The sequence below is a fragment of the Trichormus variabilis 0441 genome (assembly GCF_009856605.1).
Taxonomy (GTDB): Bacteria; Cyanobacteriota; Cyanobacteriia; order Cyanobacteriales; family Nostocaceae; genus Trichormus; species Trichormus variabilis.
Genome location: NZ_CP047242.1, coordinates 2,761,372 through 2,819,042 on the forward strand (window position 1 = coordinate 2,761,372; position 57,671 = coordinate 2,819,042).

General features: G+C 42.0%; 48 protein-coding genes (2 of these 48 only partly in view). 25 read left to right on the plus strand and 23 right to left on the minus strand.

What is annotated here, in order from left to right:
- Positions 1 to 1,486: the 5' portion of a potassium-transporting ATPase subunit KdpA gene (gene kdpA, locus GSQ19_RS11235; protein ID WP_011318039.1), read on the minus strand. Its footprint begins 200 nt before the window's first position; the window shows 1,486 of its 1,686 coding nt (coding positions 1-1,486); its start codon is at positions 1,484 to 1,486; the stop codon falls past the left edge of the window.
- 480 nt (positions 1,487 to 1,966) lie between these two features.
- Here kdpA and GSQ19_RS11240 point away from each other — a divergent pair, with 480 nt between their 5' ends.
- Positions 1,967 to 3,493, plus strand: coding sequence for an FAD-dependent oxidoreductase (locus GSQ19_RS11240; RefSeq protein WP_011318040.1), 1,527 nt, complete (start codon positions 1,967 to 1,969; stop codon positions 3,491 to 3,493).
- Here GSQ19_RS11240 and priA read toward each other — a convergent pair.
- A complete protein-coding gene (gene priA / locus GSQ19_RS11245; protein ID WP_011318041.1) occupies positions 3,479 to 6,028 on the minus strand; it encodes a primosomal protein N' in 2,550 nt (849 codons plus the stop codon). The genes GSQ19_RS11240 and priA overlap by 15 nt on opposite strands.
- Before the next feature lie 800 nt (positions 6,029 to 6,828).
- On the opposite strand from priA, the gene GSQ19_RS11250 reads away from it, so the two are divergent.
- From GSQ19_RS11250 to petJ, 3 genes are all read left to right on the plus strand, one after another.
- Positions 6,829 to 8,001 (plus strand): RpoD/SigA family RNA polymerase sigma factor, encoded by a 1,173-nt coding sequence (locus GSQ19_RS11250; RefSeq protein ID WP_041456032.1) that lies wholly within the window; start codon positions 6,829 to 6,831, stop codon positions 7,999 to 8,001.
- A 197-nt stretch (positions 8,002 to 8,198) separates the two neighbouring features.
- Complete coding sequence (locus GSQ19_RS11255) at positions 8,199 to 8,693, plus strand: GNAT family N-acetyltransferase (RefSeq protein ID WP_011318043.1); 495 nt, start codon at positions 8,199 to 8,201, stop codon at positions 8,691 to 8,693.
- 254 nt (positions 8,694 to 8,947) lie between these two features.
- Positions 8,948 to 9,283: a cytochrome c6 PetJ gene (gene petJ, locus GSQ19_RS11260; RefSeq protein WP_011318044.1), complete on the plus strand. Its 336-nt coding sequence runs from the start codon at positions 8,948 to 8,950 to the stop codon at positions 9,281 to 9,283.
- 307 nt (positions 9,284 to 9,590) lie between these two features.
- Here petJ and GSQ19_RS11265 read toward each other — a convergent pair whose 3' ends face one another.
- The 3 genes from GSQ19_RS11265 to GSQ19_RS11275 all read right to left on the minus strand — a co-directional run bounded on the left by GSQ19_RS11265 (position 9,591) and on the right by GSQ19_RS11275 (position 12,704).
- Positions 9,591 to 10,715, minus strand: a complete 1,125-nt coding sequence (locus GSQ19_RS11265; protein WP_011318045.1) for a Gfo/Idh/MocA family protein — start codon at positions 10,713 to 10,715, stop codon at positions 9,591 to 9,593.
- Positions 10,716 to 11,035: 320 nt separating this feature from the next.
- Complete coding sequence (locus GSQ19_RS11270) at positions 11,036 to 11,302, minus strand: hypothetical protein (RefSeq protein ID WP_185478977.1); 267 nt, start codon at positions 11,300 to 11,302, stop codon at positions 11,036 to 11,038.
- Positions 11,303 to 11,516: 214 nt separating this feature from the next.
- A complete protein-coding gene (locus tag GSQ19_RS11275) occupies positions 11,517 to 12,704 on the minus strand; it encodes a HetZ-related protein 2 (RefSeq protein WP_041456033.1) in 1,188 nt (395 codons plus the stop codon).
- A 558-nt stretch (positions 12,705 to 13,262) separates the two neighbouring features.
- Here GSQ19_RS11275 and GSQ19_RS11280 point away from each other — a divergent pair.
- Positions 13,263 to 14,552 carry a Glu/Leu/Phe/Val family dehydrogenase gene (locus GSQ19_RS11280; protein ID WP_011318048.1) on the plus strand — a complete coding sequence of 430 codons (1,290 nt, stop codon included), beginning with the start codon at positions 13,263 to 13,265 and terminating at the stop codon, positions 14,550 to 14,552.
- Between the two features lie 326 nt (positions 14,553 to 14,878).
- Positions 14,879 to 15,949 carry an IS630-like element ISAva6 family transposase gene (locus GSQ19_RS11285; protein WP_011316335.1) on the plus strand — a complete coding sequence of 357 codons (1,071 nt, stop codon included), beginning with the start codon at positions 14,879 to 14,881 and terminating at the stop codon, positions 15,947 to 15,949.
- Between the two features lie 108 nt (positions 15,950 to 16,057).
- Here GSQ19_RS11285 and acs read toward each other — a convergent pair whose 3' ends face one another.
- On the minus strand, positions 16,058 to 18,031 hold the full coding sequence (gene acs / locus GSQ19_RS11290) for an acetate--CoA ligase (protein WP_011318049.1): 1,974 nt from the start codon (positions 18,029 to 18,031) through the stop codon (positions 16,058 to 16,060).
- A gap of 721 nt (positions 18,032 to 18,752) precedes the next feature.
- On the opposite strand from acs, the gene GSQ19_RS11295 reads away from it, so the two are divergent.
- A complete protein-coding gene (locus tag GSQ19_RS11295; protein WP_185478858.1) occupies positions 18,753 to 19,445 on the plus strand; it encodes a hypothetical protein in 693 nt (230 codons plus the stop codon).
- Between the two features lie 71 nt (positions 19,446 to 19,516).
- Positions 19,517 to 19,969, plus strand: a complete 453-nt coding sequence (locus tag GSQ19_RS11300) for a hypothetical protein (RefSeq protein WP_011318051.1) — start codon at positions 19,517 to 19,519, stop codon at positions 19,967 to 19,969.
- Positions 19,970 to 19,982: 13 nt separating this feature from the next.
- Here the strand turns inward: GSQ19_RS11300 and GSQ19_RS11305 are convergent, their stop codons facing one another.
- The 4 genes from GSQ19_RS11305 to petN form a co-directional block, all read right to left on the minus strand.
- Positions 19,983 to 20,420 carry a hypothetical protein gene (locus GSQ19_RS11305; protein WP_011318052.1) on the minus strand — a complete coding sequence of 146 codons (438 nt, stop codon included), beginning with the start codon at positions 20,418 to 20,420 and terminating at the stop codon, positions 19,983 to 19,985.
- Between the two features lie 356 nt (positions 20,421 to 20,776).
- A complete protein-coding gene (locus GSQ19_RS11310) occupies positions 20,777 to 23,887 on the minus strand; it encodes a GAF domain-containing protein (RefSeq protein WP_011318053.1) in 3,111 nt (1,036 codons plus the stop codon).
- Between the two features lie 302 nt (positions 23,888 to 24,189).
- Positions 24,190 to 24,351 (minus strand): hypothetical protein, encoded by a 162-nt coding sequence (locus GSQ19_RS29705; protein ID WP_011318054.1) that lies wholly within the window; start codon positions 24,349 to 24,351, stop codon positions 24,190 to 24,192.
- Positions 24,352 to 24,358: 7 nt separating this feature from the next.
- The gene (gene petN / locus GSQ19_RS11315; RefSeq protein WP_010998401.1) at positions 24,359 to 24,448 is read right to left on the minus strand and encodes a cytochrome b6-f complex subunit PetN; all 90 of its coding nucleotides are present in this window, start codon (positions 24,446 to 24,448) and stop codon (positions 24,359 to 24,361) included.
- A 136-nt stretch (positions 24,449 to 24,584) separates the two neighbouring features.
- Between petN and GSQ19_RS11320 the strand changes: the two genes are divergently transcribed.
- Entirely contained in the window at positions 24,585 to 25,046 is a 462-nt protein-coding gene (locus GSQ19_RS11320) for a hypothetical protein (RefSeq protein WP_011318055.1), read from the plus strand.
- A 27-nt stretch (positions 25,047 to 25,073) separates the two neighbouring features.
- Here the strand turns inward: GSQ19_RS11320 and GSQ19_RS11325 are convergent, their stop codons facing one another.
- Positions 25,074 to 25,604 (minus strand): MgtC/SapB family protein, encoded by a 531-nt coding sequence (locus tag GSQ19_RS11325; RefSeq protein ID WP_011318056.1) that lies wholly within the window; start codon positions 25,602 to 25,604, stop codon positions 25,074 to 25,076.
- 489 nt (positions 25,605 to 26,093) lie between these two features.
- Between GSQ19_RS11325 and ssuE the strand changes: the two genes are divergently transcribed.
- Together ssuE and GSQ19_RS11335 are read left to right on the plus strand one after the other, a co-directional pair.
- Entirely contained in the window at positions 26,094 to 26,660 is a 567-nt protein-coding gene (gene ssuE / locus GSQ19_RS11330; RefSeq protein WP_011318057.1) for an NADPH-dependent FMN reductase, read from the plus strand.
- Positions 26,661 to 27,147: 487 nt separating this feature from the next.
- Positions 27,148 to 27,393: a DUF7219 family protein gene (locus GSQ19_RS11335; protein WP_041456035.1), complete on the plus strand. Its 246-nt coding sequence runs from the start codon at positions 27,148 to 27,150 to the stop codon at positions 27,391 to 27,393.
- 20 nt (positions 27,394 to 27,413) lie between these two features.
- Here GSQ19_RS11335 and GSQ19_RS11340 read toward each other — a convergent pair whose 3' ends face one another.
- The gene (locus GSQ19_RS11340) at positions 27,414 to 28,106 is read right to left on the minus strand and encodes a 5'-methylthioadenosine/S-adenosylhomocysteine nucleosidase family protein (RefSeq protein ID WP_011318059.1); all 693 of its coding nucleotides are present in this window, start codon (positions 28,104 to 28,106) and stop codon (positions 27,414 to 27,416) included.
- A 139-nt stretch (positions 28,107 to 28,245) separates the two neighbouring features.
- Here GSQ19_RS11340 and GSQ19_RS11345 point away from each other — a divergent pair, with 139 nt between their 5' ends.
- From GSQ19_RS11345 to GSQ19_RS11365, 5 genes are all read left to right on the plus strand, one after another.
- Positions 28,246 to 30,945 carry an efflux RND transporter permease subunit gene (locus GSQ19_RS11345; RefSeq protein ID WP_011318060.1) on the plus strand — a complete coding sequence of 900 codons (2,700 nt, stop codon included), beginning with the start codon at positions 28,246 to 28,248 and terminating at the stop codon, positions 30,943 to 30,945.
- Positions 30,945 to 31,928 (plus strand): hopanoid-associated sugar epimerase, encoded by a 984-nt coding sequence (gene hpnA, locus GSQ19_RS11350; RefSeq protein WP_011318061.1) that lies wholly within the window; start codon positions 30,945 to 30,947, stop codon positions 31,926 to 31,928. Before GSQ19_RS11345 ends, hpnA begins: the two co-directional genes overlap by 1 nt.
- Before the next feature lie 87 nt (positions 31,929 to 32,015).
- Positions 32,016 to 33,032 carry an adenosyl-hopene transferase HpnH gene (hpnH, locus tag GSQ19_RS11355; protein ID WP_011318062.1) on the plus strand — a complete coding sequence of 339 codons (1,017 nt, stop codon included), beginning with the start codon at positions 32,016 to 32,018 and terminating at the stop codon, positions 33,030 to 33,032.
- A 192-nt stretch (positions 33,033 to 33,224) separates the two neighbouring features.
- Entirely contained in the window at positions 33,225 to 33,599 is a 375-nt protein-coding gene (locus tag GSQ19_RS11360; protein WP_011318063.1) for a DUF2237 family protein, read from the plus strand.
- Positions 33,600 to 33,745: 146 nt separating this feature from the next.
- Positions 33,746 to 34,489, plus strand: a complete 744-nt coding sequence (locus tag GSQ19_RS11365) for a thioredoxin domain-containing protein (RefSeq protein ID WP_011318064.1) — start codon at positions 33,746 to 33,748, stop codon at positions 34,487 to 34,489.
- Positions 34,490 to 34,566: 77 nt separating this feature from the next.
- Here the strand turns inward: GSQ19_RS11365 and GSQ19_RS11370 are convergent, their stop codons facing one another.
- Positions 34,567 to 35,697: a quinone-dependent dihydroorotate dehydrogenase gene (locus GSQ19_RS11370; RefSeq protein ID WP_011318065.1), complete on the minus strand. Its 1,131-nt coding sequence runs from the start codon at positions 35,695 to 35,697 to the stop codon at positions 34,567 to 34,569.
- A gap of 138 nt (positions 35,698 to 35,835) precedes the next feature.
- On the opposite strand from GSQ19_RS11370, the gene GSQ19_RS11375 reads away from it, so the two are divergent.
- The 3 genes from GSQ19_RS11375 to GSQ19_RS11385 all read left to right on the plus strand — a co-directional run bounded on the left by GSQ19_RS11375 (position 35,836) and on the right by GSQ19_RS11385 (position 39,661).
- Positions 35,836 to 38,727: a sensor histidine kinase gene (locus GSQ19_RS11375; protein WP_011318066.1), complete on the plus strand. Its 2,892-nt coding sequence runs from the start codon at positions 35,836 to 35,838 to the stop codon at positions 38,725 to 38,727.
- A 265-nt stretch (positions 38,728 to 38,992) separates the two neighbouring features.
- Positions 38,993 to 39,328: a hypothetical protein gene (locus GSQ19_RS11380; protein ID WP_011318067.1), complete on the plus strand. Its 336-nt coding sequence runs from the start codon at positions 38,993 to 38,995 to the stop codon at positions 39,326 to 39,328.
- Positions 39,329 to 39,340: 12 nt separating this feature from the next.
- Positions 39,341 to 39,661, plus strand: a complete 321-nt coding sequence (locus tag GSQ19_RS11385) for a PadR family transcriptional regulator (protein WP_228119664.1) — start codon at positions 39,341 to 39,343, stop codon at positions 39,659 to 39,661.
- Positions 39,662 to 39,720: 59 nt separating this feature from the next.
- On the opposite strand, the gene GSQ19_RS11390 is transcribed toward GSQ19_RS11385, so the two are convergent.
- On the minus strand, positions 39,721 to 40,980 hold the full coding sequence (locus GSQ19_RS11390) for an FAD-dependent hydroxylase (protein WP_011318069.1): 1,260 nt from the start codon (positions 40,978 to 40,980) through the stop codon (positions 39,721 to 39,723).
- A 345-nt stretch (positions 40,981 to 41,325) separates the two neighbouring features.
- Between GSQ19_RS11390 and GSQ19_RS11395 the strand changes: the two genes are divergently transcribed.
- Positions 41,326 to 42,138: an Rpn family recombination-promoting nuclease/putative transposase gene (locus GSQ19_RS11395; protein WP_011318070.1), complete on the plus strand. Its 813-nt coding sequence runs from the start codon at positions 41,326 to 41,328 to the stop codon at positions 42,136 to 42,138.
- A 54-nt stretch (positions 42,139 to 42,192) separates the two neighbouring features.
- Here GSQ19_RS11395 and GSQ19_RS11400 read toward each other — a convergent pair whose 3' ends face one another.
- The gene (locus GSQ19_RS11400; protein ID WP_011318071.1) at positions 42,193 to 42,951 is read right to left on the minus strand and encodes a YebC/PmpR family DNA-binding transcriptional regulator; all 759 of its coding nucleotides are present in this window, start codon (positions 42,949 to 42,951) and stop codon (positions 42,193 to 42,195) included.
- An 81-nt stretch (positions 42,952 to 43,032) separates the two neighbouring features.
- On the opposite strand from GSQ19_RS11400, the gene GSQ19_RS11405 reads away from it, so the two are divergent.
- Together GSQ19_RS11405 and GSQ19_RS11410 are read left to right on the plus strand one after the other, a co-directional pair.
- Positions 43,033 to 44,418 (plus strand): ABC transporter substrate-binding protein, encoded by a 1,386-nt coding sequence (locus tag GSQ19_RS11405; protein WP_011318072.1) that lies wholly within the window; start codon positions 43,033 to 43,035, stop codon positions 44,416 to 44,418.
- 450 nt (positions 44,419 to 44,868) lie between these two features.
- Positions 44,869 to 45,735, plus strand: coding sequence for a polysaccharide deacetylase family protein (locus tag GSQ19_RS11410; protein ID WP_011318073.1), 867 nt, complete (start codon positions 44,869 to 44,871; stop codon positions 45,733 to 45,735).
- A gap of 109 nt (positions 45,736 to 45,844) precedes the next feature.
- Here the strand turns inward: GSQ19_RS11410 and GSQ19_RS11415 are convergent, their stop codons facing one another.
- Entirely contained in the window at positions 45,845 to 46,714 is an 870-nt protein-coding gene (locus GSQ19_RS11415; RefSeq protein WP_011318074.1) for a TetR/AcrR family transcriptional regulator, read from the minus strand.
- Between the two features lie 184 nt (positions 46,715 to 46,898).
- Between GSQ19_RS11415 and GSQ19_RS11420 the strand changes: the two genes are divergently transcribed.
- Genes GSQ19_RS11420 through GSQ19_RS11430 form a run of 3 tightly spaced genes read left to right on the plus strand, consistent with a single transcriptional unit; the run spans position 46,899 to position 50,177 of the window.
- Positions 46,899 to 48,233, plus strand: a complete 1,335-nt coding sequence (locus tag GSQ19_RS11420; RefSeq protein ID WP_011318075.1) for an ABC exporter membrane fusion protein — start codon at positions 46,899 to 46,901, stop codon at positions 48,231 to 48,233.
- A gap of 43 nt (positions 48,234 to 48,276) precedes the next feature.
- Positions 48,277 to 49,455 carry an ABC transporter permease DevC gene (gene devC / locus GSQ19_RS11425; RefSeq protein ID WP_011318076.1) on the plus strand — a complete coding sequence of 393 codons (1,179 nt, stop codon included), beginning with the start codon at positions 48,277 to 48,279 and terminating at the stop codon, positions 49,453 to 49,455.
- 8 nt (positions 49,456 to 49,463) lie between these two features.
- Positions 49,464 to 50,177, plus strand: a complete 714-nt coding sequence (locus GSQ19_RS11430) for a DevA family ABC transporter ATP-binding protein (protein ID WP_011318077.1) — start codon at positions 49,464 to 49,466, stop codon at positions 50,175 to 50,177.
- 53 nt (positions 50,178 to 50,230) lie between these two features.
- Here the strand turns inward: GSQ19_RS11430 and GSQ19_RS11435 are convergent, their stop codons facing one another.
- The 7 genes from GSQ19_RS11435 to GSQ19_RS11465 form a co-directional block, all read right to left on the minus strand.
- Positions 50,231 to 50,986: a creatininase family protein gene (locus GSQ19_RS11435; protein ID WP_011318078.1), complete on the minus strand. Its 756-nt coding sequence runs from the start codon at positions 50,984 to 50,986 to the stop codon at positions 50,231 to 50,233.
- Positions 50,987 to 51,010: 24 nt separating this feature from the next.
- Complete coding sequence (locus GSQ19_RS11440; RefSeq protein WP_041456037.1) at positions 51,011 to 52,504, minus strand: carotenoid oxygenase family protein; 1,494 nt, start codon at positions 52,502 to 52,504, stop codon at positions 51,011 to 51,013.
- A 130-nt stretch (positions 52,505 to 52,634) separates the two neighbouring features.
- Complete coding sequence (locus GSQ19_RS11445; RefSeq protein WP_011318080.1) at positions 52,635 to 54,053, minus strand: folate/biopterin family MFS transporter; 1,419 nt, start codon at positions 54,051 to 54,053, stop codon at positions 52,635 to 52,637.
- A gap of 139 nt (positions 54,054 to 54,192) precedes the next feature.
- Positions 54,193 to 55,359, minus strand: a complete 1,167-nt coding sequence (locus GSQ19_RS11450) for a beta-ketoacyl-ACP synthase (RefSeq protein ID WP_041456649.1) — start codon at positions 55,357 to 55,359, stop codon at positions 54,193 to 54,195.
- Between the two features lie 166 nt (positions 55,360 to 55,525).
- On the minus strand, positions 55,526 to 56,059 hold the full coding sequence (locus GSQ19_RS11455) for a GNAT family N-acetyltransferase (RefSeq protein ID WP_011318082.1): 534 nt from the start codon (positions 56,057 to 56,059) through the stop codon (positions 55,526 to 55,528).
- A 98-nt stretch (positions 56,060 to 56,157) separates the two neighbouring features.
- The gene (locus GSQ19_RS11460) at positions 56,158 to 56,946 is read right to left on the minus strand and encodes a peptidylprolyl isomerase (protein WP_011318083.1); all 789 of its coding nucleotides are present in this window, start codon (positions 56,944 to 56,946) and stop codon (positions 56,158 to 56,160) included.
- A gap of 271 nt (positions 56,947 to 57,217) precedes the next feature.
- A protein-coding gene (locus GSQ19_RS11465) for a photosystem I assembly protein Ycf4 (RefSeq protein WP_011318084.1) crosses the window boundary here: on the minus strand, positions 57,218 to 57,671 show its 3' portion. The gene runs 143 nt beyond the window's last position; only the last 454 of its 597 coding nucleotides appear in the window; its start codon lies beyond the right edge, outside the window; the stop codon is at positions 57,218 to 57,220.

The following is a 57,671-nucleotide window of genomic DNA, read 5'->3' on the forward strand; positions in this document are numbered from 1 at the left end:
TGGGGACATAGCGGCCTATGAGAATGCTGATACTGGTGCTGAGATTCCACCACAGGCTATTATCAGTCAATCCTTCCAAACCGGAACCATTGTTAGCACTGGCGGAAGCGTACTCATAAACTACTTGGGAAATGCCGTGAAAGCTGGGGTTAGTGATGCCAGAAAGAGAGAAAGGATAAGCCAAGGCGATCGCACTGGGGATTAAGACTACTATGGGGTGAATCAGTAATATGAGGCTGGCCAGGACTATTTCCCGCTTTTCGATTTTGCGTCCAAAAATTTCTGGGGTACGTCCTACCATCAGTCCTGTGAGAAACACCGTGAGAATCAGGTATATGAATAGGTAAGCAGTCCCGGTTCCCTGACCACCCCAAATAATTTGCAAGAATAAGTTAAATAAAGTGGCAAATAGCCCTTGAGGCATTAAAGAATCGTGCATTCCGTTGACTGCACCGCACATGGTAGCGGTTGTCATGACTGCCCAAAGTGCTGTTTCTGCCCAACCAAAGCGGACTTCTTTACCTTCTAAATTGGGCTGTTCGATTCCTAAAGTGCCATTAACTAGTGGATTTCCTTGGAGTTCGCCACCTGCGGCTACCCATACCAGAATCACAAAGACAACAAATACCATCCAGAATAATAGCCAAGCTTGTTTGATGTTTTTGGCAAATACACCATAGGTATAAATCATGGCTGCGGGGATCGCAATCATGGCGATGGTTTCGATTAAGTTAGTCAAGCCATTGGGATTTTCAAAGGGGTGGGCGGAGTTAGCTGCAAAAAAACCGCCACCGTTTTCTCCCAACATTTTGATCATCTCAAAGGATGCTACTGGCCCTCTAGCAATGTACTGGGTTCCTCCTTCTAAGGTGGTGATTGTCAAGGTTTCGCCGATTGTTTGCGGTACACCCAACAAAACTAAAGCGATCGCACCAATTACCGAGATGGGCAATAATATTCTGGTAATCCCACGGGTAAGGTCAACATAGAAGTTCCCCAGTTTTCTGCCTGTTAAGCCACGAATAAAGGCAATACCCACAGCTAAACCAGTGGCGGCTGAGGTGAACATCAAAAATCCCAAGGCTGCTACTTGGGAGAAGTAACTGAGGGTTGTTTCGCCCGCGTAGTGTTGCTGATCAGTATTGGTAACAAATGAAATTACTGTATGCAGGATGATATCCCAACTAGGCACACCTAAACCGTTGGGATTCCAAGGTAATAACCTCTGAAAATATATCAGCGAATATACTAAAATTCCCATGAACAGATTGGTATATAGTATTGCGCGGATATACTGCCAACCAGTCATCTCATCTTTAGGACGAACACCTGATATTACATAGACACTCCGCTCTATGGGATTCATTAAACGATCAAGTATTGTTCTTTCTCCCAAGAACACACGGGCTATATATCTACCTAAAACCGGAGTAATTGCTATGACAATACACAGCGTTAAGCCAATTTGTAACAAACCTTGTCCCATTTATTTCACGCCCAATTTCAATTGAGTGCTATGCCGTTAATTATTTAGATATAAAAAATAACCTGTTTACTGATGAGAGTGTGAGCAATTTGGCAACTTCTCCGTGAACCGCAATTAACTCTACACACTTTACTTGTTTCAACCATTACTATTTCTTGGATACTGTTTAAAGTGTCCATCAAGAATATTTAAATTTTACTTTTACTCATATTTTTGATTGTGAATACATCTGTTTATACAATACATCCTCAAGATTGGCTACTTTATAATCTGTGAGATTTACTTGCTCAAAAGTAAGACGTAAGTATAATATTACACGCATGATGATAAATACTTAAGAAAAAAATATGATAAAAGTCAAATTCTCTACCCTCAGTTTGATTAATATTTTTGGTTATGCAATCAAGAATTTAATTTAAATACCAAAACTTGAGAATTAGTATATTAAAAAGAATACCTGCTAATATAACTAAAAAATATATGCTAGAACAAGAATTATTGATAGCTGATGAACCTAAATATTATCAGCAAAATATCTTAATTATAGGTGGAGGCCCTTCAGGTCTTGCTACCGCATTAATTCTAGCTAAACGCGGTTGGACAAATATTACTATATTGGAACAGCGAGCCACAGCCGATTATTATGAACCTGACAAGTCATTTAATTATTTAATAGATGGTCGGGGACAAAAGTTAACAGATTATCTAGGAATCACTCCTATTCTTGCAACACTAGGCGTTTCATCCCAGGAATTTTATTTAACGAAAATTGCCCCTAACGGCAGCCAAAAATCATCAAAATTGCCTATTATAGACCCTCAACGAAAAACTGCATATTGGATTACCAGAAAAGCTTTTGTGGGGATGTTATATCAGCAAATTGAACAGCACTGGCAGGATTGTATAAAAGTAATGTTCAATGCTAAGTGTGTCAAAATTAACAAATTAGCTATCAATAATGAAGTAGAGAAATTAGAAGTTGTGGCTCAGGTCGGTAACGATAATTTCGTCAAATTTGAGCCTAGTCTGTTAGTTGGGTGTGATGGTTTGCGCTCAGTTGTCCGGAATACTTTAGCAGAGTGGGACACTTCTGGATTGCACAAATTTCAGATGCAGCAGTTCCCCTCTGCTAGTTCTGGTTTGCGGTATAAAGTGTTAAGCTTACCACCGAAGCCATCTTTGGATCATCGTGGCGAACAACACGCTGTGAACGAAATAGCTTATATTATCTTGGGAGCTTTACGTGGTCGTCAGCATTACTTACGTCTCGGTTTACTACCCGTAAAAAACCCGGAGGAACCAAGAACCGCGAATGTCATCGCCTTACCAGAGCATGAACTGTGGAAGTTACAGGATGGTGAAGCAATTTACGGGTTTTTCGAGAAATCTTTCCCTCAATTGCCCATTCGTAAAATATTGTCCCCCGAAGAAGCAGACAGATTTGCCAAAAGTGAAGGTGGTTATTTCCCTAAACCCCAATACTGCGGTGGATTGCAATTTTTATTGAGACACAAACCGGAAAGTAAGGATACTTCTGCTGTTGGAGTAGTGTTGTTAGGCGACACTATCCATTGCTTTCCGCCAGATATTGGACAGGGGGTAAATGCGGCTTTGGAAGATGTTTGTGTCTTGAATGAGGCGCTTTCTCAGACTAATGATAATCTCTCACAGGCACTACCTTTATATGAGTCCTTGCGCCTTGCTGATGTCAAAGCTGTCACTAAGCTGGCTCAAATCGCCTTTCCCTGGCAATATGGCCAAAACCCCTTCCGCACTAGGCTATGGAGTATCAACTTTTTTCTCAGACTTGTGCTTAGTCGTCTGTTACCTTTCCTATTTCATCCACCAGCATTTTTCCTCATCCAAAATTATCGGCTTTCCTACCAAGAAATCTTGGCTAAAGTCGAACGTACTAGCAAGACTTTATACATACTTGGGCTAGTAGTTGGGTGCGGATTGTTGGTTGCAGGTGGTCGCTGGCTATTTGTAGCCTCACATAATATTTAACGGGTCTACATCTATAGTTAAGCTGACACCATCAGGACAAAGTAGGCGTACTTCGTCCCAGTCTGGTAATTGGGGTAGTGCTTCGGGGGCAAACTTGAGTAATATCTGCCAGCGATAACGGTTTGCTACCCGCATCACACTAGCTGGTGCTGGGCCTAATAATTCAAATCCTGGGTTAGCATTTAATACTGTGGCGATCGCACCAGCTGTATTCTGTACTTGTATAGGATCGAAGCTACTCAGCCGCAATAAAATTAACCTGCCATAAGGCGGATAATTCAGGGCTTGCCGTTGTTCTAATTCCGCTTGCACAAAAGATTGATAATCGTGATGCCTGACTGCTTCAATTACTGGATGTTCTGGCGTGTAAGTTTGCATAATCACCCTCCCAGGGTCATCACCTCTGCCAGCCCTACCAGCCACCTGAGTCAGGGTTTGAAATGCCCTTTCACTGGCGCGATAATCTGACAAGTTCAACAGTCCATCGGCCGCAACAACACCCACAAGTGTCACCTGGGGCAAATCTAACCCCTTAGTTAACATTTGCGTCCCCACTAATAAATTCGCTTCCCCATTGGCAAACTGAGTCAGTAGGGTACGATGTGCGCCTTTGTTGCGGGTAGTGTCACTATCAAAGCGGATGTATTTTAACCCCGGAAACTGTCGGCTTAATTCCTGGGCAACCCGTTGAGTACCGCTACCAAAAAATTTCAGGTAAGGTGAACTACATTCTGGGCAGTGTTTGGGATGCACACTTACATAATTACAGTAATGACAGCGCAACAGCTGGGGCGCGCCTACTTCTGTTTGGTGATAGGCCAGGGAGACATCACAGTGAGGACACTCCACTACATAGCCGCAACTGCGACAGGACACAAAGGTACTATGTCCCCGACGATGAATAAATAAAATCCCCTGTCTTCCCGTTTGTTCCAGGTGTTGTAAAGCTGCTTGTAATGACCGACTAAATATAGAACGATTCCCATCCTGTAACTCTTGCCGCATATCAACTATCTCTACTGGTGGTAGAGGGCGGGAGTTGATACGTTCGGGGAGAGGGGAGTAGAGGGACTGGGGACTGGGGGGAGATGAGGGAGATGAGGAAATTGTTAATTTTGAATTTTGAATTTTGAATTTTGAATTTTGACTCACACTCACCCAACTTTCTAAGGAAGGTGTGGCAGAACCTAAAACCAGGGGACAGTTTTCTAGTTCTGCACGCCATTGGGCGACGGTGCGGGCGTGGTAGGTGGGGATGGGAGAATCTTGTTTAAAGCTGGAGTCGTGTTCTTCGTCGAGGATAATTAAGCCTAAGTTGGGTAAAGGCGCGAAAATGGCGCTACGTGTGCCGATGACGATTTGGGGTGTGCCTGTGAGCATTTGCCGCCAAGTGTCGTAACGTTCACCGTCGGAAAGGGCGCTGTGATAAACGCTGATTTTATTATTGCCAAAACGGGCGCGGAAACGGTCGGTGAGTTGGGGTGTGAGGCCGATTTCTGGGACTAATACTAGGGCTGATTTGCCTTGTGCGAGTATGGGAGCGATCGCTTGCAAATATACTTCGGTTTTACCTGAACCTGTGACCCCATGCAACAATACTTGAGCAAATCCATTCAGCCGATGGATAGTTACTAAGGCATTCTCTTGAGCAATATTTAATAACTTCGGTGTATCTAAATCTAATACTTGCCCTTGTTCTGTTCGCAATACTTCTCGTTCTTCTATAGCAATGTAACCTTTTTGTTCCATCGACTTTAGGGTAGAGGAACTGGTACTACAAATTTGTAACAATTCACTGTGCCATAGCTCACCGCCCCGTCTCCGCAATACTTCCAAAATCTCCCTTTGGCGATTGGTTAAATCACGGTCAACTGTATCAATTAATATGACTGCTTTTTGCAGTTTTGGGCGATTTGTCCGGGGCGGTTCTAAGTAACTTTCTACTAAACCTATGCGTAATAATTCCCGCATCCCTCGATAAGTAGCTTTAACTTTTTGTTGCAAATAATGGAAACTATAATCTCCTGATGGTTGGGATTGTAGTAATTGAAGAATTTGCTGTGCTGGGGGGCTTAAAAAAGCAACTGATAGTTGCTCATTTTGTCTTTTGATCAAGCGGACGCGACGTTGCGATCGCCCCAATAATCCTGGTGGTAATGCTACTCTGATTACCTGAATTAAAGGCGTGTAGTAATATGACGCTACTCTATTTAATAATTCCCAATAAGCACTAGCAAAAAACCCAGAAGTTACTACATCCTCCACTTCCCGTATCTTGTCCTGTGCTAGATCAATATTGGGTTCTGCCAATAACCGAATAGCGATCGCTCCCAATTGCTGGGAGCCAAAAGGTACACTTAATATATCTCCTGGTCTGATTTCTAACTGACTTGGTATTCGGTAAGTGAATAATCCTGAATTGCCAGGAAAGTCTACTAATACTTCGACATACTGATTTTTATTGGTTGTTACTCGGTAGAATTCCTGATTTTCATTCACTACTAAATCGGGAGAATTGATGTCATTAATATACATAGTTCTTGAATTTTAAAGATAAATATTCCTATTGCTTTAAACTCATGTAAAAAAGTTACCTTAGCTCGTTATATTTTAATTTTTCTTTCTTTAGAATAAAATTGTAATTCAAAATACTTTTATTAGTTATAATACTTGATAAGTTTCCTCTTATGTAATCTACTAGACAAATTAAAACTAACCATACGTGCAATAAATATTTGAAGTCCAATATAAAAAATAAAACTATCTACCTGCCTATTTCTGAAATAGTTCACATAACTACTAAATAGGGAATAGCCTTTTTTCCGCCCATTGATAGATATTCATTCCTTTGTCTCTATGAGATGCTTTTATACAAACAATTTTGTGGGATTAGTAACTTGCCTAACTATTAGCATTTAAGAAAATAACCAAGCAACTGATTAACTTTAAACCAACAAATATTATGATTGCAGTTATGTCTCTCAACGAATAAAGCTAGAAAACTTTATAAAAGTATATAATTATTAAAAATAAAGGGGACTTTTCCCATGTTTTTTTCTAATTGTTAATTTAGAGAAAGGTTGAGGGGGTTTAACAGATTAAATGATTAATAAAAAAATAAGCAATATATCTGTTGGAAACTGAGAAAATAAAATTTGGGTGCAAAACTAAATATTTTCGAGAATTCTAATATAGTAGCAGCTATAAACAGGCGGCTAGGAGTTGTTCCTAACTGCTAGAAATTAATTACATGAACCTAAAAATTGCTACTTAGGAAACATGATTTTAGTTAGGAAAACCAACCATTCTCAGTAGTTAACAGCTGTCATGAAATTATGTACCAAACAAAGCATGAATCCCTCAAGGAAACTATGAATATTGCTGAATTGGGAACAATGGAAATAATAGAAAGTGTTGTAGAACATGAAGAACACTCTCTCGATGCCTTAGAACTGATAATAGAAGAAGAACCCCCAATAACAGACAATTTAGACTCAGAGGAACGTGATAGCGGGGATGAAATGGCTGCTGCCCGGCCTTCGGGCTACAATAAAACCGAGCATGATGATGCAGTAGGTGCGTTCTTTAAAGAAATGGCACGTTATCCACTGCTAAAACCCGATGAAGAGGTAGAATTAGCCAGAAGAGTCAGATTTTTAGAAGAAGTTAGAGATTTACAAGCAGATTTGCAATTGCAACTAGGGCTACATCCAACAAAAGCCCAAGTAGCTGCTCAACTAGAGATAACAGAAAAACAATTAGAAAATCGATTGTATCAAGGTCGAGTGGCGAAACGTAAAATGATTCGCTCGAACTTGAGATTAGTAGTATCAATTGCCAAGCGTTATCTGAATCGGGGAGTACCTTTTCTAGATTTAATTCAAGAAGGTGCAATGGGATTGAATCGAGCTACAGAGAAATTTGACCCCGATAAAGGATATAAGTTTTCTACTTACGCTTACTGGTGGATTAGACAAGCAATTACGAGAGCGATCGCTAATGATGCCAGAACCATCCGCCTACCCATCCATATTGTAGAAAAACTCAACAAACTCAAAAAAGCCCAACGGGAACTCAAACAAAAATTCAGCCGCAACCCTTCCGAAGCAGAAATGGCCGAAGCTTTGGAAATTAGCGTCCCCCAACTGCGCCAACTGCAACAACTCCGGCGACAAGCCCTATCTTTAAACCATCGTGTCGGTAAAGAAGAAGATACCGAACTGATGGATTTATTAGAAGATGAGGATAACTTATCTCCGGAAGCAAAAATGAACGAAAATATGATGCGTCAGGAGATTTGGGAAGTTTTAGGTGATGTCCTCACTCCCAGAGAAAAAGACGTAATTTCTCTACGCTATGGTTTGACAACTAGCGAACCTTGCACCCTGGAGGAAGTCGGAAATATGTTCAACTTATCCCGCGAACGAGTCCGCCAAATTCAAAGCAAAGCCATGCGTAAATTACGCCGTCCTCACATAGCCAAACGTCTGAAGGGTTGGTTAATTTGAGCTAGAAACTGGGAATCAGAGTTGGGATTTTAGTATTTTTACTTAGGGTTCATAACTAACCTGACCATTTTTTATTCTGCTAAGAGTCATGAGTTAAAGAAATTACGGGACACACGCACCCCGTTAGAGGCGATGGCGTTCCACCCACCGTAGGCGATCGCTTAAACTATTGACTGTGGACTATCGACTATGAATAAATGACTGTGGGTAACGATTTGACTGTACGTTTTGCTGAACTTGCTGACAGCGAAACATTGTTTGGCTTAATTAAAGCGCTAGCAGAGTACGAAAAATTAACTCATGCTGTAACTGGCAACGTTCTTGCACTTCAAGAGCATTTATTTGGCTCCCAAAGATACGTTGAAGCAATTTTAGCGGAATCCGCAGGTCAAGCCGTAGGGTTTGCCTTATTTTTTCATAATTACTCTACCTTTCTCACCAAGCCAGGCATTTATCTAGAAGACTTGTTTGTCCTACCCGAATATCGACGACAAGGCATTGGTAAAGCACTCCTCACTAAATTAGCCCAAATAGCGGTCGAACGGGATTGTGGACGGCTAGAATGGAGCGTTCTGGACTGGAATGAATCAGCCCAAGCATTTTACCGCCACATGGGAGCAACAATATTAGATGATTGGCGAATTTGCCGCGTTACAGAAGAAGCAATCAGCCAATTAGCCGAGGGGAAGTGAAGAAGGCAGGGGAGCAGGGGAAGCAGGGGGAGCAGAGGGGCAGGGGAGCAGAGGAGCAGGGGGAGCAGAGGAGCAGGGGGAGCAGGGGGAGCAAGGGAAGTAAAAAAGAATAACTATGGACTATGGACTATGGACAACTGACAAGCAACTATTGAAGTTTGACAGCCTGTCATTTGACTATGACAGCAGCTCAACTGACAATAATTTAGGATGATATTGGTCTGAATGAGCCTTATTTGCAGAGAGAACGCGACATGAAAAAGATTTTTTCCCTAGTACTGTTAGGCATAGCACTCTTCACTTTTGCCTTCAGTAGCCCTGCATTAGCAGCAGACGTAGCAAACGGAGCCAAGATATTCAGTGCTAACTGTGCTTCTTGTCATGCAGGTGGCAAGAATTTGGTTCAAGCCCAGAAAACTCTGAAGAAAGAAGACTTGGAAAAGTTTGGTATGTACTCAGCAGAGGCAATTATTGCCCAGGTAACAAACGGTAAGAACGCCATGCCTGCTTTCAAAGGTCGTTTAAAACCTGACCAAATTGAAGATGTAGCTGCTTATGTACTAGGACAAGCCGATAAGAGTTGGAAGTAAATTCCACTTCACAAGCAAAACTGACTAACAGATAGCGGGACAATAATCCCGCTATTTTTGTCATCAGAGTTATGAGTAATAAGTGGAAAGCACAAGAATCATTAATTCTTAATAGAACTTACACATCAAGGGTTTAGAAAAGTGTATAGGGGTATGAATCAATTCAAAATACCCTGCGGGTTCGCGGTAGCGTTCCGAAGGAAAGCTAAAGCTACAAAATTCAAAATTCAAAATAAATGTTTTATACCCCTACAGCCATAAACCCTTAAACCCTTAAACCCTTAAACCCTTACACATAAGTCCTAACTTAAATAAGATAATCTTCAACATTTGGCACATCTACCCAGCTACCAGTTGTATGAGATTGATGAGATAAATCCATTAATAACTGGGAATAAATACCTTCTTTTAAAGATGGTACTACTGGCTTTTGCTGATCAATTCCTTGTACCCATTGGTCTACTACCCGCAAGAATGCACAAATGCGTCCGTCAGTGTAATGTTGGGGGAATAGTAATTTGGGCGGGATTTCGATTTCTTGAAGAGGTTGACCTGGTTGGGAACCCCAAACGCGAAAACCGTGGATGTAGTCTTTTTGATTTTCACTACCAATTACTAAAGTACCGCGATCGCCATATACTTCTATCCAGTGTGTTCTAGAAGCATGAACAGCAGCACTGATAGTCACTTGGCAAGGCGTACCATTTGCTAATTCTAGTGACAGCAGACAAGTATCATCTGTCTCCACTGCTTTTAATTCACCGCTAGCAGGGTCAACCCGTTGAGGAATGGCTGTAGTCAAATGGGCATTTAATCTGCGGACTGACCCAAATAGCCAATAAATATAATCAAAAGCGTGGGAACCTAAGGAACCTAACGCACCACCACCCTTTTCCTTAGAAGAATACCAGTTCCAAGGGCGGGAAGTATCGGCACGAGAAGAACCCAACCAATCAATTCTAATCAGGCGAGGGGTTCCTACATAACCTGATGATAAAAGTTCAGCGAATAGTTGCCATGCAGGGACAAAACGAAACTCAAAATCTACAGTGGCAATCACACCTTGCTTTTGCGCTAATTGATACAATTCTTGTGCTTCAGCCACATTCAGGGTGACAGGCTTTTCTAGCAGTAAATGTTTTCCTGCTTGCAATACTGTTTTCCCCATTTCATAATGCAGGAAAGGTGGTGTAGCGATACTGACTGCTTGTACTTCTGGCAGATTAACAATATCAACTATAGTGTCAAAGGCATGGGGAATATTGTTTGCTTCGGCAATTGCTTTAGCTTTATGAATATCACGGTGATAAATCGCAACTATATCAGTACGATGATGGGCTTGAAAGGCGGGTATGTGAACTTTTTGACCAAAACCAGTCCCAGCGATCGCTATTCCAATTTTACCCTGATTTGCTTGTAATCCAGACACCATAAACTTTAAATAACTGAAAATTTATAGTGTAATTCTACGGCGAAGCAAGCTAGGCGTAACATCTTCAGCAATCTTTTCGTGTTGACTGTTGACCGGAAGAGTTAGGGGGAACAGGAGCAGGGGGAGCAAGCCTTTTCCTCCAACGCGAGTGCGTACCACTTCGTGGAAGCAAGCTATGCGTAGCGTCTCGTAGAGAAGCGAAACACGGAAGCCCCGTCCGAGAAGGACGCTTAATTGGGGCGGAGTCTGAGCTTCCGTCTCAATTCATCCCCCTTGCTCCCTGCTCCCTGCTCCCTTGCCTCTTTATAGCTTAAACATCCTCAATGCTGTTGTGGCCCTTTGGCATCACATTCCTTACTCCAGCACCGTTTTAACATTCCAATGCGCCAACTGTAGGCGAAACGTCGGGGATTAAGTTCTAAGTCGCGGTTGAACAATGGTTGATTGAGATATTGCCAAAGAGGAAATTTAATTTTGTGGTGTTTATCAGCCATAGGAGGAGCAAGATAGTATAAAAATAGTTTTGGTAGTAGGTCACCATATAAAGAACAACTACCAGATAATGAATTTCTAGTTAAAGATGACATGATATACATCCAATTGTCCTGGTGACAATTGCGGAATTCTACCTAAAGTTTGATGCTCAGGAATTTTTATAAAATAAATATATTTAACATTGCCAAGAAGCTAGAGGCTAGAGGCTAGAATTTTTACTCAGCAAGGGCTTACGCCTCACCTTGCTAACACTACTCAGTCCTCAGCACTCAGTTCTCAGTTCTCCGTATTTAGCACTCACCATAGTTACTCTTGCGTTCTGATGGCTTGAGCTGCGAGATAGACTTTAGTCCATTCGCCCATGACTTGATGCTGTTTGAGATTTAATTGTTGGGCTACAGCTTCTATGGAGTTACCTGATTTTCGCAAATCCAAGATTTGTCGGCCAATGGGGGTTAGTTTTTCGTGGAGTTCTTGCCATTGGTTTTGTGTTAAACCCAAGTTATTTTCCTGTAAGGAAATAGCCAGCCAGTTATCTACGAGTTCTGGTTTACCCTTAAGGGCGAATACACGTACTGCATGGTAGCTGATTTTTTCTCGCAGTCGATAAATTTCTTTGATTGGTTTATTTAATTTCTTGGCGATTTCGTCTTGGGTTTTGCCTTGTAAATACAGTTTTAGCCATTCTACTGCGTCTGCTCCCAGGTTTTCTTGTAAGTAGTTGGCAAACTCTTGTTGCACTGTCTGGCGCAGTGCTTGTTGTTCTTCTATTTGCTGTGCTTCTTGATATTCGGCGATCGCTTGATTATCTACAAGGTTAACTCGATTGTCGTTGTCGTCAGTCAAGACTTCTTCGGAAACTAGCCTAACTAAGTCACCACCAGGGACTTGGGTTAACCCACCGCGTTGAGAACGGCGTAGGTAGTTGACAAAACGGTACACTAACAAGGGTTGATTGCGTACTGGTCGCAAGCAATATTCTTCTACAGTGGCAAATAGTAAAGTATCTTTGAGTCTCTTATCTAGAGCAACTTCTGCGATGTGCGCCATTTGCTGCTGGATGTAAGTATCATTCTGTAGCAATTCTTGTATTATCTCTTGTAATACGTCAAGAACACCACGTTGGCGATCGCGGCTAAGAGCAATCCAGGTTTGAATTTTATTCCGTAATGTGACTAAACTTCCCAGCCGAGTGATCAAGTTACGATAAGCACGTTCTCGACCTACACCCAAGTAGCGTTGACTTAAAATCTTCCAGCGATATTCCATCGCTTGCTTGGCAATCTCAAGTTCTTTAGGGTTGAGTAGATCCAACCGTTGTGCATCACGACCTAACAGCCAGAGAATAATACTTTCTATTGCAGCCACATTTTGTTCTGGACACTCCGCAGCTAGCCGCTTGCGCCAAAATTGCGCTAGTTTTTCTGCTTCCGTTGCCATAGCGAGATTGCGCTCCTCGAAACCCTGTTTTAAAGTTTGCATCACAACCCCCATTTGTCGCACTTATCTTGTGAGCCAGCAAATCGCCGTGAGTCCGTCATCTTGATGAAGACGTATCAACGATTCCATTGTTATTACGTCTTTATTGACGAATTTTATGCAGAAATTTATCTTGTTCTGGATTTTTGTTCGTCTTCAAGTCGCGGAAATCTATATATATCAAGCATTTGCTTCAATCTAGGCGAAATTAAAATTTTGTAAACTTATGAGTTGGAATCACGGATGGGGCATTTACCCAGAGTAAGTGCAGATGCTTAATTTTTTGAGAAGCGTTTAGAAAAACTAACATTTTGTACCCAGAGGAGCGGAAATAATACACTCCTATTCAGACGCTATTTTAGCCATATAAGTTTCATTTCAGGGAATTTAGCGACGATAATCTTGAATTTTTGGGGATGGGGTATTAAACCAGATCCAAAACAACTAACAACTGACACACAGCGCAATAAAAATGTAACAAAAACTACAAAATTACCATTTTTCTGGAAAACCAAAGATAAGCTAGGCATATATATCTGATTCGCAAAAATGCTGCGAATAGGAGAAAATCATATGGTTTCAATGCCTACCCTACCGTTGGAAGGTGCTAGTCCAGCCCATATTTGTCCATTTGATCAAGCTTGTAGCTACTTAGAAGCAGCTGCAAAAGAGTTGAGGTTAGATCAAGGGACGCTGGAAATTCTCAGTCACCCACGTAAAGTTGTGACAGTCTCTATTCCTGTGAGATTAGATAACGGCGATATCCGGGTACTAGCAGGACACCGAGTACAGCATTCTGATATATTAGGCCCCTACAAAGGCGGAACACGTTACCATCCAGCTGTGACATTGAGAGAAGTATCTGCTCTGGCAATGCTAATGACTTGGAAATGTGCGCTACTGGGTATTCCTTATGGTGGTGCGAAGGGAGGTATTGCTATAAATCCCCAACACTACAGCGTAGGTGAATTAGAGAAAATTACGCGTCGTTATACAAGCGAATTGATTAAAGATATCGGCCCTGCCGTAGATATACCAGCGCCAGATGTGGGAACTTCTGCCCGTGAGATGGCTTGGATGATGGATACTTACTCTGTGAATGTTGGTCACGCAGTCCCAGGGGTTGTCACAGGTAAGCCAATTTCCATTGGTGGTTCACGGGGAAGAGAAATGGCAACTGGACGGGGTGTAATGATTATTGTCCGTGAAGCACTGGCGGATATGGGCAGAACTTTAGAGGGAGTAAAAGTAGTTATTCAAGGTTTTGGCAATGTAGGCGGTGCTGCGGCTGAATTGCTGTACCAAGCTGGAGCCAAAATTCTTGCTGTTTCTACAGGTGCAGGAGGTTTATTTGCGGCTGATGGTCTCGATATTCCAGCGTTAAAAGCCTACGCTGCGGAAAATCATCGAAGTATTGTGGGTTTTCCCCAAGCAGTAGCAATTAGTAATGCAGAGTTGCTAACTTTACCTTGCGATGTTTTGATTCCCGCAGCTTTAGAAAACCAAATCACTGAAGAAAATGTAGACCAGATACAGGCGCAAATTGTCGCGGAAGCTGCTAATGGCCCGGTAACTTTGGAGGCTAACCGAGTTCTAGAGGGGCGGGGTGTGACTGTACTGCCAGACATCTTGGCGAATGCTGGGGGCGTGGTGGTGAGTTATTTAGAGTGGGTACAAGGTCTTTCCTACCTGTTTTGGGATGAGGAGCGTGTCAACCGGGAAATGGAACACTTGATGGTGCAAGCTTATCATCAAGTGATTAAACAGTCGCAGATGCGGCAAGTTCCTTTGCGATTAGCCGCTTATACCTTGGGTGTAGGTAGGGTTGCTCAAGCGTTGAGCGATCGCGGTCTTTATCCTTGATGGGGGGATTGGGGATTGGGGATTGGGGACTGGTTATGAAATAAACTCTTTATTCTCTCTGCGCCTCTGCGCCACCCTGCGGGTTCGCTCTTAGCGTTCTCGTAGAGTAGCCGCAAAGCGTCTACTGCGTGATAGAAATCATCCTACATTTATGCAACGCCGGACTTTATACCAATTCAATTAATAATGGCAACACATCATCTGTAGAGACGCGATTTATCGCGTCTCTACAGATAGTTTATTTGTCGCCTTCTTTTTTCAAATTGGTATTATACTGAATAGGGAAAGGTAGTATCATTTGAAGCAGAGGGAAAAAGGCTAGAAAAATGGTACGTCCCAGGATAAAACTAACAGAGCATCTATCAACAGAAGAAATAGAACAAAGTTATCGCCGATGTGAAGATGCACAAGAGAAAACCCGATGGTTAGTGATTAAATTGCTCAATCAACAACCACAGTTGTCAGCGCAAAAGGTAGCAGAGATTGTGGGATTCTCAGGGGACTGGGTGAGAAAAATCGTGCGGCGATACAACAAGCTAGGAGCAAACGGAATCATCAATCAACAGAAACTGAAACCAGGAGGAAAAAAACTTGCACTCACAAACGAGCAACAACAGTGGTTGCGCCAAAGGTTAGCTTCACCACCAGAAGATGGGGGGTTATGGAGTGCGCCAAAAGTAGGGGAATTGATCCGAGTACAGTTTGGAATTACACTCCATGTCACTACAGCTTGGGATTACCTCAAAAGGCTAGGATTTAGTCTGCAACAACCACGACCTCTGCATACTGAGGCGGCAACTTTTGTTCAAAGACAGATGTTTAAAACTGAGTTAACGGAGTTTGTGCGATTGTTACGTTTCCTCCATCCGCACAAATCAGTTGAAGTTTGGGCAGAAGATGAAGCTCGATTAGGCCTCAAACCCATCGTCCGTCGAGTTTGGACACCAGTAGGTCATCGTCCCAATGCTGTGCATCGCACTCGTTACCAATGGCTTTATACTTATGGATTTGTCCATCCAGCTACTGGCGAGAGTTTTTTCTTGATTTTACCCAGAGTCAACATTGCTGTCATGCAAATGGCTTTAGATGCTTTTGCCGCTGAAGTCAATCCTCATCATCACAAAATCATTGTTTTGCTTGTTGATCAAGCTGGTTGGCATACCAGTAAACAATTAATGTTGCCAGCTGGTATCATTCTGTTTCCTCTGCCTGCTTATACACCTCAACTCCAACCGACTGAGTGTGTTTGGTCGCTTCTACGTGAAGCTGTTGCTAATCAGATGTTTTCTACTCTCGATGAACTAGAAACTGTGTTAATTTCTCGTTGTCAATGGTTAATGTCTCACCCTCAAATTGTTCATGGCAAGGTTGGGTTTGATTGGATTTGCCAAATTTGACCTCAGTTATTCAATTAATACTTCCTTTCCCAATTTAGTATTACTCCCTACTCTCCTCAATTTTCGGTGCGTTAGGACTAATTTCCATAACGCACCTTTGTATTTTAATTACGCACCTTCCCGTAATTTATCTAAAACACTTCTATCTTCCAGAGTGGAAGTATCGCCAGAAACTTCTTGTCCGGCGGCGAGATTTCGCAGTAAGCGCCGCATGATTTTACCCGATCGCGTCTTGGGTAATGCGTCGGTAAAGCGAATTTCCCCAGGACGAGCGATCGCCCCGATTTCTTGAACTACGTGTTGTTTGAGTACCTTACTCAAGTCATCGCTGGCTTGATAAGTTCCTTCTAGGGTGACAAAAGCTACCACTTCTTCGCCTTTTAAGTCATCTGGTTTACCCACTACTGCTGCTTCGGCAACGGCTGGGTGAGAAACTAGGGCTGATTCTACTTCCATTGTGCCGAGGCGGTGTCCTGACACATTCAATACATCATCCACTCGTCCCATTACCCAGAAATAGCCGTCTTCATCTTTTCTCGCGCCATCGCCAGCAAAGTAAGTATAGTTGCCATCTTTGGGGGGTATATGTTCCCAGTAGGTGCGGCGGAAGCGTTCAGGATCGCCGTAAACAGTCCGCATCATTCCCGGCCAGGGATAACGCACTGCTAAGTAACCACCTTCGTTTTGGGGTACAGTGTTACCATCTAAATCAACTATGTCGGCCAGGATGCCAGGGAAGGGAAGGGTAGCGGAACCGGGTTTAGTGGAAATTGCCCCTGGTAGAGGGGTAATCATGATACCGCCAGTTTCAGTTTGCCACCAAGTATCAACGATGGGGCAGCGATCGCCACCAATAACTTTGTGATACCACATCCAAGCTTCTGGGTTAATTGGTTCACCAACAGTTCCTAATAATCTTAAGGAAGAAAGGTTGCGGGCGTTGGGATGGTGTTCACCCATTTTAATAAAGGCGCGAATTGCGGTGGGTGCGGTGTAGAAAATGTTCACGCCGTATTTTTCAATTACATCCCAGAAACAACCAGGATTGGAGGCACGAGGCGCACCTTCATACATCAGTGTGGTTGCACCGTTGGAGAGGGGGCCGTAGACTATGTAACTATGTCCAGTAATCCAACCTACATCGGCGGTACACCAATATACATCTGTGTCTTGTAGGTCGAAAATCCATTTGGTGGTCATGTGGGTATATAAGTTATAACCACCAGTGGTATGGACAACGCCTTTGGGTTTGCCTGTGCTACCGGAAGTGTAGAGGACAAATAGCAAGTCTTCGCTATCCATTGGTTCGGCGGGACAGTCGGCGGATGCGCCTTTTTGTAAATCGTGCCACCAATGATCTCGTCCTCCCAACTGCATATAAATATCTTGTCCGGTACGCTTGACAACCAGGACGTTTTCTACAGATGGAACAGCACCATCAGCCAAGGCTTTGTCTACCTGTTCTTTCAAGGGAACGATCGCATCTTTACGCCACCCACCATCAGCTGTAACTACTACCTTGGCTTGGGCATCAATTAAGCGATCGCGCAAGGCTTCCGCACTGAACCCACCAAATACCACGCTATGAGGTGCGCCAATTCTCGCGCAGGCTAACATGGCGATCGCCGCTTCGGGAATCATCGGCATATAAATACCGACGCGATCGCCTTTCTGCACTCCCAGTTGTTTCAAGACGTTGGCGAACTGGCAAACTTCCCGATGTAATTGGGCATAAGTTAAAGTACGGGAATCCCCTGGTTCCCCTTCCCAAATCAAAGCAGCTTTATTTTTCCGCCAAGTTGTGAGATGTCTATCTAAACAGTTGTAGGAAATGTTAATCTTCCCACCCACAAACCACTTAGCGAAAGGTGCTTGCCAATCTAATACTGTGTCCCATTTTTGGAACCAGTGCAGTTCTGTTTCGGCTAATTCTGCCCAAAATTTTTGCGGATCAGCTTTGGCTTTGTCGTAGAGACGTTGGTAATCTTCTAGACTTTTAATCTGGGCATTTTGGGAAAACTCGGCACTGGGATGAAATAAACGTTTTTCTTGCAGAATTGACTCTATAGTTGGCTGAGACATAGTTATAAGGATGAGTAGTATTGTTACTGAAAACTATTTTTATCGGAGTTGTGTCCAACAATATTTAGATTTTCATTAAGCTAAGTAAGGGGCAATTGCCTAGTTATTATCATTATGACCTCGACAGTTAAGCAAGGATGATGTTATCAGTCTACGAAAATTCCCTGTGCTGTAGGTAAGCGTAGGTTGCACAATCCATCGTGAGGGCTGTGTTAGTAGGGTGCGTCAGTATGAATAATTTCGTGGTACAGCTAAATTTTCCCGTACTGACGCACCCTACATTTGGATATTTTTTTATCTGGAAGTCCCTATTAGGAGGTCGAAACAATCGATGTTTATATTTATACAATCGATAATTCAAGTAAGTGGCTATGGTCTTCTCTAGGTGGTGGAGGGTGTCTGAAGATAGAGGCTACATGAATGAGCGATCGCAGATCATCACCAATCATCACTATTATTAGTGATATTTGGTCACAAGCTATGGTGTCGTGACGCAAAATTATTACAGGGAAAACAATGGATAACGCTTAGATGATATAATAGTTAGCTATTAATTTTTATCCCTCAAGGGTGAACTCTACTACTGCTTAAACAAATTAATCTATTTAGGTTGATGTGTTGTATGAAGATACATTTGATATTTTTGTTAAATAAGTTAGTAGTCAGTAAAATTTAGGTATAAATTGGAAAAAAGCGTAAGTTCTTGAAAGTTAGCCATAGTTTGCAAGCAAAAGACATTAAGGACAAACTCCATTCCCTCATTGAGCAGTCATCATCTATAGACCCCAATTTAGCCAGAAGATTGGATGAAATTAATCGTTGGGTAAAAAATATCAAGCCAGGTTCTCTGACAGCAAAGCCCTATGTCTTGGCGTTTCTTTTAGAGGTAATTACCGACTCTACCATTTGGCTGATAGTTAAATCATTACCTTCCCCAGAAGAACAACAGGCAAAATTTGCCCAGATGACTGCTAATGAAAGATATTGGTACGGTTATCTGTTTCCCAAATGGATTAATGCTAGTGACTCCAAGTTCTACATTTGGAAACAAAAATTGATGGCAGGAGAGTTTAATCAAGGCGATGATGATATCATTAAATCAATAGCGCAAGATATTGCCAGTCGAGACGGGAGTTTTTGGCAGCGCTACATAGCAGACCTTTCGATGGCAACTGATTTAATTGTTAGTAATCATAACCAACAACCATTGTGTGTTCAAGTTACCAGCGTCAGTAAAGAATTGCATCAACAAAAATACCAGGCTTGGGAAAACACATTGCGATCGTGGGAAATACAAAGAGGGTTATTTTTAAGTTACAACCCTCAAGACGCTAATTTTGTCAACCAATTAGTTAATGTAGCACTTTATAACAGTGATTACCTTGCTGGTGGTAAGTACTTAAATTTCTCTTAATTATCTTGAAAGTCCGATACTTAAAACTTCTGCTGTCAACTATCTAATTTATCTGCCCATTACAGCTTGATATGGCTAATCAAAGAGAAACTAATAGCTACACAAATCAGGTGGACGAATTTACAGAAGCATTAGCAACAGCCAGAAAAATGCAGGAAGACTGGCTCAATTATGGGCTCAACTTCATCCACATTTACGTTGAAGATGCTCACGGAGATTGGTTAGAAACATGGGGAGATGAAGAAATATTTACTAGTTCGGTACTAAGTAAAATCAAAGAATTTTTGATCAGCGATGATATTGTAGCTCGTAGGTTAAGAAAACATTTAGGCGATGACCCACAGTCAGTAGAATGTCATCGCTCACTATTTGATATAGCAGTCAACCTAGAAGAATGCTGGCAATATCCAACAGATGAAAGGTTAACTGCTATTAAGCATCTATTAGCTAACGATAAAACTTCTGAGATTGCTATTTTGGATTTAGCGAATAGTTTGGTGCAGAAATTATCAGAAATTCTGTGAAAAACTTAAGATACTAGCGGCGAATAGGTATAGCCTGTAATTGCTCTACATGGTTTTTAAATATATACCATGTTTGATTTGTGCGATTACAAGGTAATGGACTATCAAAAGTCACCGTATAGTAATCTCTGGCTTTTTCCACCCGATTACCTTCACGGTACTCGGCATTATTATTACGATTATCGCTAATAGATGAAACAAAAAACTTTTCCCCTGTCCTCACTCCACATTTTTTGTTATTGTCTGTAATTTCCGTTGACTGGCGAAACCAATTCTCTTGCAACTTAAAAGTTGTACCGCCAGCAACGGTAACTCTTAAAATCCTAATCACAGGAACACTAGTGGTTTGGGGGTAAGCGGCGTGAGGAATCATCGTACCCAAAGACGCGCCGACAATACCTAAGCAACAAATTAATTTTCGGGAATGCAGCCTGAAATTATCAATAAGCATGGAAAATACCTGGATTTTACGTATGTACAACAGTGTTCATTGCATGATTTTACACTAATCTCGAATATGGCGCTTCTCGGTTGTATGCGATACACTCTGACCTCTCTCCATAGAGCGAAGCTCTTCTCATAGAGTACCTCTCTCCTTGTAGAAAAGAGGCTTTAAGGTTTTAGGGAAGTGGGGGTTAGGTCTGTATGAGACTCAACTGCAAACCGCTATATGATCAAGATGCCTGGGTGTCGTGATAGGTGAAAAACCATTTTTGTGGCTATGTAACTACAAAAAATTTATACATCTTTCCGGATTTTCTCTAGGAGATTTTTTCTTCAGCACATCAGAACAGATAAAATTATTAGCTACTTGATAGGGATCTCTATCGAAAATTCCGAACCTTTACCTAATTCAGAAATACACTTAATTTGCCCGCCGTGTTTTTCTACAACAATTTGATAGCTAATAGACAAACCTAAGCCAGTACCTTGTCCTGGTTCTTTTGTAGTAAAAAATGGTTCAAAAATCCGCGATCGCATCGCTTCTGGAATCCCACAACCATTATCAGCAATGCAAATTACCACTGCATTATTCTTGATAAATTTCGTGCTAATTTTAATTTGTGGTTTATCTACTATTCCACCTATCAATATTGACTTTTCTAGGGCATCGATTGCATTATTGATGATATTCATGAATACCTGATTCATTTGGGCTGCATAGCAGAATATTTCAGGTAAATCACCATATTCTTTGATTACTTCAATCTCCAAAATATTAGTATTTGCTTGCAAGCGGTGTTGTAATATCAGCAGAGTACTATCAATACCTTCATGTAGATTCACCATTTTCATTTCTGCTTCATTAAGTCGAGCAAAAATCCTTAGTGATAAGACTAATTGAGAAATGCGCTCTGCGCCAAATTTAATGGAACTGAGAATCTTCGGTACATCATCAGTAATAAAGTCTAAATCTAATGCTGTTATATTTTCTTGGATTTCTGCTTTTGGTTTAGGATAGTTTTTTTGATAAAGATGCAGCAATTGAAATACATTTTCGATGTGTTCAGTAACATAGGTGATGTTACCGTAAATAAAACTAATTGGATTGTTGATTTCGTGTGCAATACCTGCCACTAGTTGTCCTAAACCAGCCATTTTTTCACTTTGAATTAACTGGCTTTGAGTTGCCTGTAATTCTTTGAGTGTTTGAGTGATTTCTTCCTTTTGACGATGTGTTTGTTCGAGTAATTCTGCTTGCTGGAGTCCTACGCCTAATTGATTAGCAATCTGCACTAGTAAATCTACTTCCTCTTCTTGCCAATCACGAGGTTGAGTATTTTGATAAGCAGCTAGTAATCCCCACAGTTTTTCGCCTTGGAAAATTGGCACAACTATATATGCTCTGGCTTCCATCGCTTCGATGAGGGCAAGATGGTATCTAGAATAATCTTGGCTGTAAATATCTTTAACAACTAGAATTTTACCGTTGACGAAATATTCACCTTGACTTTTTTGCAAGCAATCGTCTGTAATCACAGTGAGAAGTTTATTTACTGGTGTCCAACCATTACCCAAGGATTCAGCGACAAATTCCCCACTCCAATCAGGCTGGAAACGGTAAATAATTACGCGATCAACTTCCAACAATCGCCGGACTTCTTCAGTACTGGTAGCAAAGATGGTATCAAGATCAAGAGAACGGCGGATTTTCTCTACTGTGGCTGCTAATGCTTTTTCTCTCTCTGCTGCTTTGCGTTCTCGTGCGGCGGCTTGAGCCAATTGTACAGCTTGCACCTTTAACTGTTGCAAGGTTTCTGCTTGTTGTAAGGCTACACCTAGCTGCACACCAACTTGAGCCAATAAGTTAATTTCTTCATCTTGCCAATAACGGGGTTGGGAGTTTTGATAAGCTACTAACAAACCCCATAACTTATCCCCTTGGGAAATGGGAACAAAAACTTCATTCCGTGCATACTTACCTGCTTGTATTTCTTGCAGCAGTAGACGTTCTGTAACAGGTTGAGGCTTAACTATGGGTGTCCAACCATCAACAATGGAATCGGCGACAAATTCACCACTCCAGTCTGGGTAAAAGCGATAAATTGCTACCCGTTCTACGCCTAATAGACTTAGCACTTCTTGAGTGGTAGTTTTAAAGATGGTATCAAGATCAAGAGAACGGCGAATTTTCTCTACAGTGTTAGCCAATGCTCTTTGTCGTTCCGCAGCTTTAGCAATTTCGCTTGCTTGAGTTTGCATTTGCTGTAGATATTCGGCTTGCTGCAACGCTACACCTAACTGGGTGCTGATTTGGGTGAGTAAGTATACCTCATCATCTTGCCAATCACGTACTCCTGCGTTTTGATAGATTGCTAATAAGCCCCACAGTTTTTGACCGTGGTAAATAGCAATAATTACGTAAGCTCTAGCTTGATAGGTTTCTAGTATTTTGATGTAACAGTCGCTAAAGCCTGCGTTATAAATATCATTACAGACACGATAAATTTCACATTTGGTGAAGCTACCACCTCTAGTTTCTTGTAAGTAAGTATCTACTGTTGGGGTAGATGCTAAATCTTTGGCGCTACATTCGCTGACGTTCTTTCGTAATTCCGGTTTCTTTTCTTGTTCATCGATCAAAGAAATCCAACCATCAGCAAAAGATTCAAAGACAAATTCACCACTCCAATCTGGATTGAAGCGATAAATAGCTACGCGGTCAGCATTCACTAGCTTTCTAATTTCTATAGTACTAGTGCGGAAAATGCTTTCTAAATCTAGGGATTGGCGAATTTTTTCGATAGCGATCGCCATACATCTTTGCCATTCTGCGGCTGTTTCTCTAGCTTTGGCTTGTGCTAGTTGTGCTGATTGCGCTTTTACCTGTTCTAGATAATCTGCTTGCTGTAAAGCTACTCCCAAATGTTCGGCGATTAATTGCACAAACTCAATTTCTGATGCTTCCCATTGTCGAGGAGTACTACACTGATGAACGCATAATAATCCCCACAACTCTTTTCCTTTTATTAAAGGAGCAGCTACCTTAGCGCGTACTTGCAACTTTTCCAGTCTCTGAATGTGATAATCACTAATTCCCGCTTGGTAAATATTATCTATTACCTTGATTGTGCCTTGCTGATAAGGTTGAGCAAATTCCTCAGCAAAGCAGTGATAGCTTAAAGTAGGGGGTAATCCATCGCTGAATTCGGATGTCAATACCGAAATCCATTCAGAACCCACATCTTCATAAATAAATTTCCCTTCCCATCTCAACTCAGGATAGAAACGGAATACTCCTACCCGATCAGCATTTAATAGTTGGCGTACTTCCGTAACGGTAATTTGGAATATTGTTTCTATGTCCAAAGACTGGCGAATCCGACTAATTACCCCAGAAAGAGCTGTCTTCATATCTGGTTGAGATTCTGGCCCGGAATTTGTTTGTATGGGTTTTACTGTAGAAGAGTTTTCCATTCCCTGTAGGACTTAAAATATCGCAAAGCATTCTATCTCAGAGTTCCCTGAAGGAGGAGAAATGTAACAAGCGGGGAGTGGGGAGCAGAGGAGCAGGGGGAGCAGAGGGAGCAGGGGGAGCAGAGGAGCAGAGGAGCAGAGGAGCAGAGGAGCAGGGGGAGCAGAGAAGAATAACTAATAACTAATGACTAATGACTAATGACTAATAACACGCACAGGGCCATAAAAATTTAGGGACACGATATAATCATGTCCCTGGAAGAAGATTTTTGTAAAACTGCGTTCAATTTGTCGCTTGAGAATTATCGCCGTTTAGGAGTGCTGCTTCGGAGTGCGCGCTTTTCATTTTCTTGAAGACGGCGATCGCGCCAGTCTGCTACCGTTAAATAAACAACGCCACCTGTAACAGATAGTAACAGCACTAAGGCGACTAGAGCCAAAATACTTAGGAATGGACTTTCCACAATTCCCCTACAGTCCGTTACGTCCCCAAACTACCATCGCAATCGACCAAGTAAACACAACTAACAGTGATACCCAACCAAGTGTCAAAATCGCCATAGTCTCTCTTTGGAAATTATTTACAAAATGTCTCTACTATTTATCATACTGGGGACTGGGTACTAGGGATTGGGTATTGGGCAATTTTCTCATGTTTCATCTCTAGTTGAACGCTGCTGTGAATCCAGAATTTATCATGAATAGAATTTTCGATGGGCAAGTAATGGCTGAACGGATAGAATCCATTAAGGCTGGTATAATCGGCGGATTTTCGCTGGGTTTGGCTTTTATCATCACTAGTTTGCTGAATACTCTGGTTTTGGCGAAGTATTTTTCCTCGCTCTTAAGTCTGCAAATAGATGTTAATTGGCCTTGGTTGTTTAGTGGAGCGATCGCTGGTTTCTCTGGTGTATTATTCGGTATTACTTACCGCTATATTATCCGCACAGATAAAAATTCTCATCTGAAAGACGGTGCTGTGATGGCTTTTGGTTTGGTGCGGGGTTTAACTCAGCTAGAAATGGGGTGGAATAGCAGCAACACAGTCTTACCTTTTGCAGTCATGGCTGGTGAAAGCATATTGTGGTTTGCGACGGCGGCGATCGCTCTTGATCTGGCTATCCAAATCGGTTGGGTGAAATCTTTCTCATCAAGCTAAGTAAACTATTTCGTTTTACTTTAAGTTTTAGTCATCATCATCAGAATCATCAGAGTCATTAATCATCGTTCCATAATTCACCTGTCTTGCTTCACTTTTATTCAGCTTGACTGTGCGATTGATGCGTTTAACTCCACTCAGAGTGATCAAAGTTAACAGCCCTCCAATTAATCCCATTTGCCACAAGCCGCAACCAATTGCTGCTCCCAAACCTGCCGCAGTCCATACACAAGCTGCTGTTGTTAAATTACGTACTTTAGGAACTGTAGTTTTACCGGGTGAATCTTGGAGAATCAATCCCGCTCCTAGAAACCCAACTCCAGTTGTGACACCTTGAATTGTGCGACTCAAAGCATTAGTCGCTGCATAAGGGCTGTCGCCCTCGGCTTGTAGAGGAATCATCACAAAAAGCGCCGCCCCCATACTCACTAACATAAATGTTCTCATTCCGGCTGGTCTACCCCCTTTTTGACGGTTAAATCCAATCAAACAACCAACTAAAAGTGCCATTGTCAGCCTGAATGCTATGTGTGGCCAATCACTAGCGGTCAAATACATCGCTCCCACTGCCTATTCCTCCTAGAAAAAATTTTAGATTTACTGTCATTAGGCTTCATTAATACCCTAAGAACAGTAAACTTACTGTTTTACCGTAATTTAAATTTAGTTTAACAAAAGGTTATCTTTAAGTAAGTTAATATACTGAAAAATTTCTAGGGCAGAGCCACAGGCTGTTCTCCATTTGGTCAAAAATCCTTAGCTCAAGCCTTAAGTTATGGCTTAATAAGCTCACCTAAATGGCATCACGACTAATAAGGGTTGTTAACTTTTGACCGTTAACCGTTGACAGTCAACAGACCTCATGATGAGTTATGCAACTTAAAAGCGGAATAGCTTATACATTAAATTGGTGGGAATACAGTAGTTTTCTAAAAGCCTCTTGCTTGCTGACGAGGAATATGTGATACTTGTAAACATAAAATACGGTAAATCGATAGAGTTACAGGTATTTCAAAAGTATCAAAATATTATTGGGAGTTGAAGCTAATGGCTCGTATTCTAGCGATCGCAGGTAGTCCTTCTCATCCATCCAGAACTTACGGAATTCTGGAACATACTGCCAAGCTGTTACAAGAAGAAGGTTTGCACGTAGACATTCTTTCCGTACGTGATTTACCTGCGGAAGATTTGGTATTTGGTAAATATGACAGCCCAGCGCTAGAACAACCAAAAGACCTATTAGCAAAAGCAGATGGCGTTATTATTGCCACTCCCATCTACAAAGCTGCTTACACAGGCGTACTAAAAGCATTTTTAGACTTGCTACCACAGAAATCATTGACAGGAAAAGTAGTTTTACCAATTGCTACCGGTGGAACTATCGCTCATTTATTGTCAGTAGAATATGCTTTAAAACCCATATTGGGTGAACTAGGAGCCAGACATATTTTAGCTACCGTTTACGCTGTGGACAAACAAATTGAACGTCAAACCGATGGTAGCGTGCAACTTGATGCAGAAATTGATCAAAGACTTAAAGAAGTTCTCAAAGATTTAGTTAAATCTGTCAAACATTCTGCCATCGCTACTCAAGAATTAGTTAATGCCAATTAATCTGATTGGCAGAGTCAATAGTCTAGATGGTAAAACTGAGAATTTGGCTAATGACTAATCAAGTTTATACCTCCGTATTCTGTTAGCAGATAGGGAAACATGACTTATCTGCTACTTTTCTTAAAATCTGGAAAACTATTAAAATTTACCTACATATTCCTATTGCCTTGGCAAAAATTTTATCTTTAACGTAAATTCATGAATTACAAATTTTCCCTAGTTGTCTCCTAACCTCTGCTAGTAGTAAATAGTGGGATTTACTCCTACTATTTTCTACTTTACTTAAAATATCTAATAAATTTAATTGCAAATTAGGCACGACAACCAAGCTAAGTTAATACGCGTCTAAACTGCATAAATACTAATAAGGGATGTTGATAGTCAACAGTTAACAGCCCTAAGGATGGATTGTGTAACTTCAAAGCAGAATAGCTTACCTGCAAGTCTACCCTGCTATAACTATGAAATATTCGAGATGGAAACTTCTATGAACCCACAGTCTGATGTTCTCTTGGAACTGTGCGATTTTCTCTATCCTCGTAGTCCATACTATGGGCAGTTCAAGCCAGAGTATTTGGCATTTAATGCAAACTTACAAGAATTTTCCCAACGAGTAAATTACATTTGCAACTTGCAAACTGGCGGCAAAATTACTCCAGAAGAAGCCTATAAACAAATACATCTGCTTTGGAAGCAGTTAAAACACGCCAAAAAGTCAATAGAAGTTGTTTAATTTATTTTTGATTAACTGATTTAAAATTCAGAAAAAAGTAATTTTGTCACTTCTTCCAACACTTTTAGTCCCCGCAGGGAACCTTGAATTAGCCGAGCAGCTGCAATAGGTTGACCCAGGAATCTTAATCCTAAGGATAAAGGTTGTAGAGAACCGTCGGGATTGATGGCTGCTGTGATGTCAGGGATATCGTGATGGCAATCATCGCTAACTACCCTAAGCATAGCTACTGCTACACCAGATTCATTGAAATATTCTAGGGTAGCAAATCCTTCCATATCAACGACATCAGCACCTAAAGTTTTGCCAAGATGTCGTTTTTCTGAAGCAGAGCAAATAACGCGATCGCTTGTCAATGACTTAACTAACTTCAGCCTTGGATAATGAGTTTTTAGTGCTGAGCGTATTTCTGTAGTGAAGGCAGAATCGCAGACTTGCAATTGTTCCTGATAAATACAACTTTCATACAACACCACATCCCCAATATGATATTGCGGTGTTAAGCTGCCACATAGACCCATAACCAGGACTTTTGGTTGTAAATCGCAGGCGGAGTATTCCTGCTTTGGCAATTGTTGGAGGTACTTCGTTAACGGCTTGATACCTACTGGCACTGGTATAATTTTAGGCGTTTTAATAGTGACTCGACTTAAGCCGCGACACACAGCCATGTATTCAGAACCTTGTGGTACAAGAATTGCGTTGATAGTCATTAGTCAGTTGTCAATAGTTTTCCCCTACACCCCTACATCCCTAGACCCCTACACTCCCACTTACTCTTCGACTCGCAAAGTGTCAAGGATTACTGTAGCATGACAATTAAATATGTCTTCCGCCTGATGAATTTCCAAGATGGTAAAGCTAACTAGCTCAAAATCGGCACGACAACGCTTCAATTTTTCCCGATGGGCAATTGAGTATTCGTGGCTGACTGTCAGTTTTTGGATTGCCGTAGCGGTAGCTGGCGCGCTGGCTTTCAGTTCCCTTAAGTATGCTTTGTTTCCAGATATTACCTTCCCGGTAGTGGTGGTAAATGCTACGGCTCCTCTAAAAACTGCCGTGGATACTGAAGCAAAGCTTACCATACCTATAGAGGAGAGTCTGCGTTCTTTAGAAGGACTAGATAACCTACGCTCATCTAGCTATCCTGGTCAGGCTGCTGTGAGTCTGGCTTTTAGTGTAGGAACAAATCTCGAAACTTCCACTAGTAAGGTCGAAGCAGCACTCAAGCAGTTAAACCTTCCTCAAGGTGCAAGTTACAAAACGATTCCTTTGAACTTGAATGAGTCTGCTGCTGTGAGTTATGCCATTGAGAGTAATTCTCGGAATTTGGCAGATTTAACAAAGTTAGCTCAAGACCAGATTACACCAGCGATCGCTAAGTTACCAGGAGTACTGAAAGTCTCGCTGTTGGGCGCTCCGACTGCCTCACCTCCCTTGAATGCTGCTAATGATAGCCTTGCGGCTCTTAGTCAAGGCGCAGGCACACTAGTCAGGTTCAATGGTCAATCAGCACTGGCATTTCAAGTAATTAAACGTGGTAACGCTAACACCTTAGAAGTTGTTAGTCGAGTTGAACAAGAAGTACAGAAACTCCGTGCTAATCTCCCAGATGTCAAACTCACCTTAGCGGCAACCCAAGCAGAGTATATCCGCCATGCTACTAAGTCAACAATAGATGCGCTCATAGAGGCGATCGTGTTGTCAATTGTGGTGATTTATCCCTTCTTATGGAATTGGCGGGCAACTTTCATCTCCGCATTGGCTATTCCTACGTCTTTGCTGGCGACATTTATCGTGATGGCAATTTTTGGCTTCAATTTAGAAACCATCACCTTACTAGCTCTAGCATTGGTCATTGGGAGTGTAATTGATGATGCCATCCTTGATGTAGAAAATATCATGCGGCACATCGAAGAAGGTGAAAGTCCGCGCCAAGCTGCTTACTCAGCGACAGATGAAATTGGCTTAACAGTTGTTGCCACTACCGCCGCCGCCGTAGCCGTATTCTTACCCATCGGTTTAATGGGTGGAGTAGTTGGACAATTCTTCAAGCCATTCGGCATCACGGTTTCGGCTTCCTATATAGCTTCTACCTTGGTTGCTCGTACCCTATCACCAGTTTTAGCTACCTATTGGCTAAAACCTGTCACAAAAACTCCTCAAAGAAAGGAAGCGAACATCTGGGGAAAATTCACCCAATTTTATCGCAACTTACTCCACTGGTCTTTAAGTCATCGTAAAACAGTCGTTGCCTTAGCCGTACTCAGTTTTGTTGCTGGTATAGCATTAATACCATTCATCCCAAAAGGCTTTATCCCCAAACTAGACAGGGGTGAATTCAACATCACCTACACCGCACCCTTGCCAAAGATCCCTGATCTGGCAGCTTTACAGCTACAAGCAAGACAAAGAAGCAATATTACCCAGTCCCCAGTTCCCAATCCCCAGTTCCCAATCCCCAACCCCCTCAACGACTCTCTAGAAGTAGCCAAAAAACTAGAAGAGGTAGTGAGAAAATATCCAGATGTGGAGACAGTGTTTACCACAGTTGGTTCTCGTGAGGGTGAGCCGAATAAAGGAATACTGTATGTGAAGCTGAAGGAAGACCGTAAAATCCAGACGGCGGAATTAAAAGACCAATTACGCTCAAATTTGCCTAATCTTCCTGGCGTAACTACTAGTGTGGAAGATATTCAATTTGTTGATACGGGTGGGCAAAAACCTCTACAAGTAGCATTAAGCGGTAACGATTTACAGGCTCTCAATCAAGCTGCTAAGAAAATTAAAGAGCGCATCGAGAAAATACCTGGATTCGCTGATGTCACAGTTACCGGTGAAACCAATACTCAGGATCAGGTTTTGCAAATTGAACGGCTGAATAATCAACGGGTAGCGTATATCAGCGCTAACTTGGGACAGGATTTATCTCTAGGTAATGCTACTGATAAGATAGTAGCGGAAGCCCAGCCCATTTTACCTGCTGGAATCACCTTAAATTTGGGAGGAGATTCGGCACGCCAAAGCGAGGTTTTTGGTAGCTTTGCTTCCACTTTGGCGTTGTCAGCACTGTGCATTATCGTCGTACTAGTTTTATTGTTCAAAAGTTGGATAGACCCAATAGTAATTGGCGTTTCCTTACCTCTGTCCATAGTGGGTGCAATGCTGGCGTTACTCTTTACCAAGAGTGACTTTGGCATGATTTCCCTGATTGGTTTTGTCTTCTTACTAGGGTTAGCAAATAAAAACGCCATTGTCCTAGTAGATTACATTAACCAACTGCGCCAAGCTGGCTTAAGCCGTACAGAGGCAATTCTCAAGGCAGGCCCGGTACGTTTGCGCCCCATCATCATGACCACCATTTCCACCCTGTTAGGAATGTTACCCATCGCCTTGGGTTTAGGTGCAGGTTCAGAATTACGATCGCCTATGGCTGTAGCGATCGCTGGTGGACTGGTAACTTCTACCATCCTCAGCTTGATTGTGATACCCGTGGTGTACGCCATTTTGGACGATTGGTTTCCCCGGTTTGCCCACAAGGAGAGAAATTAATGCGGGTCTTTGTCACAGGGGCTACGGGTTTTGTGGGTGCCAATCTAGTGCGATTGCTGCTGCAACAGGGGTACACAGTCAAAACCCTAGTCCGTCCTCAGAGCAATCTGGGTAATTTACAGGGTTTAGATGTGGAAATTGTCGAAGGGGATTTTGATAATCAATACCTTTGGCGACAGATGTCTGGTTGTCGGTATCTGTTTCATGTCGCAGCCCAATACTCCCTGTGGCAAAAAGACCGGGATTTACTTTATCAAAACAACGTCCTCGGTACTTTTCAGGTGTTAGAAGCAGCCCAAAAAGCGGGAATTGAACGTACTGTTTACACCAGTTCTGTAGCCGCCATTGGGGTAAATCCCTCTGGTGCAATTGCCGATGAAACCTATCAAAGCCCGGTAGATAAGCTAATTGGACATTACAAAAAATCCAAGTTTTTAGCAGAACAGGAAGCCGTACAGGCCGCAGCCAAGGGACAAGATGTGGTCATCGTTAACCCCAGCACCCCCATCGGCCCTTGGGATATCAAACCCACACCCACCGGCGACATTATTCTCCGGTTCCTGCGGCGACAAATGCCCGCCTATGTCAATACCGGGCTGAATTTAATCGATGTGCGGGACGTAGCTTGGGGACATTTACTGGCCTTGGAAAAAGGGAAAAGTGGCGATCGCTATATCTTAGGACATCAGAACCTCAGCCTCAAGCAACTACTGGAGAAACTGGCAGAAATCACAGGTTTATCCGCACCCCAATGGACTGTCCCAGGCTGGTTACCCCTAAGCGTCGCCTGGATGGAAGAAAAGATCCTCGCACCTTTGGGAAAACCTCCTTCAGTCCCTATAGATGGTGTCCGTATGGCTCAACAAACCATGTACTACGATGCCTCAAAAGCCGTCAAAGAATTAGGTTTACCCCAATCTCCAGTCGATATTGCCCTGAAAGATGCGGTGAATTGGTTTGTTTCCCAAGGTTACGTCAAGTGAGGTGAAAAAGAGGCAGGGAGAAGAAAACTATTAGCAACTGACAACTGACAACTAACAACTGACTATTGACTATTGAGGAGTAATACAGTGGCGGTTAACTTACAACAAGCGATCGATATCGGTAAGTATTTAGTTACTCAACGTCTTTTAGGACGGAAACGTTTTCCCTTGGTATTGATGTTAGAACCATTGTTTCGCTGTAATCTGGCGTGTTCTGGTTGTGGGAAAATTCAACATCCTACAGAGATATTGAAACAGAATTTGACTCCCGAACAGTGCTTCGCCGCAGTAGATGAGTGTGGCGCACCAGTGGTTTCCATTCCTGGGGGAGAACCCCTACTACATCCCCAAATAGACGAGATTGTCAGGGGATTAGTGGAACGAAAAAAGTATGTTTATTTGTGTACTAATGGCTTGTTATTGGAAAAGAGCCTAGATAAATTCCAACCATCTCCCTACTTGACTTTTAGTGTGCATTTAGATGGGTTGCGAGAGTGGCATGATAAATGTGTAGATCGAAAAGGGGTGTTTGATATTGCCGTCAAAGCCATCAAAGCTGCCAAAGCCAGAGGTTTCCGCGTCACCACCAACACGACTATTTTTGAAGGTTGTGATCCCCAGGAAATGCAGGAATTTTTCGATTTCCTAGAAACCCTCAACACTGATGGCATGATGATTTCCCCCGGTTATAGTTACGACTGGGCCCCAGATCAAGACCATTTTCTCAAACGAGAACAAACACGCGCCCTGTTTCGAGAAATCCTCACCCCCTATAAAACAGGCAAGAAAAACTGGAATTTTAACCACAACCCCTTATTCCTAGACTTTCTTGTCGGTGAGAAAGATTATGAATGCACGCCTTGGGGTAGCCCTAGTTATAGCGTTCTCGGTTGGCAAAAACCTTGTTATCTTTTGAATGAAGGACATTACACCAGCTTCAAGCAACTGCTAGCAGAAACAGACTGGAACAAATACGGCCGCGCCAGTGGTAATCCTAAGTGTGCAGATTGTATGGTTCACTGTGGCTACGAACCTACAGCCGCAATGGATGCGATGCAACCGCAAAATATTACTCGCTCTCTTGGGAGTGTATTTGGTAGATAGTAGGGATTGGGTAACAGCACTCATCAGATTATTGTTGGCGTAGTCTGTGCTTGTGCATAAAAATCCAAGTATCTGTAGGGTGGGCAATGCCCACCAAAACCATGACACGGTTGGCAATGCCTACTCTACTTATATTTCAGAAATCAACTATGAATCCTATAGCCAATATTTGAAATAATTAAGGAATTCAATATGGCACAGGCGGAAAACGTAATTGGCACAGAATTAGAACTTTGTTGTTCTTCTCCCGTAACTGGGTTTTATCGTGATGGATTTTGCCAAACGGGAGCTTACGATACTGGTATGCACGTTGTCTGCGCTCAAGTGACAGCAGAATTTTTGGAGTTTACAAAATCTCGTGGTAATGACCTGAGTACACCCTATCCTGAGTATAATTTTCCTGGTTTGCAGCCAGGCGATCGCTGGTGTTTATGTGCAGCTCGTTGGCAAGAAGCACTGGAAGCCGGAGTTGCACCACCTGTAATTCTTACAGCCACCCATGCCAGAGCATTAGAAGTCTGTTCTCTAGATGATTTGCAAAAACACGCTCTGATAAATGGGGATTAGGGACTGGGGAATTGAAACTCAGGAATAAATTTTTCCCCAATCCCCAACACTTTTGCCGTGACTTTGCCAAAATATACAAAAACTTGTCACAATTTTTGCCAATATAATATATTATTTCCCAAAAAATTCGCTTGGCAAAAATCGGCATGAGTGAAAAAACATTAGAAAGTGGCGGGAAGGCGTTTCTCGTTCTACTTTTGCCAATATCGTTTTTGGTTATTTTCCTGGTTTCTACCTGGAGATTTTTGCTGGCACTAATTGTTATAGCCATTGGTTTCAAAATTTTCCAAGAATATCAATGGCAACAGTGGTGTCAGCGAGTGAACCCAATTTTCAATCAGTTAGTTCGGGAAAACCAAGGCAAAATTACGCCTATGGATTTAGCAATTCGTGGCAATTTTCCCGGCCCGTCGGCAAAACGTTATTTAGAAGGTAAAGCTTCAGAATTTGGGGCAAGTTTACTACCAGCTGGAGAAGGCGGTGAAGTTTACTATTTCATCACAGCCAGCATTTTAGGTAACATCCTCGATAGTAGTGAGCCAGCGAAACAGTTGGCATCTCAACCAGTGACGACAGAAGCGCGATCGCTCCTAGCGCCACCGCCACCACCAGAACCAGTTTTAGCAGAGCCTGAACCTGAAACTGAACCTGAAGCTGAATTACCACCAGTGACTCATCACGAAGTTAAACCAAATCTGGAAAGACAGCTAATTTTCGGTTCCCTGATTCAATCAGAACTGGCGAAGCGTCTCAATGTATATTCCAGCACTGTTTACAAACGACGCAATGATCCAGATTTTCCAGAATGGACGCGCAGCCGCGATCCTGATGGAATTGCCTGGACTTTTTCCGAAAGAACTAAGGAATTTTTCCCATTAGAAGAAAATTAAGGCAACAGTGTTTTTATTGGTCATTGCTCAGTCATCGTTAATAAACTATTGACTGTGGACTATTGACTATTGGCTGATTAACTTTTAAATTCTAAGCCTATAGCTTCGCTGATGGAATTTAATTCATGTTCTTCTAACTTGGCCAGCAACCCAGTTAAAATCTGGCTCACCATCATTGGCCCTTGGTAAATCCAGCCCGTATAAACTTGAATCAGGCTGGCTCCAGCAGTAATTTTTGCCCAAGCATCTTCAGGGGTAAATATGCCCCCAACTCCAATGATGGGGATTTCTCCCTGGGTTTGCTGCCAAATAAAACGAATGATTTCCGTGGAGCGATCGCGCACTGGCGCACCGCTAATTCCGCCAGCTTCTTCTTGGGGTGCTTTGCCTGTTTGCTCAATCACTTGAGTTTTCAGTCCATCACGGCGAATTGTGGTGTTAGTAGCGATAATCCCTGCTAATTGGTAGGTTTTAGCTAATCCAATAATGTCAGCGATCGCTTCCCATTCTAAATCCGGCGCTATCTTGACAAATATTGGTTTATGTGATTGATTTTCTTTTTGTAAAACATCCAAGATAGAACTGAGCATCGAGGCATCTTGGAGCGATCGCAAACCCGGAGTATTGGGAGAAGACACATTAACTACAAAATAGTCACCCAATTCCTTGAGTAAGCGAAAACTATTTAAATAATCTTCGGCGGCTGCTTCTAAGGGTGTCACCTTAGATTTACCTAAATTAATACCTATAGGGATAGAAAACAGTCCTTTTTCATCAGCCAAGCGTGTAGCCATCACCGCCGCACCATGATTATTAAAGCCCATGCGGTTAAGAGCCGCTTGATCCAACGGCAGGCGAAACAGACGCGGGGGAGGATTACCGGGTTGTGCGACAAATGTGACTGTTCCTAGTTCCGCAAAGCCAAAACCCAAACTAGACCAAATCCTAGCTGCTACACCATCCTTATCAAAGCCAGCAGCCAAACCCACAGGATTGGGAAACCTTAAGCCAAACAAATTCTGCTCCAGCCGAGAATCTTCTATACACAGTGACTTTTGTAAGATATTTTGCACCCACTTAGTACTTGTGCGATCGCTTGTGTGTGACAGCCAACTCAAACTCCTCATTGTTTGCTGATGCAACCACTCCGGATCAGCCTTCACCAAATCAAATAAAAGTGGACGAACTGCAAATTTATATATATCCATAGTCAAGAGTCAGTTGCCAATAATTTTCTTTTCCCAGTCCCCAGTCCCCAGTTCCCAGTCCCTTTCATCCCGAAATATCAATCAATACACGTAAAGATATTAGTGTGGGTAATTTGGGCATCTTATATATTACAAGTTATGTTGATCAAAAATCAGATGGGGCAGCCACATAAATCAATAGCCGCCGAACAACCAATTCTTGCCTTAGGACGTGTTCTGCAAATCCTCAGGGAGGAAGATGATGTTGATGTTCTGATTGAAACTACTATTAATTACATTCACCGTGAGTTTAACTACAAGCTGATTTGGATTGCTAGTTACGATCGCCTGAAACACACTTTATTTGGTAAAGGGGGTATCGCGCCTGGTAGCGACATTAACTTTTTACGTAGACGGCTGGTTCTACAACCAGGGGATTTATTAGAACAGGTAGTAATTCAACAGTCTCCCTTAGGGGTTGCAGATATCCGCAACGAAAAACGGGCTGGAGAATGGCGAGAAGTTGGCACAAAATTTAATATCCAAGGAACAATCATGCTACCCATGCGTCATAAAAACAGCTGCATGGGATTGCTGTTACTCGGTTCAGAACGTTGGGGTTATTTGCTACCAGAAGATGCTAAAGCTCGTCTGATGATGGTTTTAGGTGAACTAGCAGCCAGTCTCTATCAACAGGAAATAAGTTTGCAACAAAAGCAAGTCAAGCGTCCTGATGAGCCATTATTACAACTACTAGAAAATATCCGTAATCTGAATAATTTAGAGGAAAGGCTAAAGGCGGTAGTAGAAGCTACCCATAGTTTCGTTTCCCCCAGTCGTACAAATATTTACTGGTTTGAAAGGCAAGGACGCTATTTTTGGTGTCGGATGGGCGATCAATTAGTCAATATTGGTCGGGAAACTAACCGTGAACAGTCAGCCGCAGGGATGACGGTGCAAGACTTAAGTGATTTATATTATGCTTTATCGGTTAATAAAATTATTTGGATTGGTGATGCTCGCAGTTCCTTAGAAGGCCAGTTTACAGCTAAACTGTTGCAACGTCTGCGGGTGCGATCGCTCTTAGCAGCCCCGATTATTTGGCAGAAAGACCTGTTGGGATTTCTGGCGGTAGAAGGTTATGAACCACGCATCTGGACGGAAGCTGATAAAAATTTTGTTCAAGGTGCGGCGGGGTTTCTATCACTGGTAGCACCTAACGACAAAATAGAAAATATTATTAAACAAATTCAAGAAGATTCCCAGTTAACTAGTGAAGTGGCTCAAAGTATCTACACTTACCAAGACTGGAAGGAAACTTTACGGGTTTGTGCTGCTAAAGTATTACATCGCTTTAATGCTACTCGTTTTTTACTCTTACATTACGACCCTGACCAGAATAATTATCAAGTTATTTATCAAACTCAGCCCCACCATCGCCGTCCTCTAAGCTGTAGCTTCGGTTTATTGTCGCAGACTGATAGACAGATGTTGAAAACTGCAAATGCTACAGTGGCAGTAGAAAATGTAGAAGCAGATTTACGGTTTTTTAACTGGCGGCCTCTTTTATTAGAGCATGGCGCGCGATCGCTGTTAATTTGCAATTGCACTCAAGATCCGAAAGCAGAAGTATTATTAGTTGTCACCCACACCAGCCATCGCAGTTGGACGAACCTAGAGAGGGAACTGCTGTGGGTTGTGAGTCAACAAATAGGGGTAGTTGTCAAACAGTGGCGACTACAAAAGAATAACGAACAACAGCAACAAGTTCTCCAGAGTATCCAAGAATGTCTACAGATTGTAGACGGAACTGAGAGCGAAAACAGCGAAACTGAAAAAAATCATTTGGAATGTGCAGCACTTAGGCAAATGGCCTCTGTGTTTAACTGCCCTTTGGCACTGTTATTATCTTGGTCACATGGCGAGTCTACAGCAGAAATTATCCCTGGGGTAATTCCCGATAATCGATTTGAAGTTGAGGTATCAGCCAAACTTTCCATTCAATATGAAGCTGTAATTCAATGGGCGCTGGTGGAAAATAGTTACTTAAATGTCAGTGTAGATCATTTACCTCCAGAAACACGCCAATGGTTACATGGTGAGGGGATTGGACAAGTTTTATTAATGGCTTTACGAACTGGAGTTGATCACCAACCTACGGGAGTTGTATTGTTGGCAGACCATCGAGAACGCCACTGGCCACAACATCGTCTTGATGCTGGCAAAATTTTAATTGATCAGCTTGCTTGGTTGCGTCGTCAACAACAAATTAGTCAGCGTCTAGAGTCTACAACCCAGGAGTTGCGCCAACTCAATTGGTACAAACATCGTCGTTTGGAAAGCGTCCAGCGCACGACTACAAACTTACTGAAACAAATGTATGATCTGGGCGTTCCTACAAATGATATGGCACATACACGGTATCAAGTTTTACTGAAACAGTTAGACCATACATTTACTTCCATCACCTCAATGGTCAAACTGGAACAATGGCAGTTACATATAAACTGGGAAACTATGCCCATAGCCAGTTTACTCAAGCGATCGCTCGAACGCATAGATAAATTAGTTCAAGAACAAAAGTTGTGGATTGGTGTCCACGGTTTGGCACAAGCCCAAACAGAAAAGGAAGTAACCAATAGTGGTGCATTACTCAAAGGCGTTTCCACCCCAGCGAATCTATCAACAATGGCGATCGCTGGCGATATTGTAAAATTTGAACTAGTCCTTTACGAATTATTGCTCGCCGCCTGTCATCGTTCTCCTAACAGCAGCAGAATAGATATTTGGTGTCGTCATATAGATAAGCAATTTTTAGAAGTATCAATTACAGATAACGGTAAAATTCCAGCAGAATTACTCACAGAGATACAACAGAAAACTCACAACGATATTCTGGCCTTCTGCAATTTTGCTCAATCGCCCAATTTAAATTTGTTAATTTGCCAACAACTAATACAGCAACTAGGCGGGGAATTGGATATCTATCAATCAACTGATAATCGAGTCGTTAGCCGCTTAGTGCTGCCATTGGCTGAAATTAGTTCGTAATTTTTCATTAGGGGTATCAGGGTAGGCTGTTGACTTTGTACCTTTTCAGGTGTTAAAAATTCATGCACAATCCTTTCCTTTCCTGACTGAGTAAAATTCGCAGTGAGAAAAGTTATTTTTGGCGCTTTTTAAGTAACAAGTGATAATAATGGGTATTTACTCGTTACTCATTTAATTTGCTTCACCAATGAAGACACCAAAACTTTATAAATAAAAAATCGGTAAATCTCATCAAAGTCAACAGCCTACCCCTATACCCCTACTAATGTTTAAGGATATTCAAGTTAAGATATACAAATATATTGCATTAATACTGCTATTAATTGTCTCAAATGCTGTGGCATTACCTGCTGTAGCTGCCGTATGCCGTAACTATCATGGTCAGCATATTTGTATTGTTAACATTAATCGTAGTGCTAAAAATTATTGGGAATACAAGGCAAGTATTACTATTGACGGAGAAAAAAGACCACTAGAAGTCTATAATTGTCGGCACAAGTTTAAATTGCAACAAGATGGAACTTTAGTGACATTTCAACGCAAAGATCCAGGTGAGTTTATTTGTAGTTTTTTCAAAAACACCTCATATGGAGGAAAATAAAGTTTTTAGGGGTTGCAAAAGTCTGGCTTAATGGATGGACGAGAGTTTTATTCAAGTTTAATTAGGCTTCATATTCTGCATCATGCAGTTCAGGAGCCAGTTTTTGGGCTAGGTATTATTGAAGAACTGGCACGCCACGGTTATAAACTCAGCGCTGGCACACTGTACCCGATGCTACACGATATGGAACGTAAGGGATATTTATATTCTGTTGAGGAGAAAGCCGGGCGGCAAAGTCGTAGACTCTACCAAGCCACGGACTTAGGTAAAATCACTCTAGAGAATGCCAAAGAAAAGGTACGGGAATTATTTGGGGAATTGTTGGAGGATTAAAATCATCCTGAGTTGCTGTCACTGACGTTGGCACACACCAAACTACTCCCACAAAACTTTCAACGTTTGGCTAATTCTGGAGTTTTCCCCTTCAATCCAATCATTAACTTGAGCATAAATGTTTTTAGCGCGGGTACACTTTGCAAAAACCATAAACCCAAACGACGAACAAACACCAAGGGAGGGAATTGGTTAGAAAACATCCGGTCTAACATATCGGTGAACCCTAAAATGGCTAGGTTCTCTTTTTGTCGCCAGCTTTCGTAACGTTTCAATACCCGAATGTTGCCAATATCTTCACCAGCTTGATGTGCTTTTTGGATAACTTGGGCTAAAGCGGCGACATCTCGGATACCCAAGTTTAATCCTTGTCCACCCACAGGATGACAATTATGCGCTGCATCGCCAACTAAAGCTAAACGGGGAAGAACATAACGATCGCTTTGCATGAGTTGTACTTGAAAAACGAAGCGATCGCCTAACAATTCCAACTTACCCATCTGCTTGCCAAAGCGTTGGCTAAGTTCTTGTAAAAATTCTTCATCATTTAAGGCACACAGGGCTTTTGCTTCATCGTGGGGAGCTGTCCAAACGATGCGGCAACGGTTCCCTGGTAGAGGTAAAATCGCAAAGGGGCCACTAGGCCAAAATCTTTCGTAAGCTGTATCGTTGTGGGGTTTTTCTGGCTTGACAAAGGCGACAATGCAGGATTGCCAGTACTTCCAGCCGTGAGTTTTAATCCCCGCCGCTTGACGAATAGGCGATCGCGATCCATCTGCGGCTACCAGTAATTTGCTACGGATTGTGTTTAATTGATCGGCAATTTTAACAGCGATGACTACTTCATTTTGCTGGTAATTGGTACTCACCACCTCAGCCGGACAAAGATATGTCACATTTGGGCAATTCTGCACAAACTCCTGTAGAGGTTCCAGTAACGCTTGATGTTCCGCTACATAACCTAATTCTGGTGTCCCTAAATCTGTGGTTTCAAACTCCACCACACCAGGATAATCAGCATCAGAAAGGCGGACTTGGCGGTACTTGGCAATCTGAGGCAGAATTTTATCCCAAATACCAATTCCTTGGTAAATTAGCGCTGATAGCAGATGAACTGCATAGGCTTGACCTTTGGCTACTGCTGCGGATGAGACTTTAGCCTCGATCAACAGTATATTCAAGCCAGAATCTTTTAATGCCGAAGCTAGGGTTAACCCAACAATTCCGCCGCCGACGATGACCAAATCATAGTCGTATTTTCGCAGTTCTGGCGGTGTCGGTTGAGGAGAAACAGTTTGAGTAATCTGCGTTAGCGCCATTGTTAAGAGAGATTAAGGCATTCTAACTATTATTCTTACGCGATCGCCCCTGTTTGAGCAAGTTATACCAATTTGAAAAAAGAATGCGACAGATACATAGCCCCAAATGCTTGTCTTGATTCTTAATTGTGAATTTTGCGGAAAGTTGCGTGCGGGGGTTCCCCCCGTTGAGCAAACTTTCCAAGACGAATTTTGAATTGGTATGGACTGGGAAGAGAAATTTCCATACTTTCGTGGTGTGGATGCGTCACCTAGTCTTGTTACGAGAAAAAGCCGGAAGAGCAGCTACTTTCTGTATTAAAATTTTCCTAAATCTCCTCAGGGTAAATGTAATTTCTGCCAACTGTGAAAACTGACACCCTTTTTTATAGCCTATTTCAGACTTTCCCCAATGTATTTTTTGAATTAATTGGTCAACCGGAAACTGATACTAGCGGCTATCAATTCACATCCATTGAACTTAAACAACAGTCTTTTCGTCTAGACGGGGTATTTTTACCCATATCTGGCAACCCTAATCAACCAATCTACTTTCTGGAAGTGCAGTTTCAGAAAGACGAAGCTTTCTACCAGCGAGTTTTTGCCGAAATCTTTCTCTATTTATACCAGTATCAGCCAGCAAATGAATGGCGTGCTGTGGTTATCTTTCCCAGAAAGAGTGTGGAACCGAAAGAACCTAGACCTTATCGCTTTTTACTCAACAGTTCCCTAATACAACGAGTTTATTTAAATGAACTGGGAAAAACTGACAATACCTCAATCGGTGTTGGTATTGTGCAGCTAATTGTGGAAAGCGAAAGTGAAACAGCCGGAAAAGCTAAACAACTAATTGGGCAAGCTAAACAGCAGTTAACGGATGCGCTTACCCAGCAAGAAATTATAGAATTTATTGAGACAGTAGTAATTTATAAGTTTCCCAGACTTAGCAGGGAAGAGGTAGAAACTATGTTGGGTTTGGATGCTATTAGGAATACAAAGGTTTATCAAGAGGCAAAAGAGGAAGGTAAACTCGAAGGTAAACTCGAAGGTAAACTGGAGGGTAAGCTTGAAGCAGTGCCTAAGTTTTTGAAATTGGGATTGAGTGTAGAACAAATCGCTGAGGCTTTGGAATTAGAAGTTGATTTGGTCAGACAAGCCGCAGAACAATCGTCTTCTTAAGGAGTGAGGTATAAAATTTTGATTTCCTACCTTCCCCAGCGATGAGACATTTATCTAGGCGAAACTCACCGCCATAAGATTTTCGGACATTTCAAAGTTAGATGTCACATTTTGGACATCATCTAACCCTTCTAGAGTATCAATCAATTTGAGCAGCGATCGCGCTTGGTCTGGTTCAGTAACTTCTACATTATTACTGGGAATCCAGCGCAACTCGGCATCTGTCACCTTAAAGCCTTGGTCTTTGAGTGTCTGATTGAGAATTTCTAAATTTGCTACTTCTGTAAACACCTCGGCTGTCTCATCCTCGGTCATTTCATAAGATTCAGCACCACCCTCTAAGGATGCTTCTAAAAGCTGGTCTTCATCCACAACACCAGAGACAACACAGACACCCTTTTGATCAAACATCCAGCTAACGCAGCCAGTTTCACCCAAATTACCACCATTTTTACTAAAAGCTACTCGTAAATCAGCAGCCGTGCGATTGCGGTTATCAGTCAAAGCTTCAATTAAAATCGCTACACCCCCAGGGCCATAACCTTCGTAACGAATTTCCTCTAAACTAGCGTTATCGCCGCCAAATGTACCTGCACCTTTAGCGATCGCCCGTTCTATATTATCGTTAGGAATACCAGCCGCTTTTGCTTTATCGATGGCGGTACGGAGTTGAAAATTTCCCGATGGGTCTGGAATCCCGCTTCTAGCTGCCAAAATAATTGCCCTCGATAGCTGAGTAAAGGTCTTACCCTTCTTGGCATCTACTACCGCTTTTTGGCGCTTAATGTTTGCCCATTTACTATGTCCTGCCATAATCTAAAGCTAATAAATCTCTCTTCCAAAGTTAATGGTTAATGGTCAATAGTCATTAGTCAATAGTCCCTCACTCTGTCCATGAAAGTTAAAAAATTGATTAATCTGTTTTATCAAAACTGTGCGCGGTTTTTTTTCGCCTCTGATGATTCTAGGGTAAAAAGAAAAAATTGGCGATTTTACCGATATCGTTGGCTATCGCTGTTTCTAGTAGGAATATTGGTTACTAGTGGATGTCAGGTAATCCAAAATGGCATGAAGGCAGATAAAGTCATTCATTTAACTTTATGGCATGGGGTGAATCCGCCACCTAATCGGGATGTCTTTCAAAAGCTGGTAGATAAGTTTAACCAAAGCCATACAGATATTCAGGTAGATGCGATTTACGCTGGACAACAAGACCAACAAATGCCGAAGATTTTGGCAGCTGTCGTAGGTAATGCGTCCCCGGATATTTTGTGGTACAACCCAGCAACTACAGGGCAACTAGTAGAACTAAATGCCTTGGTTCCTTTGGACGAAATGTTGTCAAGTTCACTAATTAAAGATGAAATTGACCCCAGCTTATACCCGGCTGTGGAATACCAGGGTAAAACTTGGGCAGTACCTTTTGCTACAAATAATGTTGGCGTTTTTTATCGTCCCAGTTTGTTTAAGGCGGCGGGAATTACACAATTACCTAAGACTTGGGAAGAGTTTCGGGAAGTTGCCAAAAAATTGACCCGTGATACCGATGGTGATGGAAGAATTGATCAACATGGGATGGTACTACCTTTAGGCAAAGGTGAGTTTACCGTTTTTACTTGGCTACCATTTATGTGGAGTGGAGGCGGCGAGTTGGTAAGCAAAGATTCACAGAATGCGGCTGGTGTCACTTTAGAAAATAATGCTGGGGCGATCGCTGCTTTACAATTGTGGCGTGATTTAATAACAGATGGTTCGGCTGTGTTATCAGGCCCAGAAAGAGGTTATGAAACCAACGATTTGCTAGCTGGTAAAGTAGCGATGCAATTAACCGGGCCTTGGACTTTAGGGGAGTTTCAAACTAGTGGGGTTGATTTTGATGTATTCCCTATTCCGGTGGGGCAAAGACCTGCTACTGTAATTGGCGGCGAAAATCTTTATATTTTTAAATCTAAACCGGAAAGAGAAAAGGCAGCTTTTAAATTTCTTGAATATGCGGCTGGTGAGGAATTTCAAACAGAGTTAGCATTGGGAACCGGTTATTTACCAATCAATTTAAAATCCCGCGAAAGTGCAAAATATCAGGCATTTGTGAAAAAAGTACCCCAAGCAAAGGTATTTTTAGAACAGGCTAAATATGCGCGATCGCGTCCTACTTTCCCCGGTTATAATCGAATCTCTGATAGTGTGGGTCGGGCAGTGGAAACTGTATTGATGGGTAAAAGTTCCCCAGCAGATGCCCTAAAAGCTAGTCAGCAGCGCTTAGATTTGATTTTCAAATAAGGGAACAAAAAAATAAATTACCCGAAATTGATGTTTTGGTTGGGTGCGTCAGTATGAAGAATTTCTGAGTATAGTTAGGTTTTATGGTAAGTAGCGCACCCTAAATTTTGGATATTTTTATCTGGAAGTCCCTAATTAATAGCAATTAACTCAATTTACTGGTTGTGTAAATATAGTTTTTGGAATTGGTAATTGGTAATTAGGAAGACAGTAGGGTGGGCATTGCCCACCATGTAAATGCTTGGCTGAAAAACGCTCTAATTTCAATTACAAATCACACGTTACCAATATACGATTTGAAAATCCACAATATACTTTATTGCCAAATCCCCAATTCATTGTGGTATAAAAAGTAATTGCTGCTTTACTTTTGAGTTAAAAGTACCTGATTCAAAAATTTCAGAATTTTTTACCTCAATGCTGACATAACAGGGCAATACTACTACTGCAATGACTACTCAAAATTTTCCTTTTAGTTTAGCCTTAGTTTCTATAATTTCTCTAGCTGTACTCAATTTTAGAACTACTGAGCCTATAGTACCTATTTTAGGATTTCACGGCATTTTAGATACGAAAAGTAATAAGACTATATCAGCTTTATCTCCAGAGGAGATGCACTACTCAAAACAGGAGTTAGAAAAACTTTTAGAGTCTTTAATTATTAACAACTATTGGTTTTTAAGCACAGAAGATTTATATAATTTTCATTTAACTAAATCCCAGGAAATTCCGGCAGAACATCGGCGAAAAAAGCCGATAATGTTGACATTTGATGATGGATATAAATCAGTACATACCAAGCTATTACCTATTTTATATAAGCTAGAAAAAAAATATGGAATAAAGGTAAAAATAGTCTTATTTATTAATCCCAGTCGTTTAGCTCAAAAAACAAGTAGTAGTAAAAATCATTTGAGTTGCCAAGAAATCAGGGAAGGTTTACAAAAAGGTTTTTATGATATTCAATCTCACGGATTAAATCACAAGGATTTAACCAAATTATCCCGGCGAGAACTGGTGCATGAACTTTTAAAATCTAGAAGTATCCTCAGAAAATGTACACAAGATTTAGATCCAGAACAAAAGGTAGCATCTCATTTTGCTTATCCTTATGGAGCTTATAATAAACAGGTAGAGTTATATGTTTCTAGATATTATTTATCCGGGTATTTATATAATGACGAAACTTTAAATTACACTTGTAAACATAATTCTTATGAAATTCCTCGATTAATAGTTAATTACACTAAATCACCTAAACAAATTATCAAGATGGTTGAGGACTTAGCTCCAATTAGTAATCAGGTGTGTCAATAAGGAATTAGGGAGCTACTTTAGCCATGTATATACCTTAATCCTCCCTAGTTTTTGCATACAGCCATGTATATACATAATTTAAAGCTGAGGACTAGCCAACCGTAGGTGATTACGAGTTAGTGTGATTGCCTGAAAAACCTTGGCGGGCAAAGATTTCAATCATTTCACTGCGAGTCAAATTATTTTTCTCTGCTAATTCTGCCAATTGTTCCCAGGCTGTATTCGTCAATCTTATGGACCTTAACTGTTTGGGTTCTGAAGCGTAGTCCATCTGGAATTTACCCGAAGCTGTACGCCTGCGCCTTGGGGATTTCTGCCTTGTACCAGAATACTGATTAGTAGAAGTATTTTGAGAAAGATTAATAGTGATTAAATTAATCAGATTGTCAATCAGGCGATCGCTCTCCATTGGCAAGATATCCTGACTATGGAGCATATATTGAAGAATTATAAAATGCACTACTGTACCAAGAAAAATACGTGCTGCTACCTCTGGATCAGGTAATTTTAGTTCTGAATGCTCTGTAAAATATTCACTTAGCCTCTGTAGAGCTTGTTTATCTATGTTGCAGACAAAGGTTTTTGCTAAGGATGGAAACCGCCCAGATTCGCCGATAATTAGCCTGACTAAACTCAAAAACTCTGGTTCTTGCTCTACTTGATTGAAAATATTTGTTGCTAAACGGCGTAGAACAATATGGGGTTCTCCTTGCAAAAGCTCAGGATTGTGCATTAAAAAACATTTTTCCTGGGCTAGTTTTTCAATCAAAGCAGCAAATAATCCTTCTTTGTCTTGAAAGTAGCTGTAGACAGTGGTTTTCGAGACTCCGGCTGCGGCTGTCACTCTATCCATTGTTGTAGCTGCATATCCGTGGGTCAAAAATTCTTGCATCGCACCGTTGAGAATTGCATCAACCTTTTCTGCTGACGGCAAGCGGTCGGCATGATTAGTTTCTATATGTGCCTTTTTCTTACTCATATTTTTATATTTTCGCTAAATAAACTAGCTTAGATCGATAAGTGAACCTAATTGTGGAGATTCCTGCGGTAATGATTCATTTTCTGCCCATAAACCCTTGACAATATTGTAATGTACGGTTTAGTTTAATTGTAGATTACTAAACTAAACAGTTTATTTAGCGTCCTAAACAAAAGAGGGGCTTATGGTACGCGAGGTAGCAGATCAAGGTTCCGTATTCTTCAAGCGTAACTCCCGACAATTACTCATTTTGGCAGCAGCCACAGGTTTGGCGATCGCTGGTGTAAAGGGTTATAGTTCACTCCAAACTCAAGCACAGCCATCTCCTGTAAGTCTAACTCCCCAAGTCAGCACACCGCAGATAAAAACGGTAACGGCATTGGGCAGACTAGAACCAAAGGGTGAAGTCATTAAACTTTCCGCACCTTCATCACCTGGACAAGGAAGTCGAGTAGAGAAACTGTTAGTTAAAGAAGGGGATAAGGTAAAAGCTGGACAAGTAATTGCTATTTTAGATAACCGCGATCGCCTAGAGGCAGCTTACCAAGAAGCCCAAGAAGCGGTGAAAGTCGCCCAAGTTAACTTAGAGAAAGTCCGAGAAGGGGCAAAAGTTGGGGAGATAGAAGCCCAGAGAGCCGAAATTGCCCGTGTCCAGGCACAGACAACAGGTGATGAGAGAGAACAACAAGAAACCGTAGCCAGATTAGAAGCCCAATGGCAAGGTGAGAAATCAGCCCAACAGGCCACAGTTAAGAGATTAGAGGCAGAACTGAAAAACGCTCAAAGTGAATGGGAACGCTATCAAAAGCTTTATGCTGACGGTGCAATTTCCCAGTCTTCCTATGATACTAAGCGATTAAGTGTAGATACTATTACTCAACAGTTGAGTGAAGCGCAAGCCAACCTGCAAAGAATTGATAGTACTGGACGTAAGCAAATCAGCGAAGCGAAAACAGCCCTATCTCGAATCAACACTACAGGTAGCAAACAAGTCAGCGCCGCCGCCGCTACTTTAAATAAAATTGCGGAAGTGCGTCCTATTGATATACAAGCAGCCAAGGTAGAGGTAGACCGTGCTTTAGCAGCAGCAAAACAGGCAAAGGCTAACTTAGATCAAGTTTATGTGCGTTGGCCGAAGGACTTGGCGGAGCCATCGCCCCAAGATGGTGTGATATTTGACATCTACACCCGTGCAGGCGAAGTTGTATCCACTGATGGCATCGTCGAAATTGGGCGAATCGACCAGATGTATGCAGTTGTCGAAGTTTATCAAAGCGATGTCAACAAAGTCCGTACAGGGCAAAAAGTGGAGATATCGAGTAAATCTCTCCCAGGAAAACTGCGAGGTACAGTAGACCAAATTGGCTGGAAAGTCCAACGTCAGAACATTATCAACAGCGACCCTAGTGAAAATATTGATTCACGCGTCGTAGAAGTTCATGTGCAACTAGATGAAGCCTCAAGCCAAAAAGCTGCCAAATTCACTAACTTACAAGTCACAGCAGTAATTGAACTATGAGGCTGTTGACCAATGACTATTGACTATTGACTAATAACTAAATATGACTGGATTCATTCAAGAACTACAGCGACGTACACCTTTGGGATGGCTACAACTGAGTCATTATAAAAGCCGCCTCTTGGTTGCTTTATCTGGTATCGCCTTTGCCGATGTCCTGATGTTCATGCAGTTGGGCTTTCAAAATGCCTTGTATGACAGTAACACCCGCCTCAATCGGGCAGTGCTTGCAGACATCGTTTTAATCAGTCCTCAAAGCCGAAATATGCAGAACTTGGCTACCTTCTCGCGGCGGCGGCTGTTGCAAGCTGCGGATGTTCCCGGTGTGAAGTCCGCAGAAGCCATGTATATCGGTTTAGTCACCTGGAAAAATCCCCAAACTCGCCGTAAAACTTCAGTACAAGCAATTGGGTTTAATCCTGAGCAACCTGCTTTGAATATCCCAGAAGTTAACAATCAGCTAGATAAGATTAAGTTACCAGATAACTTCATTTTCGACCGCGCAGCTAGGGGTGAATACAACAAAGTTTTTAGTCAAATTAGTGCGGGGGAAAGTGTCACTACAGAAGTAGATAAACGTACCATCTCGATTAGTGGGACATTTAAACTAGGTGCTTCCTTTGGTGCTGACGGTACTTTAATTTCTAGTGATGAAAACTTCCTGCGTTTGTTTCCTCGCAGGCTAGCAGGAAGTATCAATCTAGGCTTAGTTAATGTTCAACCCGGTTATGATCCAAAACAAGTAGCCGAAGCACTGAAGTCTTACCTTCCAAATGATGATGTCAAAGTATTGACTCGTGCTGAATACGTCAAAATGGAGGAAGACTACTGGAAAACAAGTAGCCCCATCGGCTTCATTTTCAGTTTAGGCGTATCAATGGGATTTATGGTCGGTGTGATTATTGTTTATCAAGTACTTTCCACTGACGTAAATGCCCACCTCAAAGAATATGCCACATTCAAAGCAATGGGATACGGCAATTCTTATTTATTAGGAGTAATTTTTGAAGAAGCTTTAATTCTAGCAGTCTTGGGTTTTATTCCAGGGTTTATAGTTCCCTTAGGGCTTTATCGATTAGCCGCAAATGCCACAAATTTACCCATATTTATGACAGCAGTTAGAGCCTTCTTAGTCTTATTATTAACCCTAATCATGTGTATCTTTTCTGGAGCTATAGCCACACGTAAATTACAATCTGCTGACCCAGCCGATATGTTTTGAGACAAGTTATGCAAAGCATTAATACTTCCGAACCTGTAATTTCCATTCAAAACCTCGACCATTACTTTGGTAGTGGACAACTCCGCAAACAGGTTTTATTTAATATCAACCTCGAAATTAATGCAGGCGAAATAGTGATTATGACAGGGCCTTCCGGTTCTGGAAAAACTACCCTACTAACTTTAGTTGGTGGCTTGCGTTCAGCCCAGTCTGGTAATTTGCGGATTTTAGGTAGTGAACTCTGCGGTGCTAGTAGTAAACAGTTGACTCAAGCACGACGCAACAACGGTTATATATTCCAAGCGCATAACCTACACGGTAGCCTAACAGCACTGCAAAATGTGCGGATGGGTTTGGAATTGCAACCAGGAATTTCCACCCAAGAAATGCTCACTCGCTCAACAGCAATGTTAGAAGAAGTCGGCTTAGGAAATCGGCTGAATTATTACCCAGATAACTTATCGGGAGGACAAAAACAAAGGGTAGCGATCGCTCGTGCTTTAGTCAGTCAGCCTAAAATAGTCTTAGCTGATGAACCAACAGCCGCACTAGATAAACAATCAGGGCGCGATGTCGTGGAATTAATGCAAAAATTAGCCAAAGAGCATCACTGTACAATTCTGCTAGTTACCCACGACAACCGCATTTTAGACATCGCTGATCGCATTGTCTACATGGAAGATGGTCATCTTGTCAAGGACGAGGTGAGTGTCAATAAATGATGTAGAGACGTTGCATACAACGTCTCTACAGTCCAGAATAAAGCACATCTTCATTAAGAAACGGTATCAGCATTCAAAAATTCTAAATACCCATTACTCAGTTCTTTGACAGCTAAATCATAAAATTGCTTACCATGTTCTGGTGTTGCTAAAGCGGGATTAGAACCCATCCGTCCATCTGGGTAATGTTGGCGAAAATCGGTAGCACTGTAAATTCGATGTCCTCTGGCTACTTCTGGTGAAAGCGGTGCTTGCTTAATCGCTTCTGGGTAGACATATTGAGTTACAGCTACTTCACTAGGGGTAGCATGAGAACCTTCTTGATCACCATACAATTCTTTGGCAAGCTGGTACACGGAACCACACATAAACCAGTTGGCGACTTGACATTGTACTTTATGGGCAGAGGGAATCTGCAAGTCTTCCAGATACGCGTATGTTTCCGAGAATGCAGCTTTGAGAGTGGCGATATTACCACCGTGTCCGTTAATAAAGTAGAACTTTGTAAAACCAGCTTTAGCCAGGCTAGTCACATAATCTCGCACCAGCAAAATTAAAGTACTGGGACGCAAACTAATCGTACCTGGAAAAGCGGTATGGTGTAGAGCCATCCCTACATTAATTGTAGGTGCAACGATCGCCCCAGTTGCTTCACCCACACCACGAGCGATCGCTTCTGCACAAATCGCATCTGTACCAATTAATCCCGTCGGCCCATGTTGTTCAGTCGAACCAATCGGGAGAATAATCCCTGTTGATTTTTGCAAGTAGGTTTCAACTTCCTGCCATGTGCTTAAACTTAGTAACATTTTCACTCACTTTGCAGTACTAGTTTATACAAATACCTGGGGAGTAAAGTTGCCGTGAAGACCATAGGGTACATGATGCTGGAGATGTAGCCTAGCGATCGCCCCTTTAGTAAAATCACTAGCATCTAAAATTACCACATCTGAACGGTGATGAGCCGCATCATAAACTAAAGCCAGTACCCAACCATCATCCTCTTTTTCTGAGCCTGGACGGGGAACAAAAATCGGCTCACCCGTAAAACCGCGAGGTGCTGCACTCCATATCTGTTTTTCTCCAGACTCTAAATCTATTTTCAGTAATGCTTGCAATGGTGCATTACCACTATCCCTATGAGCCGCACCCATATACAAGTATCGATAAGAACGCCCTACATTACGGGGATGAATTGCGGGAAACTCACAACAACGAGATTCAATTAATTTTTTTTGTACTGTCCCATCCTTGAGATTAAGGTAAAAACGCCATAGTTGACCAGGTGCGATCGCCTCAAAATCCACTTGGCGAAAATCACTTTCTGGCTCTACTTCTGGTAGGGAGTCATAACAAATTGAGTCTACAAGAATTTCATCTCCCACAACGAAAGCATTAACGTGATGGAAAATGAAACCTGAACGCACTTCTAAAGTTTTGATTTCTTTTTGTCCTGACTGAGGAAAGCGAGGAATGATAATAATCCGTGTTGGCTGATTTGGTTTTACTTGAATACATTCCCCAGCGCCACGTAATCCTAAGGCGAAAGGTATAGGGTTAAAGCTAACAGGATTTTGAAAGAAGATGCAGTAATTAGGTGTAATTACAAAATCGTGAATAAAACAAAACCCAGGTACATTGTGAGCGTGCTTTCTGACAACTTCGCCTGCTAGATTTAACTCAAAAATCGTAATTTTCGTAGATAATCCGGGTTTAACCGAAAAATTGACTAAGCAAGGTGCGCCGTTATCCTGCTCACAACTGGGGTCAAATCGGGGATGAGCGCTAAAAGCTTCACCTGCTGACAAAACATCATCAAAATATTCTTTACCCAATGTCTCTAACGTTTTGGGGTCAAGACGATGGGGTTCCGCCGCCTCCCACAATGCTAAAAGTTTATTACCCCAATAGATAACATTAGTGTTAGCAATATTCTTCAGTTTGAAATCAAATATATTAGCTAACCAACCACCCGGTTTTTGAGTACCAAAAACTCCCCGATGCAGAATTTTACCAGCATTTTTTTCTGCCAAATACCCTGCTGTTTTGACAAAACTATTACGGTAATGAGCGCGACCATTGACAAAGCTAATACGGCTAATCATGCCATCACCATCAAAGGGGTGATGAATACTTTGTCCTTTGATATCTAGTAATCCTGGCCCGTTTCTAAACAAAGTACCTTGTAGTTCGGCAGGAATTTCCCCTTCTACATCATCAATCCAATAATCAAACTCTTGCGTTAGAGATTTATATCCTCCCTGCCAGTCTTCACGAGTATATGATTTTTCTGAAGTTTCTTTTTGTTGATATTTGTAACTTTGCATATTAAAAAAGGTAGGCTTTAAGAAAGGATTATTTTGCATGAATTTATGTCTCTGTGTTGAGGAAATAATCTTTCAACCACAGAGGCATTGAGACACAAGTAAAAATTAGGCTATCGTTTGTTGCAAAATTTTATTCAACTATTTTTGGTTCTGCTTCTCGCAACCTTAATTCAGAAACTAAATTAGACACTTGACTATTAGCTGAAGCTGGTGCTAATGCCTGGGTTTCTATTTCTGCATCATCGGCTGGTAGCCAGTTGAGAAACGGCAATGGCAATAGTGTACTCAAGTTAGTGATTAATACCAAAAGCCAAAGTAAATCAAAGTTAGTTTCAGTAATTCCTAGCCAGTGCATGATGATGGCTCCCACTTCGTAAGAAACCATGCCGGCTAAATTAAAGACTGACATCAATAAGGCAAATAATGTGGCTTCTACACCAGGAGGGCAAAGTCTGGCAGAAAGTACCAAAACTGGCATATAGGCAATTTGTCCCATCACTGTGAGAATGAGGCTATCACCCAAACTAAACCAACGGTCATCTATACCCAAAGCCCGATTTGTGTGGGTCACCAGCAAGAGCATAGTCATGCCCAAAACTGCGGAAATGACCGTACTCCAACCAAAAATTAGCCGGAAGGAGACACTTTTTAAGAAACGTTGAAAAATCCAAACGCCAATCAAAGATGCCAGACTGGTAACTAAACGCACTCGCCCTAAAAACTCTGGTTCAAAGTGCAGTTCATTGGTACTGAAGAAGAAAAAGGCTGAGTCAGCAGTTGGGGTGGCTTGCCAAATAAATACGAATGCAGTGGGTAGCCAAATACTTTTTTGGGTGAATGCTTGGCGTAGTTGCTGTAGTTGCTGCTTGACACTGAGGAGGTTAGTATTATCACTCCCGTCTTTACTAACAGGAGACTCAGCAATCAACCACGCGACCCCTGAGACAATGAGAGGAAATGAAGCTGTAATCAAAAATACGGTACGAGTAGTGAAATGCTCTAGTAGCAACCCACTAAAGTAGGCAGTAATTAAACCACCGAAGGCAGAAGCTCCCCAACATAATGCTTGTAGTGAGCCAACATGAGACACTGATTCTTCTCTGGCGCGTTCCACAACCAGGGAGTCAACTATCACATCACTCACAGCGACAGATAGAGAACCAAGGGCGATCGCTACGGTAGCTGCCCAGCTAGTATGAACTATTGTGGCCAAACTGATCCAAGAAATTGCTCCCAGTATTCCTGATAACACTAGGTATGGTCGGCGACGGTAGCCGAATATCGGTAAGCCGTCTGAAACAAAGCCAAATAATGGCTTAACCATCCAAGGTAAGGCCACAATTCCCATTAATGCCGATACCTGAACAGGACTTAACAACAATTCATCTTTGAGAAAAAAGCTGACGGCTAGACGCGCCAGGCCTAAAATCCCTTGGACAAAATAGACGCTAAGGATGGCAATTAATTCGGCACTAGGTTCATTACCGAAGAAAATTTGTTTTCTTACTGAGTCTTTGACCTTGGACAAGCCAGAGGAGTCAATCAGCATTTGATGAATATTCTTTAAGTTTTATCGACTTTTCTATCATATCCGTTTCTGAAATGAAGGGATTGGGGATTAGGGACTGGGGACTGGGGAAAAAGCAAAATTTTTATGGGGAAATCTCTTGTTGTCTCACCTCTACAACCTAACCCCGATGATCATTTCCTCTTCCTAAAGCTATAGCTGCATTCTGTCCACCAAAACCAAAACTCAGACATAACACCTGTTGAATTTGGCTGTGTTGTGCTGTTTTTACTATATTCAAATCAAATTCTGGTTCCTGTAATCCCACACAGGGAGGTAATATTTTTTGCTCTAAAGCTAGAAGTGAAAACGCCACTCCTAACGCGCCTGATGCGCCTAAAGTATGGCCTGTACTGCCTTTGGTAGAACTAACTGCTACTTTTGAGGGAAATAAATGTTTGATTACTTGACTTTCTATTCGGTCATTCAGCTGAGTAGCCGTACCATGAGCATGAATGTAATCAATATCAGCCGATGTTAGCTGACTCCGCACTAAACATTGCTCAATAGCAGCGATCGCACTCTTCCCCTTTGGTTCTGGTTGGTTACTATGATAAGCGTCGTTTGTCAAGCCAAAACCCAAAATTTGTCCATAAATCTTGGCTTTGCGTTTTTCTGCCAATTGTCTGGATTCCAAGACAAATACAGCAGCGCCTTCACCTAAAACTAAACCTTCACGCTGTAAATCAAAAGGGTAAGCTCCGGTTTTCGCTAAAGCTCCCATTTGTTGAAACCCTGACAAAGTTAAGGGTGTAATTGCTGCTTCTGTAGCTCCAGCAATGACGCGTTGATATTGCCCTGTTTGGATGAGAATTGCGGCTTGAGCGATCGCCCAAATGCCTGTAGCACAAGCCGCCATCGGTGCTGTAACTGCCCCTGTAGCCCCAATTTGTCTGGCGGTAGCCATCGCGTTCATGTGGGGTAAAGTATCTAACCAATCCTCTAATCTTTCTGCGTTATCAAATGAATTATCACCAGCATATATTTGCTGTGCTAGTTTTTCCCAGGATGCTTGATAACCGCGACTAGAGCCAATAACTACAGCACAATCAGTTAAAGGTGGTACTAACCCAGCATCTTTGATTGCCGCATCCACCACCACCTGAGTCAAGCTTGGCAAACTAGTCGGCTTTTGACCAATTAAGCCCAGAGGTAGAGGCGGTAACTCTGGAAATGGTTGATGCCATGTTATTCCAGACTTACCAGCAATTAAACTTTGCCAACTCTCCTCTAGGCTCGTACCCAAGGCTGAAACTAGCCCAATACCAGTGATAACAACTTCGATCATGTGAGAGCAGGAAAATGGCTTACTCAAAACCATACTACCGCTCTGCCAAAGAAGACCACAGACCATGCTTGTATCATCACCGTCAGCGTGATTACGAGGCGATCGCTTACCAACTTTGATCGGAAAAAGCGTATTTGATTTTGAATTGATTCATTGTGGTGGGATCTTACTTGGTCACTGCATAGCAGTAGCAGTCTCGTGGCTCTTGTGACATATTTGGATGAATGAACCACCGCTCTAATACACCTTCTCTGTGCATTCCAACTTTCTCCATCACCCGCTTTGATGCCTGGTTTTCAACATCACAAACAGCCCAGACTCGATAAATCTCATTTTGTCCCAATGCCCAATCCGTCAGTGCTTGGACAGCCTCTGGCATATATCCTTTACCCCATTCTGATTTTGTAAGAACATATCCCAACTCTGCTTTAAACTGGTTAATGCGAATTTCTACCATGCCGATGAGTTGAGCATCTTCCTTGCGGATCAGAACATAAGGAAATGCGGAGACATTAGCCCAAACTGAGGTGCATCGATTAATGAATTCATCCGTTTCTTTAATGGATTTGTGAGTTTGCCAACTAGTGTATTTAGCAACCTCTGGATCTTGTGCATACTGCGTAAATATTAATGCTGCATCTTCAGCGACTGGTTGCCTTAAGGATAATCGTTGAGTTGCTAAAGTTTGCGGTGGTTTCATGCACAACCCCTTATTTCCAGCCTTAAGTTAGAGATTTTGGCGGTTGGGAACAAAGAGATGAACTTTATTCCCAATCCGTAGCCCCCAATCCCTGTTATCTATTGTGCTGCTTTCAGATTCTCAGCACCTTGAGTAACTTTAGCCGAGTCGATGCGATCGCCTTGCTGAATTTTGTTCACTACGTCAAAGCCTTGAGTAACTTGACCAAATACAGCATAGTTACCGTCGAGGAATCCCAAATCGGCTAGAGCAAAATAAAACTGTGAAGATGCCGAATCTGGTTGTTGCGATCGCGCCATTGCGACTGCCCCTTGTTTATGCTGTAACTCAGGTGCTACCATCACTCTAGCAGACTCGAAAGTTTTGCCATAAAGTGGTTCTGCCTCCCCTTTGGGTTTAATTTCCAAAGGAATGCGGCGTTCAGTGCCTGTTTTTGGGTCAATGTAGCCACCAGTTCCCCAAAGTTGTTGAGAACTTTTTGGGTCTTTACTTTGAGGATCGCCGCCTTGCACTACAAAGGGTTGAGGCTGACGGACAACTCGGTGGAAAACTGTGTTATCGTAAACACCTTTTTGAACTAAATCAATGAAATTGCCAGCTGTGATGGGGGCATTTGTACCGTCTACCTCGACAGTAATTGGCGACCCTTTAACTGTAATTACCACAGTAGCTTTGCCTTCGAGGCGTGGTAAAGAATTTGTCATTCCCGAATTACTCTCACTATTTGTTTCAGACACAGATGTTGCTTCAGCAGTAGTGGTGGTTGTCTCAACTGCTGTAGACCCTGGAGAAGAGTTAAGGCTAACCTCCTGGGCAGAACAACCTCCCAAAATCAGGGAGCCGATGATCAAAAATGCAACCAAGAATTGTGAAAATTTTAACCGCATTGTCAGTTACTGGCTCAACCAATGTATATTAGCCTCTATTAACAATTCAAAATTCAAAATTCAAAATTCAAAATTCAAAATTCAAAATTCAAAATTCAAAATTCAAAATTCAAAATTCAAAATTCAAAATAAATAATTAACTAGAGGAATGGGCAGAGGGAACAGGATTTAGGAGGACAGGGGGAAAACTTTCTCTAACTTTTCCCCCTTGCTCCCCTGTTTCTTCATCTACCAAACTTCGGAAAGCTAAAGCTACATCCAATCATTACCCTTAAAGACCTTCTAAAGGTACTCCTAAAAAGCGGGCTAACTGAGCGCCTTGAGTTTCTAATTCTGCCAAAGATAAAGGTTGACCAACTCTAGTCAACGGTATATCTCGACGACCTTTAACACGGAGATATAGTGCGCGGCGGGGGTTCAAGCCTTCCTTGATGTCTATACGTACAGACTGTATATCTTGTATACGGCTGCCAATTTCAATCTTACGGTTTTTACCAGGAAATCCCCAACGAAATATTTTAATATTCCCAGTTTCTCGATTGAAATCGTTGTAGCCGCCGCCTAAGTCCCAGAGGATAGCTAGCCACAAGTACGACGCTAAAAGCAAGCCAGCAGTACCATATAGACCCATTACCAAACCTTGAGGTACAAATATCAGTTGAGTTGGGTCGGTAACTATGAGTAAATTAACTTTTAAGTAACTGGATATGCCTGCCAAAAGAAAG

What these genes read in the sequence shown, in the direction of transcription:
- GSQ19_RS11420 (WP_011318075.1), top strand. Translation starts at nt 46,899, where the DNA reads ATGGTACGCGAGGTAGCAGATCAAGGTTCCGTATTCTTCAAGCGTAAC.
- acs (WP_011318049.1), bottom strand. Translation starts at nt 18,031, where the DNA reads ATGTCTCAGCCAACTATAGAGTCAATTCTGCAAGAAAAACGTTTATTT.
- GSQ19_RS11240 (WP_011318040.1), top strand. Translation starts at nt 1,967, where the DNA reads ATGCTAGAACAAGAATTATTGATAGCTGATGAACCTAAATATTATCAG.
- GSQ19_RS11415 (WP_011318074.1), bottom strand. Translation starts at nt 46,714, where the DNA reads ATGAGTAAGAAAAAGGCACATATAGAAACTAATCATGCCGACCGCTTG.
- GSQ19_RS11300 (WP_011318051.1), top strand. Translation starts at nt 19,517, where the DNA reads ATGGCTAATCAAAGAGAAACTAATAGCTACACAAATCAGGTGGACGAA.
- GSQ19_RS11460 (WP_011318083.1), bottom strand. Translation starts at nt 56,946, where the DNA reads ATGCGGTTAAAATTTTCACAATTCTTGGTTGCATTTTTGATCATCGGC.
- GSQ19_RS11320 (WP_011318055.1), top strand. Translation starts at nt 24,585, where the DNA reads ATGAATAGAATTTTCGATGGGCAAGTAATGGCTGAACGGATAGAATCC.
- GSQ19_RS11305 (WP_011318052.1), bottom strand. Translation starts at nt 20,420, where the DNA reads ATGCTTATTGATAATTTCAGGCTGCATTCCCGAAAATTAATTTGTTGC.
- GSQ19_RS11275 (WP_041456033.1), bottom strand. Translation starts at nt 12,704, where the DNA reads ATGGGGGTTGTGATGCAAACTTTAAAACAGGGTTTCGAGGAGCGCAAT.
- GSQ19_RS11435 (WP_011318078.1), bottom strand. Translation starts at nt 50,986, where the DNA reads ATGTTACTAAGTTTAAGCACATGGCAGGAAGTTGAAACCTACTTGCAA.
- hpnA (WP_011318061.1), top strand. Translation starts at nt 30,945, where the DNA reads ATGCGGGTCTTTGTCACAGGGGCTACGGGTTTTGTGGGTGCCAATCTA.
- GSQ19_RS11375 (WP_011318066.1), top strand. Translation starts at nt 35,836, where the DNA reads ATGTTGATCAAAAATCAGATGGGGCAGCCACATAAATCAATAGCCGCC.
- GSQ19_RS11345 (WP_011318060.1), top strand. Translation starts at nt 28,246, where the DNA reads ATGGTAAAGCTAACTAGCTCAAAATCGGCACGACAACGCTTCAATTTT.
- GSQ19_RS11370 (WP_011318065.1), bottom strand. Translation starts at nt 35,697, where the DNA reads ATGGATATATATAAATTTGCAGTTCGTCCACTTTTATTTGATTTGGTG.
- GSQ19_RS11410 (WP_011318073.1), top strand. Translation starts at nt 44,869, where the DNA reads ATGACTACTCAAAATTTTCCTTTTAGTTTAGCCTTAGTTTCTATAATT.
- GSQ19_RS11310 (WP_011318053.1), bottom strand. Translation starts at nt 23,887, where the DNA reads ATGGAAAACTCTTCTACAGTAAAACCCATACAAACAAATTCCGGGCCA.
- GSQ19_RS11405 (WP_011318072.1), top strand. Translation starts at nt 43,033, where the DNA reads ATGAAAGTTAAAAAATTGATTAATCTGTTTTATCAAAACTGTGCGCGG.
- GSQ19_RS11360 (WP_011318063.1), top strand. Translation starts at nt 33,225, where the DNA reads ATGGCACAGGCGGAAAACGTAATTGGCACAGAATTAGAACTTTGTTGT.
- GSQ19_RS11340 (WP_011318059.1), bottom strand. Translation starts at nt 28,106, where the DNA reads ATGACTATCAACGCAATTCTTGTACCACAAGGTTCTGAATACATGGCT.
- GSQ19_RS11440 (WP_041456037.1), bottom strand. Translation starts at nt 52,504, where the DNA reads ATGCAAAGTTACAAATATCAACAAAAAGAAACTTCAGAAAAATCATAT.
- GSQ19_RS11450 (WP_041456649.1), bottom strand. Translation starts at nt 55,359, where the DNA reads ATGATCGAAGTTGTTATCACTGGTATTGGGCTAGTTTCAGCCTTGGGT.
- GSQ19_RS11265 (WP_011318045.1), bottom strand. Translation starts at nt 10,715, where the DNA reads ATGGTGTCTGGATTACAAGCAAATCAGGGTAAAATTGGAATAGCGATC.
- GSQ19_RS11335 (WP_041456035.1), top strand. Translation starts at nt 27,148, where the DNA reads ATGAACCCACAGTCTGATGTTCTCTTGGAACTGTGCGATTTTCTCTAT.
- GSQ19_RS11270 (WP_185478977.1), bottom strand. Translation starts at nt 11,302, where the DNA reads ATGTCATCTTTAACTAGAAATTCATTATCTGGTAGTTGTTCTTTATAT.
- GSQ19_RS11250 (WP_041456032.1), top strand. Translation starts at nt 6,829, where the DNA reads ATGTACCAAACAAAGCATGAATCCCTCAAGGAAACTATGAATATTGCT.
- GSQ19_RS11325 (WP_011318056.1), bottom strand. Translation starts at nt 25,604, where the DNA reads ATGTATTTGACCGCTAGTGATTGGCCACACATAGCATTCAGGCTGACA.
- ssuE (WP_011318057.1), top strand. Translation starts at nt 26,094, where the DNA reads ATGGCTCGTATTCTAGCGATCGCAGGTAGTCCTTCTCATCCATCCAGA.
- GSQ19_RS11255 (WP_011318043.1), top strand. Translation starts at nt 8,199, where the DNA reads ATGACTGTGGGTAACGATTTGACTGTACGTTTTGCTGAACTTGCTGAC.
- priA (WP_011318041.1), bottom strand. Translation starts at nt 6,028, where the DNA reads ATGTATATTAATGACATCAATTCTCCCGATTTAGTAGTGAATGAAAAT.
- GSQ19_RS11400 (WP_011318071.1), bottom strand. Translation starts at nt 42,951, where the DNA reads ATGGCAGGACATAGTAAATGGGCAAACATTAAGCGCCAAAAAGCGGTA.
- GSQ19_RS11445 (WP_011318080.1), bottom strand. Translation starts at nt 54,053, where the DNA reads ATGCTGATTGACTCCTCTGGCTTGTCCAAGGTCAAAGACTCAGTAAGA.
- devC (WP_011318076.1), top strand. Translation starts at nt 48,277, where the DNA reads ATGACTGGATTCATTCAAGAACTACAGCGACGTACACCTTTGGGATGG.
- petN (WP_010998401.1), bottom strand. Translation starts at nt 24,448, where the DNA reads ATGGCGATTTTGACACTTGGTTGGGTATCACTGTTAGTTGTGTTTACT.
- GSQ19_RS11380 (WP_011318067.1), top strand. Translation starts at nt 38,993, where the DNA reads ATGTTTAAGGATATTCAAGTTAAGATATACAAATATATTGCATTAATA.
- GSQ19_RS11430 (WP_011318077.1), top strand. Translation starts at nt 49,464, where the DNA reads ATGCAAAGCATTAATACTTCCGAACCTGTAATTTCCATTCAAAACCTC.
- GSQ19_RS11365 (WP_011318064.1), top strand. Translation starts at nt 33,746, where the DNA reads ATGAGTGAAAAAACATTAGAAAGTGGCGGGAAGGCGTTTCTCGTTCTA.
- GSQ19_RS11285 (WP_011316335.1), top strand. Translation starts at nt 14,879, where the DNA reads ATGGTACGTCCCAGGATAAAACTAACAGAGCATCTATCAACAGAAGAA.
- GSQ19_RS11280 (WP_011318048.1), top strand. Translation starts at nt 13,263, where the DNA reads ATGGTTTCAATGCCTACCCTACCGTTGGAAGGTGCTAGTCCAGCCCAT.
- petJ (WP_011318044.1), top strand. Translation starts at nt 8,948, where the DNA reads ATGAAAAAGATTTTTTCCCTAGTACTGTTAGGCATAGCACTCTTCACT.
- GSQ19_RS11455 (WP_011318082.1), bottom strand. Translation starts at nt 56,059, where the DNA reads ATGAAACCACCGCAAACTTTAGCAACTCAACGATTATCCTTAAGGCAA.
- GSQ19_RS11390 (WP_011318069.1), bottom strand. Translation starts at nt 40,980, where the DNA reads ATGGCGCTAACGCAGATTACTCAAACTGTTTCTCCTCAACCGACACCG.